47 protein-coding genes (2 of these 47 cut by a window edge) are annotated in these 57,671 nt (G+C 61.4%); 23 read left to right on the forward strand and 24 right to left on the reverse strand.

Going from position 1 to position 57,671, the window contains the following annotated elements; translation table 11 throughout:
- Positions 1 to 45, reverse strand: the 5' portion of a protein-coding gene (locus CQ002_RS18580; RefSeq protein WP_034106115.1) for a hypothetical protein. Its footprint begins 309 nt before the window's first position; 45 of the gene's 354 nt are visible here — the first part of the coding sequence; it begins with the start codon at positions 43 to 45; its stop codon lies beyond the left edge, outside the window.
- 492 nt (positions 46 to 537) lie between these two features.
- Between CQ002_RS18580 and CQ002_RS18585 the strand changes: the two genes are divergently transcribed.
- Both CQ002_RS18585 and CQ002_RS18590 read left to right on the forward strand, forming a co-directional pair.
- Complete coding sequence (locus CQ002_RS18585) at positions 538 to 5,406, forward strand: NAD-glutamate dehydrogenase (RefSeq protein WP_034106113.1); 4,869 nt, start codon at positions 538 to 540, stop codon at positions 5,404 to 5,406.
- A gap of 131 nt (positions 5,407 to 5,537) precedes the next feature.
- Positions 5,538 to 6,116 (forward strand): TIGR00730 family Rossman fold protein, encoded by a 579-nt coding sequence (locus CQ002_RS18590; RefSeq protein ID WP_034106111.1) that lies wholly within the window; start codon positions 5,538 to 5,540, stop codon positions 6,114 to 6,116.
- Between the two features lie 19 nt (positions 6,117 to 6,135).
- Here the strand turns inward: CQ002_RS18590 and CQ002_RS18595 are convergent, their stop codons facing one another.
- From CQ002_RS18595 to CQ002_RS18610, 4 genes are all read right to left on the reverse strand, one after another.
- The gene (locus CQ002_RS18595) at positions 6,136 to 6,762 is read right to left on the reverse strand and encodes a hypothetical protein (RefSeq protein WP_105162388.1); all 627 of its coding nucleotides are present in this window, start codon (positions 6,760 to 6,762) and stop codon (positions 6,136 to 6,138) included.
- A gap of 117 nt (positions 6,763 to 6,879) precedes the next feature.
- Positions 6,880 to 7,593: a GntR family transcriptional regulator gene (locus CQ002_RS18600; protein ID WP_105162387.1), complete on the reverse strand. Its 714-nt coding sequence runs from the start codon at positions 7,591 to 7,593 to the stop codon at positions 6,880 to 6,882.
- A gap of 17 nt (positions 7,594 to 7,610) precedes the next feature.
- The gene (locus CQ002_RS18605; protein ID WP_034106107.1) at positions 7,611 to 8,312 is read right to left on the reverse strand and encodes a FadR/GntR family transcriptional regulator; all 702 of its coding nucleotides are present in this window, start codon (positions 8,310 to 8,312) and stop codon (positions 7,611 to 7,613) included.
- A 162-nt stretch (positions 8,313 to 8,474) separates the two neighbouring features.
- Positions 8,475 to 9,785, reverse strand: a complete 1,311-nt coding sequence (locus tag CQ002_RS18610) for a C4-dicarboxylate transporter DctA (RefSeq protein WP_034106105.1) — start codon at positions 9,783 to 9,785, stop codon at positions 8,475 to 8,477.
- A gap of 233 nt (positions 9,786 to 10,018) precedes the next feature.
- Between CQ002_RS18610 and CQ002_RS18615 the strand changes: the two genes are divergently transcribed.
- Positions 10,019 to 10,648 carry a DNA-3-methyladenine glycosylase I gene (locus tag CQ002_RS18615; RefSeq protein WP_034106103.1) on the forward strand — a complete coding sequence of 210 codons (630 nt, stop codon included), beginning with the start codon at positions 10,019 to 10,021 and terminating at the stop codon, positions 10,646 to 10,648.
- Positions 10,649 to 11,300: 652 nt separating this feature from the next.
- On the opposite strand, the gene CQ002_RS18620 is transcribed toward CQ002_RS18615, so the two are convergent.
- From CQ002_RS18620 to CQ002_RS18630, 3 genes are all read right to left on the reverse strand, one after another.
- Positions 11,301 to 11,705: a cupin domain-containing protein gene (locus CQ002_RS18620; protein ID WP_069077521.1), complete on the reverse strand. Its 405-nt coding sequence runs from the start codon at positions 11,703 to 11,705 to the stop codon at positions 11,301 to 11,303.
- A 96-nt stretch (positions 11,706 to 11,801) separates the two neighbouring features.
- Positions 11,802 to 12,083 carry a putative quinol monooxygenase gene (locus CQ002_RS18625; protein WP_069077522.1) on the reverse strand — a complete coding sequence of 94 codons (282 nt, stop codon included), beginning with the start codon at positions 12,081 to 12,083 and terminating at the stop codon, positions 11,802 to 11,804.
- 85 nt (positions 12,084 to 12,168) lie between these two features.
- Entirely contained in the window at positions 12,169 to 13,602 is a 1,434-nt protein-coding gene (locus CQ002_RS18630) for a PLP-dependent aminotransferase family protein (protein WP_105162386.1), read from the reverse strand.
- 155 nt (positions 13,603 to 13,757) lie between these two features.
- Between CQ002_RS18630 and CQ002_RS18635 the strand changes: the two genes are divergently transcribed.
- On the forward strand, positions 13,758 to 14,210 hold the full coding sequence (locus CQ002_RS18635; protein ID WP_034106096.1) for a carboxymuconolactone decarboxylase family protein: 453 nt from the start codon (positions 13,758 to 13,760) through the stop codon (positions 14,208 to 14,210).
- 10 nt (positions 14,211 to 14,220) lie between these two features.
- Here CQ002_RS18635 and CQ002_RS18640 read toward each other — a convergent pair whose 3' ends face one another.
- The 5 genes from CQ002_RS18640 to CQ002_RS18660 all read right to left on the reverse strand — a co-directional run bounded on the left by CQ002_RS18640 (position 14,221) and on the right by CQ002_RS18660 (position 18,516).
- A complete protein-coding gene (locus tag CQ002_RS18640; protein WP_034106094.1) occupies positions 14,221 to 14,988 on the reverse strand; it encodes an SDR family oxidoreductase in 768 nt (255 codons plus the stop codon).
- A 22-nt stretch (positions 14,989 to 15,010) separates the two neighbouring features.
- Positions 15,011 to 16,078: a phosphotransferase family protein gene (locus tag CQ002_RS18645; RefSeq protein ID WP_034106092.1), complete on the reverse strand. Its 1,068-nt coding sequence runs from the start codon at positions 16,076 to 16,078 to the stop codon at positions 15,011 to 15,013.
- Between the two features lie 129 nt (positions 16,079 to 16,207).
- A complete protein-coding gene (locus CQ002_RS18650) occupies positions 16,208 to 17,161 on the reverse strand; it encodes a 2-hydroxyacid dehydrogenase (protein ID WP_105162385.1) in 954 nt (317 codons plus the stop codon).
- Between the two features lie 53 nt (positions 17,162 to 17,214).
- Positions 17,215 to 17,739, reverse strand: coding sequence for a cysteine hydrolase family protein (locus CQ002_RS18655; protein WP_105162384.1), 525 nt, complete (start codon positions 17,737 to 17,739; stop codon positions 17,215 to 17,217).
- Positions 17,740 to 17,922: 183 nt separating this feature from the next.
- The gene (locus tag CQ002_RS18660; RefSeq protein ID WP_105162383.1) at positions 17,923 to 18,516 is read right to left on the reverse strand and encodes a TetR/AcrR family transcriptional regulator; all 594 of its coding nucleotides are present in this window, start codon (positions 18,514 to 18,516) and stop codon (positions 17,923 to 17,925) included.
- Between the two features lie 284 nt (positions 18,517 to 18,800).
- On the opposite strand from CQ002_RS18660, the gene CQ002_RS18665 reads away from it, so the two are divergent.
- Positions 18,801 to 20,078 (forward strand): serine/threonine transporter, encoded by a 1,278-nt coding sequence (locus CQ002_RS18665; protein WP_069077524.1) that lies wholly within the window; start codon positions 18,801 to 18,803, stop codon positions 20,076 to 20,078.
- A 1,214-nt stretch (positions 20,079 to 21,292) separates the two neighbouring features.
- Here CQ002_RS18665 and acnB read toward each other — a convergent pair.
- The gene (gene acnB, locus CQ002_RS18670) at positions 21,293 to 23,902 is read right to left on the reverse strand and encodes a bifunctional aconitate hydratase 2/2-methylisocitrate dehydratase (RefSeq protein WP_034104820.1); all 2,610 of its coding nucleotides are present in this window, start codon (positions 23,900 to 23,902) and stop codon (positions 21,293 to 21,295) included.
- A 396-nt stretch (positions 23,903 to 24,298) separates the two neighbouring features.
- Here acnB and CQ002_RS18675 point away from each other — a divergent pair, with 396 nt between their 5' ends.
- Positions 24,299 to 24,769 carry a DUF1289 domain-containing protein gene (locus tag CQ002_RS18675; protein ID WP_034104822.1) on the forward strand — a complete coding sequence of 157 codons (471 nt, stop codon included), beginning with the start codon at positions 24,299 to 24,301 and terminating at the stop codon, positions 24,767 to 24,769.
- Positions 24,770 to 24,808: 39 nt separating this feature from the next.
- Here the strand turns inward: CQ002_RS18675 and CQ002_RS18680 are convergent, their stop codons facing one another.
- A complete protein-coding gene (locus CQ002_RS18680) occupies positions 24,809 to 25,672 on the reverse strand; it encodes a universal stress protein (protein WP_034104824.1) in 864 nt (287 codons plus the stop codon).
- 152 nt (positions 25,673 to 25,824) lie between these two features.
- On the opposite strand from CQ002_RS18680, the gene CQ002_RS18685 reads away from it, so the two are divergent.
- On the forward strand, positions 25,825 to 26,427 hold the full coding sequence (locus CQ002_RS18685) for a tRNA-(ms[2]io[6]A)-hydroxylase (protein ID WP_034104827.1): 603 nt from the start codon (positions 25,825 to 25,827) through the stop codon (positions 26,425 to 26,427).
- Here the strand turns inward: CQ002_RS18685 and CQ002_RS18690 are convergent.
- The 5 genes from CQ002_RS18690 to CQ002_RS28410 are packed head-to-tail and all read right to left on the reverse strand — an operon-like array spanning position 26,383 to position 31,683.
- On the reverse strand, positions 26,383 to 27,582 hold the full coding sequence (locus CQ002_RS18690) for an MFS transporter (RefSeq protein WP_034104830.1): 1,200 nt from the start codon (positions 27,580 to 27,582) through the stop codon (positions 26,383 to 26,385). The genes CQ002_RS18685 and CQ002_RS18690 overlap by 45 nt on opposite strands.
- 43 nt (positions 27,583 to 27,625) lie before the next feature.
- Positions 27,626 to 28,012 (reverse strand): ectoine synthase, encoded by a 387-nt coding sequence (locus CQ002_RS18695; protein WP_034104832.1) that lies wholly within the window; start codon positions 28,010 to 28,012, stop codon positions 27,626 to 27,628.
- A 26-nt stretch (positions 28,013 to 28,038) separates the two neighbouring features.
- Positions 28,039 to 29,145: a hypothetical protein gene (locus CQ002_RS18700; RefSeq protein ID WP_052211096.1), complete on the reverse strand. Its 1,107-nt coding sequence runs from the start codon at positions 29,143 to 29,145 to the stop codon at positions 28,039 to 28,041.
- Positions 29,138 to 30,130 (reverse strand): class I SAM-dependent methyltransferase, encoded by a 993-nt coding sequence (locus CQ002_RS28405; RefSeq protein ID WP_199777302.1) that lies wholly within the window; start codon positions 30,128 to 30,130, stop codon positions 29,138 to 29,140. The genes CQ002_RS18700 and CQ002_RS28405 overlap by 8 nt, the downstream gene beginning before the upstream one ends.
- Positions 30,131 to 30,147: 17 nt before the next feature.
- Positions 30,148 to 31,683: a class I adenylate-forming enzyme family protein gene (locus CQ002_RS28410; RefSeq protein WP_199777301.1), complete on the reverse strand. Its 1,536-nt coding sequence runs from the start codon at positions 31,681 to 31,683 to the stop codon at positions 30,148 to 30,150.
- 561 nt (positions 31,684 to 32,244) lie between these two features.
- Here CQ002_RS28410 and CQ002_RS18710 point away from each other — a divergent pair.
- A complete protein-coding gene (locus CQ002_RS18710; protein ID WP_034104836.1) occupies positions 32,245 to 32,952 on the forward strand; it encodes a winged helix-turn-helix domain-containing protein in 708 nt (235 codons plus the stop codon).
- Entirely contained in the window at positions 32,953 to 34,233 is a 1,281-nt protein-coding gene (locus CQ002_RS18715; RefSeq protein WP_105162382.1) for an ATP-binding protein, read from the forward strand.
- 2 nt (positions 34,234 to 34,235) lie between these two features.
- On the opposite strand, the gene CQ002_RS18720 is transcribed toward CQ002_RS18715, so the two are convergent.
- Together CQ002_RS18720 and CQ002_RS18725 are read right to left on the reverse strand one after the other, a co-directional pair.
- Complete coding sequence (locus CQ002_RS18720; protein ID WP_105162381.1) at positions 34,236 to 38,216, reverse strand: hypothetical protein; 3,981 nt, start codon at positions 38,214 to 38,216, stop codon at positions 34,236 to 34,238.
- A 307-nt stretch (positions 38,217 to 38,523) separates the two neighbouring features.
- Positions 38,524 to 39,012 (reverse strand): GFA family protein, encoded by a 489-nt coding sequence (locus CQ002_RS18725; RefSeq protein ID WP_105162380.1) that lies wholly within the window; start codon positions 39,010 to 39,012, stop codon positions 38,524 to 38,526.
- 91 nt (positions 39,013 to 39,103) lie between these two features.
- Here CQ002_RS18725 and CQ002_RS18730 point away from each other — a divergent pair, with 91 nt between their 5' ends.
- Genes CQ002_RS18730 through CQ002_RS18745 form a run of 4 tightly spaced genes read left to right on the forward strand, consistent with a single transcriptional unit; the run spans position 39,104 to position 45,329 of the window.
- On the forward strand, positions 39,104 to 40,225 hold the full coding sequence (locus CQ002_RS18730) for an AAA family ATPase (protein ID WP_034104844.1): 1,122 nt from the start codon (positions 39,104 to 39,106) through the stop codon (positions 40,223 to 40,225).
- Positions 40,222 to 40,668, forward strand: a complete 447-nt coding sequence (locus tag CQ002_RS18735; RefSeq protein ID WP_034104846.1) for a hypothetical protein — start codon at positions 40,222 to 40,224, stop codon at positions 40,666 to 40,668. The genes CQ002_RS18730 and CQ002_RS18735 overlap by 4 nt, the downstream gene beginning before the upstream one ends.
- On the forward strand, positions 40,655 to 42,460 hold the full coding sequence (locus tag CQ002_RS18740) for a hypothetical protein (RefSeq protein WP_105162379.1): 1,806 nt from the start codon (positions 40,655 to 40,657) through the stop codon (positions 42,458 to 42,460). The genes CQ002_RS18735 and CQ002_RS18740 overlap by 14 nt, the downstream gene beginning before the upstream one ends.
- Entirely contained in the window at positions 42,453 to 45,329 is a 2,877-nt protein-coding gene (locus tag CQ002_RS18745; RefSeq protein WP_105162378.1) for a bpX6 domain-containing protein, read from the forward strand. Before CQ002_RS18740 ends, CQ002_RS18745 begins: the two co-directional genes overlap by 8 nt.
- Here the strand turns inward: CQ002_RS18745 and CQ002_RS18750 are convergent.
- Positions 45,316 to 46,215, reverse strand: coding sequence for a LysR family transcriptional regulator (locus CQ002_RS18750; protein WP_034104853.1), 900 nt, complete (start codon positions 46,213 to 46,215; stop codon positions 45,316 to 45,318). The two genes, CQ002_RS18745 and CQ002_RS18750, sit on opposite strands and share 14 nt — an antisense overlap.
- Positions 46,216 to 46,385: 170 nt before the next feature.
- Here CQ002_RS18750 and CQ002_RS18755 point away from each other — a divergent pair, with 170 nt between their 5' ends.
- The 8 genes from CQ002_RS18755 to dctM all read left to right on the forward strand — a co-directional run bounded on the left by CQ002_RS18755 (position 46,386) and on the right by dctM (position 55,018).
- Complete coding sequence (locus tag CQ002_RS18755; protein WP_105162377.1) at positions 46,386 to 47,204, forward strand: MaoC family dehydratase N-terminal domain-containing protein; 819 nt, start codon at positions 46,386 to 46,388, stop codon at positions 47,202 to 47,204.
- 28 nt (positions 47,205 to 47,232) lie between these two features.
- Complete coding sequence (locus tag CQ002_RS18760; protein WP_105162376.1) at positions 47,233 to 48,396, forward strand: acyl-CoA dehydrogenase family protein; 1,164 nt, start codon at positions 47,233 to 47,235, stop codon at positions 48,394 to 48,396.
- A gap of 10 nt (positions 48,397 to 48,406) precedes the next feature.
- On the forward strand, positions 48,407 to 49,756 hold the full coding sequence (locus CQ002_RS18765) for an MmgE/PrpD family protein (protein WP_105162375.1): 1,350 nt from the start codon (positions 48,407 to 48,409) through the stop codon (positions 49,754 to 49,756).
- 9 nt (positions 49,757 to 49,765) lie between these two features.
- Positions 49,766 to 50,959 (forward strand): CaiB/BaiF CoA-transferase family protein, encoded by a 1,194-nt coding sequence (locus CQ002_RS18770; RefSeq protein WP_105162374.1) that lies wholly within the window; start codon positions 49,766 to 49,768, stop codon positions 50,957 to 50,959.
- 19 nt (positions 50,960 to 50,978) lie between these two features.
- Complete coding sequence (locus CQ002_RS18775) at positions 50,979 to 51,794, forward strand: CoA ester lyase (protein WP_105162373.1); 816 nt, start codon at positions 50,979 to 50,981, stop codon at positions 51,792 to 51,794.
- 236 nt (positions 51,795 to 52,030) lie between these two features.
- Positions 52,031 to 53,014 carry a TRAP transporter substrate-binding protein gene (locus CQ002_RS18780; RefSeq protein WP_034104864.1) on the forward strand — a complete coding sequence of 328 codons (984 nt, stop codon included), beginning with the start codon at positions 52,031 to 52,033 and terminating at the stop codon, positions 53,012 to 53,014.
- 91 nt (positions 53,015 to 53,105) lie between these two features.
- Entirely contained in the window at positions 53,106 to 53,738 is a 633-nt protein-coding gene (locus CQ002_RS18785) for a TRAP transporter small permease (protein WP_105162372.1), read from the forward strand.
- Positions 53,738 to 55,018 (forward strand): C4-dicarboxylate TRAP transporter large permease protein DctM, encoded by a 1,281-nt coding sequence (gene dctM, locus CQ002_RS18790; RefSeq protein ID WP_034104869.1) that lies wholly within the window; start codon positions 53,738 to 53,740, stop codon positions 55,016 to 55,018. The genes CQ002_RS18785 and dctM overlap by 1 nt, the downstream gene beginning before the upstream one ends.
- A 123-nt stretch (positions 55,019 to 55,141) precedes the next feature.
- Here the strand turns inward: dctM and ampC are convergent, their stop codons facing one another.
- Entirely contained in the window at positions 55,142 to 56,296 is a 1,155-nt protein-coding gene (gene ampC, locus CQ002_RS18795) for a class C beta-lactamase (protein WP_034104871.1), read from the reverse strand.
- Positions 56,297 to 56,424: 128 nt separating this feature from the next.
- Between ampC and CQ002_RS18800 the strand changes: the two genes are divergently transcribed.
- Positions 56,425 to 57,303 (forward strand): LysR family transcriptional regulator, encoded by an 879-nt coding sequence (locus tag CQ002_RS18800; protein ID WP_034104873.1) that lies wholly within the window; start codon positions 56,425 to 56,427, stop codon positions 57,301 to 57,303.
- 75 nt (positions 57,304 to 57,378) lie between these two features.
- Positions 57,379 to 57,671: the 5' end (the start) of a DUF2252 family protein gene (locus CQ002_RS18805; protein WP_105162371.1), read on the forward strand. The gene runs 892 nt beyond the window's last position; only the first 293 of its 1,185 coding nucleotides appear in the window; its start codon is at positions 57,379 to 57,381; its stop codon lies off the right edge, out of view.

Consider the following 57,671-nt stretch of genomic DNA (forward strand, 5'->3'; position numbering starts at 1 on the left):
ATCGCACGGGGTGGCCATCAGTGCGTCGGTTTTCAGTTGCAGCATGGGAAATCCTGTCTGGGGGAGGGCGCAGCCAGGCAATTGTGCCATTGCAGCGAATTTTGTGCTGCTCCCTGTGTCACACCTCATGCATGACCTGGCGGGCAATACCAGTCATTTTCGGCACTCGGGCTCTGGAAAACAGGCGGTTTTTTGGCCATGCAATACGGGTTGCCCAAATCGCAACCCCTAGCCTGCTTACCGATGACCGAATATGTCGCAGCGTCGCAAGCAGCTGTCTTCCTACACTCGTTAAGCTGCGCAACGGATGTGCATGTGCCAGGCGCCTGACCTGCCCGTCGTACCGTCACCCGGCAAGGTGTGCATCTTATGGAAGTTGTATGTGACCTCATTGTCTTGTCCAGCTTCACCCACCTGTCACCCTGATTCGTTTATGGTGCTTATTTATCAGTATCGACGAACAGCGATGACGGTCTCCCCGCAAGGGGATAACACGCGACGCTTCCATCAATAACAAGCCCAAGCGGAGTACCACAGATGGCGTTCTTCACCGCAGCCAGCAAGGCCGACTTCCAGCATCAACTGCAAGCGGCACTGGCGCAGCACATCAGTGAACAGGCACTGCCACAAGTGGCGCTGTTCGCTGAACAATTTTTCGGCATCATTTCCCTGGACGAACTGACCCAGCGTCGTCTTTCCGACCTGGCCGGTTGCACCCTCTCTGCGTGGCGCCTGCTTGAGCGCTTTGATCACACCCAACCGCAAGTGCGGGTCTACAACCCCGATTACGAACGTCATGGCTGGCAGTCGACCCACACCGCGGTCGAAGTGCTGCACCATGACCTGCCATTCCTGGTGGACTCGGTGCGCACCGAGCTGAACCGCCGTGGCTACAGCATCCACACCCTGCAGACCACCGTGCTCAGCGTACGTCGTGGCGCCAAGGGCGAGCTGCTGGAAATCCTGCCTAAAGGCACCCAGGGCGACGGCGTCCAGCAAGAATCGCTGATGTACCTGGAAATCGACCGTTGTGCCAACGCCGCCGAACTGAACGTGCTGAGCAAAGAGCTTGAGCAGGTGCTGGGCGAAGTGCGCGTCGCCGTGGCCGATTTCGAACCGATGAAAGCCAAGGTCCAGGACCTGCTGGCCGGTATCGACGCCAGCCAGTTCAGCATCGACGGCGAAGAAAAGGCCGAGATCAAGAACTTCCTGGAATGGCTGGTGGGCAACCACTTCACGTTCCTCGGCTATGAAGAATTCGTGGTACGTGACGAGGCGGACGGCGGTCATATCGAATATGACGCCGACTCCTTCCTCGGTCTGACCAAGCTGCTGCGCGCCGGCCTCACCGCCGATGACCTGCGCATCGAAGACTATGCCGTTGCCTACCTGCGTGAACCGACCGTGCTGTCGTTCGCCAAGGCCGCGCACCCAAGCCGCGTGCATCGCCCGGCCTACCCGGACTATGTGTCGATCCGTGAGATCGATGCCGACGGCAAGGTCATCAAGGAACACCGTTTCATGGGCCTGTACACCTCGTCGGTGTATGGCGAAAGCGTGCGAGTGATCCCGTACATCCGGCGCAAGGTTGCGGAAATCGAGCGCCGTTCCGGCTTCCAGCCCAAGGCTCACCTGGGCAAGGAGCTTGCTCAAGTCGTTGAAGTGCTGCCGCGCGATGACCTGTTCCAGACCCCGGTCGACGAGCTGTTCACCACCGTGATGTCGATTGTGCAGATCCAGGAACGCAACAAGATCCGTGTGTTCCTGCGCAAAGACCCGTACGGCCGTTTCTGCTACTGCCTGGCCTACGTGCCGCGCGACATCTACTCCACCGAAGTGCGCCAGAAGATCCAGCAAGTGCTGATGGATCGCCTGAAGGCCACGGACTGCGAGTTCTGGACATTCTTCTCGGAGTCGGTGCTGGCCCGTGTGCAGTTGATCCTGCGCGTAGACCCTAAAAACCGCATCGACATCGACCCGCTGCAGTTGGAAAAAGAAGTGGTGCAGGCCTGCCGCAGCTGGCAGGACGACTACTCCAGCCTCGTCGTCGAAAGCTTCGGCGAAGCCCAAGGCACCAACGTGCTGGCGGACTTCCCGAAAGGCTTCCCGGCCGGCTACCGCGAGCGGTTTGCCGCGCATTCGGCCGTGGTCGACATGCAACACCTCAACAGCCTGAGCGAAGCCAACCCGCTGGTGATGAGCTTCTACCAGCCCCTGGGCCAGGTTTCCGGCCAGCGCGAGCTGCATTGCAAGCTCTACCACGCGGACACCCCGCTGGCGCTGTCCGACGTGCTGCCGATCCTGGAAAACCTCGGCCTGCGCGTACTGGGCGAGTTCCCGTACCGCCTGCGCCACGCCAATGGCCGTGAGTTCTGGATCCACGATTTTGCGTTCATCGCCGCCGAAGGCGTGAACCTGGATATCCAGCAGCTCAACGACACCCTGCAGGATGCCTTCGTGCACATCGTCCACGGCGATGCCGAGAACGATGCGTTCAACCGCCTGGTGCTGACCGCCGGCCTGCCATGGCGCGACGTCGCGCTGCTGCGTGCCTACGCCCGCTACTTGAAGCAGATCCGCCTGGGCTTCGACCTAGGTTACATCGCCAGCACCCTGAACAACCACACCGACATCGCCCGCGAGTTGACCCGGTTGTTCAAGACCCGCTTCTACCTGGCGCGCAAGCTCACTGCCGACGACCTGGAAGACAAGCAGCAACGCCTGGAACAAGCGATCGTGACGGCCTTGGACGACGTCCAGGTGCTCAACGAAGACCGCATCCTGCGTCGCTACCTGGACCTGATCAAGGCCACCCTGCGTACCAACTTCTACCAGACCGACGCCAACGGCCAGAACAAGTCGTACTTCAGCTTCAAGTTCGACCCGCGCGCCATTCCCGAACTGCCCAAGCCGGTGCCGAAGTTTGAAATCTTCGTCTACTCGCCGCGCGTTGAAGGCGTGCACCTGCGCTTTGGCAACGTTGCGCGCGGCGGCCTGCGCTGGTCCGACCGTGAAGAAGACTTCCGTACCGAAGTGCTTGGCCTGGTGAAAGCCCAGCAAGTGAAGAACTCGGTCATCGTGCCAGTGGGCGCCAAGGGCGGCTTCCTGCCGCGTCGCCTGCCACTGGGCGGCAGCCGCGACGAGATCGCGGCCGAGGGCATCGCCTGCTACCGCATCTTCATTTCCGGCCTGTTGGACATCACCGACAACCTGAAGGACGGCGCCCTGGTACCACCGGCCAACGTGGTGCGTCATGACGACGATGACCCGTACCTGGTAGTGGCAGCGGACAAGGGCACTGCGACCTTCTCCGACATCGCCAACGGCATTGCCATCGACTACGGCTTCTGGCTGGGCGATGCGTTCGCTTCCGGTGGTTCTGCCGGTTACGACCACAAGAAAATGGGCATCACCGCCAAGGGCGCGTGGGTCGGCGTGCAGCGTCACTTCCGTGAGCGCGGCATCAATGTGCAGGAAGACAGCATCACGGTGGTGGGCGTCGGCGACATGGCCGGTGACGTGTTCGGCAACGGCCTGTTGATGTCCGACAAGCTGCAACTGGTCGCGGCCTTCAACCACCTGCATATCTTCATCGATCCAAACCCAGACCCGGCCACCAGTTTCGTCGAGCGCCAGCGCATGTTCGAATTGCCGCGTTCGGCCTGGACCGACTACGACACCAGCATCATGTCCGAAGGCGGCGGTATCTTCTCGCGCAGCGCGAAGAGCATTGCCATCTCGCCACAGATGAAAGAACGCTTCGACATCTCTGCCGACAAGCTGACCCCGACCGAACTGCTGAACGCCTTGCTCAAGGCGCCGGTGGACCTGTTGTGGAACGGCGGCATCGGTACCTACGTCAAGGCCAGCACCGAAAGCCATGCAGACGTGGGCGACAAGGCCAACGATGCGCTGCGTGTGAACGGTAACGAGCTGCGCTGCAAGGTGGTGGGCGAGGGCGGTAACCTCGGCATGACCCAGCTGGGTCGCGTGGAGTTCGGCCTCAATGGCGGCGGCTCCAATACCGACTTCATCGACAACGCCGGTGGCGTGGACTGCTCCGACCACGAAGTGAACATCAAGATCCTGCTCAACGAAGTGGTGCAGGCCGGTGACATGACCGACAAGCAACGCAACCAGTTGCTGGCGAGCATGACCGACGAAGTCGGCCACCTGGTGTTGGGCAACAACTACAAGCAGACCCAGGCCCTGTCCCTGGCTGCGCGCCGTGCCTACGAGCGTGCCGCTGAGTACAAGCGCCTGATGAGCGACCTCGAAGGCCGTGGCAAGCTGGACCGTGCCATCGAGTACCTGCCGACCGAGGAGCAGCTCACCGAGCGCGCTTCCAACGGCAAGGGCCTGACCCGTCCAGAGCTGTCGGTGTTGATCTCGTACAGCAAGATCGACCTCAAGGAAGCCCTGCTCAAGTCGCTGGTGCCGGATGACGAGTACCTGACCCGTGACATGGAGACCGCGTTCCCGCCGAGCCTGGTCGCCAAGTTCGGCGAGGCGATGCGTCGCCACCGCCTCAAGCGCGAGATCGTCAGCACCCAGATCGCCAACGACCTGGTCAACCACATGGGCATCACCTTCGTTCAACGACTCAAAGAGTCGACCGGCATGAGCCCGGCGAACGTGGCTGGCGCCTATGTGATCGTGCGTGACATCTTCCATCTCCCGCACTGGTTCCGTCAGATCGAAGCCCTGGACCACCAGGTCTCCGCCGACGTGCAACTGGAGCTGATGGACGAACTGATGCGCCTGGGCCGTCGCGCCACGCGCTGGTTCCTGCGTAGCCGTCGCAACGAGCAGGATGCTGGCCGTGACACGGCGCACTTCGGTCCGCACCTGGCGGCGTTGGGTCTCAAGCTCGACGAGTTGCTGGAAGGCCCGACCCGCGAAGGCTGGCAGAACCGCTACAAGGCCTACACCGAAGCCGGTGTGCCGGAGTTGTTGGCGCGCATGGTTGCAGGCACTACCCACCTGTACACGCTGCTGCCGATCATCGAAGCCGCCGACGTGACCGGGCATGACGCCGCCGAAGTGGCCAAGGCCTACTTCGCCGTCGGCAGCGCCCTGGACTTGCCGTGGTACCTGCAGCAGATCAGTGACCTGCCGGTGGCCAACAACTGGCAGGCCCAGGCCCGCGAAGCCTTCCGCGATGACGTGGACTGGCAGCAACGCGCGATCACCATTTCCGTCCTGCAAATGGCCGACGCGCCACAAGACATGGAAGCCCGCGTGGCCCTGTGGCTTGAGCAGCACAAGGACATGGCCGATCGTTGGGTCGCGATGATGGTGGAAATCCGTGCTGCAGTCGGCACGGACTACGCCATGTACGCGGTGGCCAACCGTGAGCTGCTGGACCTGGCGTTGAGCGGTCAGTCGGTGCTGCAACCGGCTTGATCCCGAAGTAAAAAAAGAGCCCCGTATCGTGAGATGCGGGGCTTTTTTATTGCGCCAATTTTTACATCTCGTTACCGTCATTGCAGGAGCGCCGTGCTCCAGTGAGTACTGTCCAGATCAAGCGAGGGTGTATGCGACTTTGTATTTTCTCGGGTTCAAGCCCGGGCCGCTTGCCGGTCTATTCGGAAATGGCCGCCCAATTGGGCCAGGCGCTCGCCAAGGCTGGCATCGGTTTGGTCTACGGGGGGGCCTCGGTTGGCTTGATGGGGGCAGTCGCTGACGCTGCGCTGGCCAGTGGCGGTGAAGTGATCGGCGTTATGCCTGAATTCCTGGCCGCGAAAGAACTGGCCCACACCGGCCTCGACGACCTGCGGATCGTCGGCTCCATGCACGAGCGCAAAGCGCTGATGGCGGAGTTGTCCGACGGCTTTATCGCGTTGCCCGGTGGCATTGGCACCTTTGAAGAATTGTTTGAGGTGTGGACGTGGGCGCAGCTTGGCCAGCATGCCAAGCCCTGTGCTCTGCTGAACATCAATGGCTTTTACGACGGGCTGGCTTCGTTTCTCGACAATGTGGTGGGTGAGGCGTTTCTCAAGCCGGTGCACCGCGACATGCTGATCGTTGAGCCGAACGTGGCGCGTTTGATGGCGGCGGTATTGAGTTATCAGGCGCCCGACGTGCCCAAGTGGATCAAGCGCGACGACACCTGATGCCGCGGGTGCAGTCGCGTCAGGGCTCTACAGGGCTGGTTGGAGTGTCACTGAGGCAGGGTTGGACGATTTTTTCCAACCCGCGGTTGTTTTCTGGCAATGAGAAGCTGGCGGTCAGTGACCGGCCGTCGTCTGCGGCGGGCGTTAGCGAAAATTCTACTGTTTGGCCGCGTGAGGCGTCGCTGACCCAATAGGCTAGCTCTTCTCGCGAAACTGCGGTGCTGAGCGCAAAAAGCGTATTGACCTGGAACGCCCCGCCGGCATTCCAAACACCGTTTACCCAGTGATCGACAGCGGGGCGTGTTCCGGTCGTGACACGCAGCGGCCCGTTGGCGCTGGCATCCTTGCCTTCGAACGGATCGCTGTCGAAACCCAACAATGGCGGCATGATCTCTAGTGTGAGACTGGCCTTCGGGGCGTGTGGGTGACAGCTGATTTGCAGGAGAGCCTTGACGCGATAATCGCCGTACTGGCTGGTGCCAAAGGTCCGTGCGGTCAGTGCCGGGCTGACTGCGTCGGGTTGCTCAAGCAACCACACGGGGTGTCCAGGGGTAATGATCTGTTCGTCGGTAGCCGGCGTATCAGTCGTCTGTGCGTAGGCATCCAAATGTGCAATGAGCGCGGTAGTGAGCAACGTTAAGGGCAAGGGCTTTCATGGCGGTATGGGTCTGCGCGTATGGCTTCTGGGTAAAAGTCATTGTGCTGGTCAGCGGCCCGTCTGACTGTCAGCGTCTTCCCAAAATGCCTGCGCAATCGGTACACATCAGCGCGTGCAATCTTGCCTGTCGCGACTCAGCAGTTTGGCTTCCAGGTGATCCAAATGCTGGGTCATCAGCTTCACCGCACTGCTCACGTCACGTCGTTCAATGGCATCGACAATCGCCACATGCTCCTGCCAGGCGCAGTAGGTGCAGGCTTGCGCTTCATACTGGGCAATGATCAACGAAGTCAGAGGCACCAGGCTGTTGAGGAACTGCGCCAACGGTGCGTTACCGGCCATGGCGGCCAGTTGCAGGTGGAACTCCCCTGACAAGCGAATCGCCGGTCCGCGCTGATCACGTTCGATGCACTCACGTTCGCGACCAATCAGCTCGCGCAATTGGCGTAGCTGGGTGGGGGTGGCCTGGGCGCAGGCCAGTTGCACCATGGTGATTTCGGTCATGCGCCGCGCTTCCAGGATCTGCCGTGTCTGCTGGTGATCGGGCGCAGCCACCTGGGCGCGCTGATTCGGGCGCAGGATGATCACTTGCTGGTGTGACAGCTTGGCCAGTACCCGGCGAATCACACTGCGGCTCACGCCAAAGGTCTCGCCCAGGCTCTCTTCGGTAAAGCGGCTGGCCGGCGCGATGCGCTGTTCGAGAATGGCGTCGAACAGGCGTGGGTAGATGTCATCCACCGAGGGCTTTTTGCCGGCTACCAGGCGCATGGCGGGCAGGGCGGTGGTGGCAGGTGCGCGTTGCAGGGCGTGTGCGGTCATGGCCGGTCTCCGAAAAATCAGCTGCCCAGATGGTCGTCCGGGATGTTCAGGCGAATGCCCATGCGCAGGCCTTCCTGGAGGATATGCCGGCGCATCTCGGCACTGGCCAGGGCGCTGTTCTTGTTGCGAATGGCGCGCACCACGGCCTCGTTTTCCTGCAGGCGCTCCGCCAGGTGCTCGGGGGAGTTGCGCAGCACCTGGGCGCTTTGCTTGAGCGCGTTGCTGGTCTGTTGCACCACGTTCTGGAAAATCGGGTTGGAGGTGAGGGCGAACAGTTCTTCGTGAAAGCCGATATAGGCGTTCATCCCTGCTTGTGCATCACCGGCATCGAGGGCTTCGCGCATGTCCATGAGGGTCAGGCGCAATTGGCCGACCTCCTTGCTGCTGATCGTCTGGGCGACCAGGCCGACGATGAAGGGTTCGAGGGTGTAGCGCAGTTGCAGGATGTCCTCCAGGCTGGCAGCGGCCACGGCGTCATGGGCTTGCGGTTCGCTGACATCGGTTTCCAGCACGACCACGCCTTTGCCGGGCATGGAGCGCACCAGGCCGAGGGTTTCCAGCACGATCACCGCTTCGCGCAGGCTCGGGCGGCTGATGCCCATCTGTTCGGCCAACTCACGTTGGCCGGGCAGCATTTCACCGCGCCGCCACTGTCCACGCGCCAGGGCGGCGCGGAGTTTTTCTACGACTGAATTGACGACGGTTGAGGTGCTGATCACGTCGTACACTCCTTTAAGTTGCCAATACAATAATTAAACTGGCGTTGAGCCAATGTGGGAGCTGGCTTGCCTGCGATGGCTGACTATCAGTTGATAGTTTTGTGGGCTGACCCACCGCTATCGCAGGCAAGCCAGCTCCCACATTTGAACCGTGTCGCTTGCTCAGAACTCCTGATGTGCCGGCAACACCGGTTTCTTCGCCTGGAACGCGTAGCCTTGCTGGCCATCGAGGACCTTGTTGGCACGCTGGATATCGATGTCTTTCTCCCAGCGCGCAATGGCGACGGTCGCCACGCAGTTGCCGATCAGGTTGGTCAGCGCGCGGCCGATGCCCATGAACCAATCCACCGCCAGCACCAGCACCAGGCCGACCACTGGAATCGCTGGAATCGCCGTGAGTGTCGCCGCCAGAATCACCAGTGCCGAACCCGGAATACCGTGGGCACCTTTGGAGGTGATCAGCGATACCAGCAGGATGGTCAGCAAGTCGGTCATCGACAGCGGAGTGCCGGTGGCGTTGGCGATGAACACGATGGCCAGGGTCAGGTAGATGGAGAAACCGTCGAGGTTGAACGAATACCCCGTTGGAATCACCAAGCCCACCGTGGAGCTGCCGATACCCAAGTGCTCGAGTTTACGCATGATCTGTGGCAGCACGGCGTCGGAGGAGGCGGTGCCCATCACGATCAGCAGTTCTTCGCGCAGGTATTTGAGCAGCGGCAGCATGCGCAGGCCCGACAGGCGCATGACCAGGCCGAGGATCAGCCCGACGAAGGCAAAGCACGTCAGGTAGAACAGGCCCACCAGGCTGCCCAGGTGCTGCAGGGAGTCCAGGCCGTACGTGCTGGTGGTGAAGGCGATCGCACCAAAGACACCGATGGGGGCCAGGCGCACGATCATGCCCATGATGCGGAAAATCACATGGCTCAGCTCGTTGATCAGCCGCGAGATACCCGACGCCGCTTCGCCCACCAGGTTCAGCGCGCTGCCGAACAGCACCGAGAACAGCAACACTTGCAACACGTTGTTGTCGGCGAAGGCACCGATCACCGAGTTGGGAATCAGGTCCATCAGGAACTGGCTGGTGCCGCGGATGTGCTGGCCCTTGTCGGCCAGTTCATTCAAGCCGGCAGACGACAACTGCTCCAAGTGGATATTGGCGCCGGTGCCGATACCGGTGCTGAAAGCCATGACCAGGCCGATCACCAAGGCGACGGTGGTCAGGACCTCAAAGTAGATCACCGACTTGAGGCCGATTCGCCCGACTTTCTTCAAGTCGCCGGCGCCGGAAATACCGCTGACCACCACGCAGAACACGATCAGGCCGATCAGCATTTTGATCAGCTTGATAAAGCCGTCACCCAGGGGTTTGAGTTGCGAGGAGAATTCGGGAAGGGCCAGGCCGCAGGCTATGCCGAGCATCAGGCCAATCACGACTTGCAGGAAAATCGAACGCGAGCACCATCTGAGCATGGGGAGGGATCTCTATTCGGTGCCCTGGTGGTTCCAGGGCTTAATTGTTGTGGTCATACCGGTAAGTCCAGTGCGGGGCCAGTCTACGCCCGGTATTTTTGAAACCACAAGCGATTATTTGACGGTTGGCAGGTCCCGGTCTGACCAGTGGGTCGGTAAGCGCGACGCTTGAGCGCTTGGCCGTGTGCAAATTTTTTCGCTTATCATCGCCCGCTCGGCCTATGAGGTGATGGATGGACACGCCAGGACTGATCACTGACGCCAACGGGCTGACCCACTGCGCCTGGCGCACCGCCGCGCCGGAGTACCCGCGTTACCACGACTGTGAGTGGGGCGTGCCGGTCGCGGATGATATCCAGCTGTACGAGAAGATCTGCCTGGAGGGTTTTCAGGCGGGCATGGCCTGGATCACCATTTTGCGCAAGCGCGAGCAGTTCCGGGCGGCGTTCGAAGGGTTTGATTTTCGCCGGGTGGCGCAGTACGGCGAAGCGGATATCGAGCGGCTGATGCAGAACCCGGGCATCGTGCGCAACCGGGCCAAGATCGTTTCCACCCTCAACAATGCGCGCCGGGCCTGTGAGCTGGTGGATGAGACCGGTTCGCTGGCGCGCTGGTTGTGGGCGTTCGAACCGGGTGAGGAAGAGCGTCCGGCACGGGTGGACCTGGCTTACTGGACGGGAAATCCCACATCGCCTGCCTCGGTGCGTTTGTCCAAAGCCTTGAAGAAACGCGGCTGGACGTTCGTGGGGCCGACCACGATGTATGCATTGATGCAGGCGATGGGGATGGTCAATGACCACCTTGAAGGGTGCGCCTGCCGCGAGCGGATCGAAAACCTGCGCCGCCAGTTCAAGCGACCCTGAGTCACTGACCTTACGCGGCTAGACCTGTAGGAGCCGGCTTGCCGGTGATCCAACACGCCCGCGAAGGCGGCCAGTCAGGCGACTGCAATCTAACTGTTACGCCGCGATCCAAATGTGGGAGCGGGCTTGCCCGCGAAGGCGGCCAGTCAGTCGACAGCAATCTAACTGTTACCAAATGTGGGAGCTGGCTTGCCTGCGAAGGCGGCCTGACAGCCGGCCTGAATGTTGGATCAGACCGGGTAAATATCCGTTATTCAGGTAACGGCTGCTAGGGGTTCCGCTCTTACAGCGGGTCACTTTTGGCAAACGCCCCAAAAGTAACCAAAAGGTCTTCGCCCCAACACTCGGCACCTCGCCCAGGCTCGGTGTGCCCGTAATCCGACAGTGATTTGGGGGGCCGCCGCCACGCGCCCTCCATGGCGCGGGACGGCTAAACCGGCATCCCTGCCGGTTTACCCCCCAAATCAATGTCGAATTCCGGCCAGCGTGTTTGATGGGGCGCCTGAGATCAAAAGCAAGATCAAGAGCGGCTCGCTTCGCAGGGTGGATACGCAGTTCTGGAGCGGGCTTGCCCGCGATTGGCGGTTTTTCAACCAGTGAAAGGGTCGAATGTTACTCCCCTATCGCCGGCAAGCTTGCGCCTACAGGGGGGTCATTGTTTTGGCAGGGGCGTGAGTACTTCCGCCTTGTCATCCAGCACCATCACGACCAACAACTTGGCCGGTTTGGTCTGGCTGGCATTACTCGATTCAAAGTGCCGCGAACCCGCGGGTTCGTAGAACGATTCGCCCACCTTGTAGGTTTTCGCTTTCTCGTCATTCACCCGCGAGGTGATCGCACCTTCCAGTACATAGGCCACGGCGGTGCCGGTGTGGCTGTGGGGCACGGTGGCCTGGCCAGGGGCGTAGTCAACGGTGAGCATGATGGTTTTCTTGCCGGGTACATTGGCCAATGCGTGCTCTTGGAGCACCTTGATGGACTCCTGGTTGTAAACCGGTTCGTGGGCGAAGGCACTGAGCGAGGCGAGCATCAGCGAGGCAGCGAGCAGTCGTTTCATGACGAAGTTTCCGAGTAGTTCGAGACCTCTTCACCCTACGCCGCCATGCCTGGGTGACCAATGACCAATCCTGGCGAAGACCAGGAGACCAATGCCTCAGTGGTCGAAATCCAGGCGGCGCGCCAGGTGCTCGCTGGTCAGTTCGATAAACCCTTGCAGGGCCGGTAACTGGAAGTGTGCGACGAGTTGTTCGGCACAGCGCCAATGGCCGCTGACGGTCCATAGGTCGGGGTCCAGCGGGTCGCGCTGCACGGCGTAATCCAGGCAACCGGGCGCGCAGCGCACGGCTTCGGCTATCTGCTGCAGGCGCTCGCCCAGTTCCCTTGAGCGCCCGGCCGCCGCGCGGACATGGACAGTGTTGTAGGCACAGGCTGGCATGGCGATGGTCTCCGAGGTCGGGTGTCAGTGCACAGGCTAGAGCCTCGTGGCGACAGGACCAATGACCAATCCGGTGGAAAATCCCCTAGCCAATCTGCTGGAGGATATCGCGGACCTTGTCCAGCGCCGGGTCGATGTCGAGGGTCTCGATGGCCCCGAAGCCGATGATCAGGCCCTGGCGTACTGGCGCATCGTGGAAGAACACATCCAGGGGGTACAAGCCCACTTCGACCCGACGCGCCAACTCCATCAGCAGCGGGATGTTCACGGGCACTTTGCACAGCGCGGCCATGTGGAACCCGGCGACGGTAGGCACCGCTTCGAACCACGGCGCCAAATCCCCCGCCAGGCGCTGCAGGATGCGTTCCCGGCGTCCGGCGTACACCGTGTGGCAGCGACGGATATGCTTGAGCAAGTAGCCTTCGCTGATGAATTTGGCCAGGGCCCATTGCGGCAGCGTCGAGCTGTGCTGGTCGGTGAGTTGCTTGGCCTTGAGCACCGCGCCGTAGATCGCCGGCGGCAGCACTGCGTAGCCCAGGCGTAATTCGGGCAGCAGGGTTTTCGAAAAGGTCCCGACGTAGGCCACCACGCCGCGGGTGTCCATGCTCTGCAGCGAGTCGGTAGGCCGGCCCTCGTAGCGGAATTCGCTGTCGTAGTCGTCCTCGATGATGATCGCGCCCAGCGCGAACGCCCGTGCCAGCAAGGCTTCGCGGCGCGGTACGCTCATGGGCATGCCGAGGGGGAACTGGTGGGAGGGCGTCACGTAGATCAGCCGTGTGCCGTCTGGAATCTGATCGACCCGGATACCCTCTGTATCCACCGGCACGCTCGCCACGCTGGCGCCCATCGCCATGAACATCTGGCGCGCGGGGCTGTAGCCGGGGTCTTCCATGGCGACGATGCTGCCCGGTTCCAGTACCACGCGGGCAATCAGGTCCAGCGCCTGTTGCGCGCCGTTGGTGACCACGATGTCGCTGTCGCGGCAGTTGACGCCCCGTGAGAACGCGATATGCCCGGCGATTGCGCTGCGCAGAGCCGGCAAGCCTTCAGGCTGGCTGTAGAAACCACTGTTCTGGGCAATGCGTCGCAGCGCATCTTGGGTGCAGCGTCGCCATTCATCCTGGGGGAACTGATTGCGGCTGGTGGCACCGCCAATAAATTCATAGCGCAGCGTGCTGTCACGGGTGGGGTGGCGCATGGGCGATGGCAGCGATTGCCACTTCGCCAGGTTGGCGGCGCAGGCCAGGTCGGTCGCGGTTTGCACACGTTCGGACTGCGGTGCGCGGGCGTTGACGAACGTGCCGCGGCCGGTCTTGCCGATCAGCAAGCCTTCGTAAGTCAGGGTGGCGTAGGTGTCCGACACGGTCTTGCGCGACACGCCCAACTGTTCGGCGAGCAGGCGACTGGGCGGCAATTGCGCACCGGCGGCCAGGCGCCCGGAACCAATGGCCTCGCGCAACTGTTGGTAGAGCTGTTCGGCCAGATCCTTGCGGCCATTGATCACCACGTGCAGTTCCATGTCTTATCCCGGAGCATTCAATCTGCGCCAAGATTACGCGCGTGCGTGACAGGCTCAAAATGGTCTCTGCATAAACCGGCCGATTGGCTATAGAGCTGATGCCTTGCGCACTCTAGGCTGGACTGTCATTGCATTCGCCGCCAGAGAAACGTCCCATGGAACCTCGCCTGGATTACTACACCGCCTCGCCGCAAGCGCTCAAGGGCATGCTGATGCTGGAAGCGACCACCTTTGGCTTGTCCATCGAAAAACCTTTGCTGGAGCTGATAAAGATCCGCGTTTCGCAGCTCAATCACTGTGGTTTCTGCACAGACATGCACTCGATGGCGGCACGTCAGCACGGCGAAACCGAGCGACGTCTGTTCGCCTTGTGCGTGTGGCGTGATTCGCCGTTCTTCACGGCGCGGGAAAAGGCCGCATTGGCCTGGAGCGAGTCGGTGGCGACGCTGCCGAGCTCGACGGTATCCGATGAGCTGTTTGCAGCCGTGCGGGTGGAGTTCAGTGAGCAGGAACTGGTAGACCTGACCATGGCGGTGTCCAGCATCAGTGGCTGGAACCGCCTGGCGGTGAGCTTTCGGCAACAGCCGCCGAATGTTTGTGCACCTTAGAAGCGAGGGGTCAGGACAAGAAGCCGCCGTCCACATTCAGCGACACGCCGGTGGTGTAGCTGGAGGCGTCACTGGCGAGGAACAGTACCGCGCCGGCCATCTCGCTCGGGTCGGCCACGCGCTTGAGCGGGATCTGTGCCAGGGCCATTTTCAGGATCGCATCGTTCTTCACCAGCGCCGAGGCGAACTTGGTGTCGGTCAGGCCGGGTAGCAGGGCGTTGCAACGAATACCGAACGCCGCGCATTCCTTGGCGAATACCTTGGTCATGTTGATCACGGCGGCCTTGGTCACCGAGTAGATGCCCTGGAACACGCCTGGGGAGATCCCGTTGATCGACGCGACGTTGATGATGCTGCCGCCGCCGTTTTCGCGCATCAGCTTGCCGGCTTCCACGGACATGAAGAAATAACCACGGATGTTCACGTCGACGGTTTTCTGGAACGCACCCAGGTCGGTGTCCAGCACGTTGCAGAATTGCGGGTTGGTCGCGGCGTTGTTGACCAGGATATCCAGGCGTCCGAACTGCTCGCGGATACCGGCGAATACCTGGGTGATCTGCTCCATCTCGCCGATATGGCAGGCCACCGCCGTGGCCTTGCCACCGTCAGCGATGATCGCGTCGGCGACATGCTGGCAGCCTTCCAGCTTGCGGCTGGACACGATGACGTGGGCGCCTTGCTGGGCCAGCAACTTGGCAATGGCCTCGCCGATACCACGGCTGGCACCGGAGACAAAAGCAATCTTGCCGTCGAGGTCGAACAGGTTGGTCTTGGACATAGCGGTTCCTTGTTGTAGGCGATCAGAGCGCGGATTTGCTGATGACGTTCAGGCTCATCTGCTCCAGCAGCGTGTTCATCTGAATGAACTGCGCAAAGCGTTTGTCCTGGGTCTGGCCATGGAAGAAGCGGTAGTAGATCTGCTGCACGATGCCGGCCAGGCGGAACAGGCCGTAGGTGTAGTAGAAGTCGAAATTGTCGATCTGGATGCCGGAGCGTTCGGCGTAATAGTCGACAAACTCACGGCGCGTGAGCATGCCGGGCGCATTGCTCGGCTGGCGGCGCATCAGTTGCACCGGCGCCGGGTCCGCCGCTTCGATCCAGTAGGCCAGGGTGTTGCCCAGGTCCATCAGCGGGTCGCCAAGGGTGGTGAGTTCCCAGTCCAGTACGCCAATGATCTGCATCGGGTTGTGCGGATCGAGGATCACATTGTCGAAGCGGTAGTCGTTGTGCACGATGCTTGAGGTCGGGTGGTCGGCGGGCATTTTCTCGTTGAGCCAGGCGCGCACGGCGTCCCAGCGTGGCGCGTCAGGGGTCAGGGCTTTTTCGTAGCGGTCGCTCCAGCCACGGATCTGGCGTTGCACATAGCCTTCGGGCTTGCCCAGGTCGGCCAGGCCGCAGGCGCTGTAGTCCACCTGGTGCAGCTCGACGAATTTATCGATGAAGCTTTTGCACAGCGCCTCGGTCTTGGCGGCGTCCAGGCCCAGCTCGGCCGGCAGGTCCGAGCGCAGGATGATGCCGTTGACGCGCTCCATCACATAGAACTCGGCACCGATCACCGACTCATCGGTGCAATGCACGTACGCCTTGGGGCAATACGGGAAGCCGTCCTTGAGCTGGTTCAGAATGCGGTATTCACGGCCCATGTCATGGGCGGACTTGGCCTTGTGGCCAAAGGGCGGGCGACGCAGCACGAATTCCTGGCCCGGGTATTCCAGCAGGTAGGTCAGGTTGGACGCGCCACCGGGAAACTGGCTGATCGTGGGCGTGCCGCTCAGGCCCGGAATATGAGCCTTGAGGTAGGGATCGATCAGGCTGGCATCAAGTTCTTCACCTGGGCGAATCTGGGTCGATTGGTCGTTCAGCGCCATGCTTATCCCTTCTGCTTATTCTAGAGGCCTTGGACTATTTCCTAATCTAATGCGCGCAACCGCCCAGCGACAAGGTCGGGGCGGCTTAATAGGTTAGCGTGTTGGATGATGATCAGCGTGCCTGATCGGTCATTTATCGGGCGGGGGCAGGGCGACCGGCGTGAGTACCGGGCGGCCGGCGAAGTATTCCACCAGGTTGTCGGCCACGCGCTGCACCGTGTCGTGGGCCGCTTCCGGCGACAGGCCGGCTACGTGGGAGGTCAGCACGGTGTTGCTGAGCTTCTTGAGCGCATCGGGCACCTTGGGTTCGTCGTCGAACACGTCCAGCGCCGCGCCACCGATGCGGCGTTGCTCGAGGGCGGCCACGAGGTCGGCCGTGACCACTACGCTGCCACGGCCGATGTTGACCAGGTAGCCATTGGGACCCAGGGCATCCAGGGCGTGGCGATCGATCAGGTGGCGGGTGCTGGCGCCGCCGGGTGTGGCCAGGATCAGGAAGTCCGAGGTGCGCGCCAGTTCCACCGCCGTTGCGCAGTAGGTGTAGTCCACATCATCGCGTGGCTGGCGGTTGTGGTAACTCACCTCCATGCCGAAGCCCAGGGCCGCACGCTTGGCAATCTCCAGGCCCACGGCGCCCAGCCCGAGGATGCCCAGTTGCTTGCCGCCCAGCGAGGGGCGCATCACCTTGGGCCATTCGCTGCGGCGCACGGCGGCGTCAGTCTGCGGGATGCCGCGCACCAGTGCCAGCAGCAACGCCATGGCGTGATCGGCCACCGACGGGGCGTTCACCCCCGCGCCGTTGGTGACCACGATCCTGCGATTGCTCGCGGCCTGCAGGTCTACGTGCTCGTAGCCGGCACCAATGACACAGATGATTTCCAGCAGGGGCAGGGCGGCGATTTCCTCGGCGTACAGGCCCAGCGGGCCGCGGGTCAGCACGGCCTTGATCTGGCTGCCGTGGGCCTTGATCGCTTCGGCGCGTTCGGTGGGGGTCGGCGCCAGGATCACATGAAAGTCATTGCTCTCGATGATGGGCAAGTATTCGTTGATGGTTTCAACCAGGACCAGGACAGTGGCGGTCATCGGAAGGCTCTTCCTGAAGGGTTTGAGGGAAGGAGTATGCAGTATTTGGGTTGTCAGAAGCTGATCTCGACCGCACTTGCACGCGTCACAAACGCTCCGGCCAAGGTCGCGTTGTGATGCTCGATAATCGCCTCGGCCTTCAGTGCCGGCGTGTCCATGCAGGTATGGCCGTCTTCCGGCAACACCACCGAGAACCCAAGCTCCACCGCCACCCGGCAAGTGGTGTCGACGCAGAACTGGGTTTTCATGCCAACGACTACCAACTCCTGCACCTGCGCCGCTCTCAACTGCTGTTCCAGGTCCGTGCCCAGGAAGCAACTGGGACGGGTCTTGTTGAACAGGCGGTCACGGGATTCGTCCACGTCCAATTCATGCCATAGCTGCCAGGACGGGCTACCCGCTTCAATCGGCGAACCCGCCGGGCCAGTGTGGCGGGCCACGAAGATCGGGGCGCCTGCATCATGTGCACGCCGAACCAGTTGGTTGATGGTGGCCAGTACAGATTCACGCTCGAAGGGCTTTTGCGGGCCATCGTACAGGCCGGCTTGCATATCGATGATCAGCAGGGCGTCAGCCATGGTGTTACTCCTTGTGATTGCCAGATGGCGGCGCAATAAAAAGGCCCCGTCCATTGCTGGCGGGGCCTCGGGTTGAATCTGTGATGTGTCTAGCTCAGGCACCCACAGCCACCGCGCGACCCGCCGGAAGCGGTCGTGGTGGTGGTACGGGTGAGGGCGAGCTGGATGAGGTTCATGGCCCGATCATGCTGGGACGGGTGAAGGGCTGTCAACGGGCAGCAAGGCATTTCGTGCAGCAACCAGGAATTCATCCGACAGCTTGTTGCCGCGTGTCGCACGTGCAAGGGTCACTGCACCGACCATCATCGCGTAGTGGGCCAGCATGGCCTGGCGGTCCTTGTCCTCCAGTTGCGCAAAGACCTCCAGCGATTGCTCCACGCCCTCAATAAAGGTGTGCTGCAAGGCCGTGTCGGCGGGTTCGTGGCACATATCCGGGGCAAATGCCGAGACCGGACAGCCATCGCCGGGGTTGTCGCGATGAGAGGCGGCCAAGTAAGGGCCCAGCACTGCCTGGCGGGCGGCCTGCTGATCTTCGCTGCGATCGATTTTGGCCTGCCAGCCCAGGTTCGCGACCGCGAACGCCTGTTGGCAGGCTTCGGTGGCCAGGGCTTCCTTGGAAGCAAAGTGCCCGTAGAACCCACCGTGGGTCAGGCCTGCGGCGGCCATGACATCCGCCAAGCTGATGCCGTGCAGCCCGCGTTCACGAAACAGGTGCGTGGCGGCCTCGACGATGATTTCGCGGTTGAGTTCGGCTTGTTTGCGGGAAACGCGAGGCATGGCGGGGTTCTCTGGATAAACGACGGACGCAGCCTGAAAACTACAGTAACAGGCGGGATTCTAAAATAGATTAGTGCGGGAATGTATATCCGGTATTGCGCCGAGAGCCCCGAAAACCGCCGTTTACAGCTGAGCCTGTGCATCTGCACCGCAGCACCGTTCCTCAGCTAAGTCTTTGCTTATTCAGAAGAATCCCGGACAATCCGGCCCCTTCTATGGTCGGGGCGCTGCCTGTCAGGTTTTTCTGACTCGTCCCGGCCTTGTAAATGCGGAGATCCGACCGGATGAATGATCAGGCCAATAGCGTCGACGAACGCTATGCAACGACACCTGCAACCCTCACGAGCTGGAGCCGCCAGGACACCACCTGGATGCTTGGCCTGTTCGGCACCGCCATCGGCGCCGGCACGCTGTTCTTGCCGATCAACGCGGGCCTGGGAGGCTTCTGGCCACTGGTGATCCTTGCGCTGCTGGCGTTCCCGATGACCTTCTTCGCCCACCGTGGCCTGACCCGTTTCGTCCTGTCTGGCCGTGAAGGTTCCGACATCACCGACGTGGTGGAAGAACACTTCGGCATCACAGCCGGTGCGCTGATCACCTTGCTGTACTTCTTCGCCATCTTCCCGATCCTGCTGATTTACAGCGTGGCGTTGACCAATACGGTCGGCAGCTTCATGGAGCACCAGCTGCACATCATGCCGCCGCCACGGGCAATCCTGTCGTTCGTGCTGATCCTCGGCCTGCTGGCCGTAGTGCGTTGCGGTGAGCAAGTGATCGTCAAGGCCATGAGCCTGATGGTGTATCCGTTTATCGTCGCCTTGCTGTTCCTGGCGGTGTACCTGATTCCGCACTGGAACGGCGGCATTCTCAGCACAGCCAGCGTAGTCCCGGCACCGTCCGCACTGCTCAACACGCTGTGGCTGGCGATTCCGGTGATGGTGTTCTCGTTCAACCATTCGCCGATCATCTCGGCCTTTGCGGTTGATCAGAAGCGCCAGTACGGCGTCCACGCCGATGAGCGCAGTTCGCAGATCCTGTCCCGTGCCCACCTGCTGATGGTGGCGATGGTGCTGTTCTTCGTGTTCAGCTGCGTGCTGACCCTGTCGCCGGCACAGTTGGCTGAAGCGAAGGCGCAAAACCTGTCGATCCTGTCGTACCTGGCTAACCACTTCAACAACCCGACCATCGAGTTCGCGGCCCCCTTGATTGCGTTCGTGGCGATCGCCAAGTCGTTCCTGGGTCACTACATCGGTGCCAGCGAAGGCCTCAAGGGCCTGGTGCTGAAGACGGGTCGTCGTCCGGGCGCGAAGAGCCTGGACCGCATGACTGCCGCCTTCATGCTGATCGTGTGCTGGATCGTTGCCACGCTGAACCCGAGCATCCTCGGCATGATCGAGACCCTGGGCGGGCCTATCATTGCGTCGATCCTGTTCCTGATGCCGATGTACGCGATCCGCAAGGTGCCGGCCATGGCCAAGTACCGCGGGCAGGCGTCCAATGTGTTTGTCACGGCGGTGGGGTTGGTGGCGATTACGGCGTTGGTGTATTCGTTTGTTGCTTGAGGGCTGATGTGGGTTGTCTGAATGCAAGGGCCCTATGATTGGTTGAGAGATCCATCATCTCCCTGCTTTTCTGTGGGAGCTGGCTTGCCTGCGATGCGGGCACCTCGGTATATCAGGCACACCCGGTTGATGCTTTCGCAGGCAAGCCAGCTCCCCACATTTGACCGAGATCGATAGTAAGAAAGCGGTCGGTTCTTAGGTCGCTGTGCTTGGCTTAGAGATCAGTCAGCTACCTGCTTTTCTGTGGGAGCTGGCTTGCCGGCGATGCGGGCACCCCGGTGCATCAGGCACACCGGGTTGATGCTTTTGCAGGCAAGCCAGCTCCCACATTTGACCGAGATCGATAGTAAGAAAATGGTCGACTCTTAGGTCGCCGTGCTTGGCTGAGAGGTCAGTCAGCTACCTGCTTTTCTGTGGGAGCTGGCTTGCCTGCGATGCGGGCACCCCGGTGCATCAGGCACACCGGGTTGATGCTTTCGCAGGCAAGCCAGCTCCCACATTTGACCGAGATCGATAGTAAGAAAATGGTCGACTCTTAGGTCGCCGTGCATGGCTGAGAGGTCAATCACCTACCTGCTTTTTTGTGGGAGCTGGCTTGCCTGCGATGCGGGCACCTCGGTATATCAAGCACACCCGGTTGATGCTTTCGCAGGCAAGTCAGTGCCTACACGTACCCGCTCTTGATCCAACCACTCAGGCCGGCTGTCAGGCCGCCGTGCTGTAGATCTTGATCTTGATCTGAGGCGCCCCGTTAAACACGCTGGCCGGAATTCGGCATGGATTTGGGGGGTAAACCGGCAGGGATACCGGTTTAGCCGCCCCGCGCCATGGATGGCGCGTGGTGGCGGCGCCCCAAATCCATGTCGGATTACGGGCACACCGAGCCTAGGCGAGGTGCCGAGTGTTGGGGCAAGAGCGTTTTGCTTACTTTTGCGCTGTTCAAAAGTGAGCCGCTGTAAGAGCGGAACCCATAGCAGCCATTACCTAAATAACGGATATATACCCGGTCTGATCCAGCCTCCAAGTCGCCTGTCAGGCCGCCTTCGCGGGCAAGCCCGCTCCCACAGTTGGATCGCGGGGGTACTCACCCTATTCAGTGATTGAACTCCTGCATTTGTTTTCGGGGCTGCTAGCACATCGCAGGCATAAAAAAGCGCCGCGTACCTTGCGATACGCGGCGCTTATTTACGAGCTACAACTACATCAACACACCCTTAGGCTTGAATCACCGGGATGTTGGCGCTTGCTGCGATCTTGCGGAACTCAGCGATCTGATCGAAGTTCAGGTAGCGGTAGACGTCACTGGCCATGGTGTCCAGTTTCGCCGCGTAGCCCATGTACTCTTCGACGGTCGGCAGGCGACCCAGGGTAGAAGCCACTGCCGCCAGCTCGGCCGAAGCCAGGTAGACGTTAGCGCCGTCACCCAGACGGTTCGGGAAGTTACGGGTCGACGTCGACACCACGGTCGAGTTCGGCTCTACACGTGCCTGGTTACCCATGCACAGCGAGCAGCCCGGCATTTCCATACGCGCGCCAGCCTTGCCGTAGATGCCGTAGTAGCCTTCCTCGGTCAACTGGTGAGCGTCCATCTTGGTCGGCGGCGACAGCCACAGACGGGTTGGCAGCTGGCCCTTGACCTGCTCCAGCAACTTACCGGCAGCGCGGAAGTGACCGATGTTGGTCATGCACGAACCGATGAACACTTCGTCGATCTTCTCACCGGCAACGCTGGACAACAGACGGGCATCGTCCGGATCGTTTGGTGCGCAGAGGATCGGCTCGTTGATCTCGGCCAGGTCGATCTCGATGATTTCGGCGTATTCCGCGTCGGCATCGGCTTCCATCAGCTCCGGGTTGGCAACCCAGGCTTCCATCGCTTGGGCGCGACGTTCCAGGGTGCGCGGGTCACCGTAGCCTTCACCGATCATCCAGCGCAGCAGGGTGATGTTGGAGTTCAGGTACTCGGTGATCGACTCTTTCGACAGCTTGATGGTGCAACCGGCAGCCGAACGTTCGGCCGAGGCGTCGGACAGCTCGAAAGCCTGTTCCAGCGTCAGGTCGTTCAGGCCTTCGATTTCCAGGATGCGGCCGGAGAAGGCGTTTTTCTTGCCTTTCTTCTCTACGGTCAGCAGGCCCGATTGGATCGCGTAGTAAGGAATGGCATGAACCAGGTCACGCAGGGTGATGCCAGGTTTCATTTTGCCTTTGAAGCGCACCAGGATCGATTCCGGCATGTCCAGTGGCATTACGCCAGTGGCCGCGGCGAACGCAACCAGGCCGGAACCGGCCGGGAACGAGATGCCCATCGGGAAACGGGTGTGGGAGTCACCACCGGTGCCCACGGTGTCCGGCAGCAGCATGCGGTTCAGCCAGCTGTGGATGATACCGTCGCCTGGACGCAGCGATACACCGCCACGGGTCATGATGAAGTCAGGCAGGGTGTGGTGGGTGGTCACGTCGATCGGCTTTGGATAGGCCGCGGTGTGGCAGAACGACTGCATCACCAGGTCGGTCGAGAAGCCCAGGCACGCCAGGTCTTTCAGTTCATCACGGGTCATCGGACCGGTGGTGTCCTGGGAGCCTACGGTGGTCATCTTCGGTTCGCAGTAGGTGCCAGGGCGAACGCCTTTGCCTTCTGGCAGGCCGCACGCCTTGCCGACCATTTTCTGTGCGAGGGTGAAGCCTTTGCCGGTATCGACAGGTGCTTCAGGCAGCTTGAACAGGTCGGTAGGGCCCAGGCCCAGCTCCGCGCGCGCCTTGTCGGTCAGGCCGCGACCGATGATCAGCGGGATACGGCCGCCAGCGCGGACTTCGTCCAACAGTACCGGGGTCTTCATTTCGAAGGTGGTGATGACTTCGTCGGTACCGTGCTTGCAGACTTTGCCAGCATGCGGGTACAGGTCGATCACGTCGCCCATGTTCATGTTGGTGACGTCGAACTCGATTGGCAGTGCGCCAGCATCTTCCATGGTGTTGTAGAAGATCGGAGCGATCTTGCTGCCGAAGCAGAAGCCGCCAGCACGCTTGTTCGGTACGTAAGGAACGTCGTCGCCGAAGAACCACAGTACGGAGTTGGTCGCGGATTTACGCGAGGAACCGGTACCGACCACGTCACCGACGTAGGCGATCGGGAAGCCTTGGCCGCGCATCTCTTCGATCTGCTTCATCGGGCCGGTCTTGCCTTGCTCGTCCGGCACGATACCTTCACGGGCCATTTTCAGCATGGCCAGGGCGTGCAGCGGGATGTCTGGACGGGACCAGGCATCAGGCGCAGGGGACAGGTCGTCGGTGTTGGTTTCGCCGGTGACCTTGAACACGCGCAGGCTGATCTTGTCGGCCAGGGTAGGGCGGTTGCGGAACCACTCGCCGTCAGCCCAGGACTGGATCACGGCTTTGGCGTGCTCGTTGCCATTACGGGCTTTCTCGGCCACGTCGTGGAATGCATCGAACATCAGCAGGGTGTGCTTGAGTTGGGCTGCGGCGACAGGGGCCAGTGCGGCGTCGTCCAGCAGCTCGACCAGGGTCACGATGTTGTAGCCACCTTGCATGGTGCCAAGCAGTTCAACGGCGCGTTTCTTGTCGATCAGGGGGGAAGTGGCTTCGCCCTTGGCCAGGGCAGACAGGAAACCGGCCTTGACGTAGGCAGCTTCGTCAACGCCTGGTGGAATACGGTTGGTGATCAGGTCAACGAGGAATTCTTCTTCGCCAGCCGGAGGATTTTTCAGCAGCTCGACCAGGCCTGCGGTTTGTTCGGCATTAAGCGGCTGGGGAACAATACCCAGGGCTGCACGCTCTTCGATATGTTTGCGGTAGGCTTCAAGCACAGTTATTACCCTCATCAGTGGTCCCACGGGACGCTCATCCAGAAATGAACGGCACGCATGCGCTCGGGGGCTTTTTGGGCCGCAAAGCCAGCGCTGCCGGCATTCCTCACAGAAGCTGCTTTCAAAGTTTTACGCCTGCAGAACGGAGCTGATGAGGGTTGGCGAGGGCTTGACCTACCGAGTCATTGACCATCGCCAACACCGTTCTGAAGGAACGACTGTGCTCGTGACGCTTTGAAAACAGCTTCCAGCGGATTATTGGCGCCTTACAAGGCCGGATGATTCTACGGCAAAAAAATTCTAAAGGTAAGTTGCCTCGCCAAGTTTGCAGGGTGATGAAGGTTAGACAAAGGGCTAACATGGCGCATTGTTTCGCTGATCTGCGTGCCCTAGCCCATGTCCAACCAAACCATCAAGACCCCCTGCGTCGGCCTGTGTTCCACGGTCTACGGCGATCTCGTGTGCCGTGGCTGCAAACGCTTCCACCATGAAGTGATCCAGTGGAATGGCTATAACGAAGAGGAAAAACGCGCGGTCTGGCTACGCTTGGAACAGTTGTTGGTGCAGGTAATGGCCGGCAAGCTGGAAGTTTTCGACCCCAGGACCCTGCGCGGCCAGCTGGAACAACGCAAGATCCGCTTCGTGCCGCACCAGTCCGAATACTGCTGGGCCTACCAGTTGATCGCCCGTGGCGCGCGAGTGATCTCCAACCTGGAGGCCTACGGCATGGTACTGATGCCGGAGTTTCGCGATTGGCCGTTGCCGGACCTGCGCGACGCCATTGACCGCGAGTTCTTTATCCTGTCCGAGGCGCATTACCAGCGCTATATCGCGCCGGGCTTCCTCAAGGATGTGTTTGCTGACTAACAACACCTCTCCCAATCTTCATTGCCTGAACGGGCGGTGTCAGGGCTTGGTTGCGAGCTCTTCCAGATGATCCATCAATGTCTGCGGCTTGAGCACCAGCACATCGCTTTCCACGGCATCGAGTATCACCTCCGCCGTATTGCCGATCAGTGCCCCGGAAATTCCGGTGCGTGCCACGGTGCCGATGATCGTCACCGCCGCTTGCCACTTATGGGCCGCGAAAGGGATCAGCACATCCGCCGGGCCTTCTTCGATATGCAGGTGGGCGTCATCCACGTCGAACTCTGCCTGAAACGCCCGGCATTGCTCGCGATACCGCGCTTCGATGGTTTCCCTTAGCTGGAACGTCGGGTCCGCCGCGGACAACATCGGCGACGGATGGGCGCTGATCACATGCAACTGCGCCTTGGCCAGGCTGGCGATATCAAAGCCGTGGTCAATGATCGAGTTGTGCAAGGAGCGGTGTTCGCCATCGGTATTGCCCACGTCGATCGCCGCCAGGATTACTCCACCGGCCCACGGTGTAGCGGTCTTGACCAGCAACACCGCCGTCGGGCAATAGCGCAGTAGTTTCCAGTCTGCCGGTGTAAGCAGGGCTTTTTTCAGCGGGCTGTCGGGGAAATGCTGCTTGATCACCAGCCCACAGCCTTCAGCCTGCTGCACGTCGATAATGGTGTCATGCAGGCTGGTATTCCACGCCTGCTCGGTGCTGACGCTGTAGCCGTCTTCCTGCAGGCCAGACTTCAGCAGCGCCAGTAGCGCCGAGTGCTCATGCTTCTTGTCGCAGACCAGCAAATGCAGGTGTGCGCCGGTGACCCCGGCGATCAGCTTGGCACGCTTGAGGGCCAGGCTTTCCGAATGCTCGGGCTCGATGACCACCAGGATGCTGCGGATGGCTTGCATGATCGGGATCTCCAAAAAAGGCGGGGGCTGGAACAACTATAGTTGCTGCGTGGCTCACGTCATGTTGATGCACATCAAGGGCGGCGGCTGGTGGTCTGCGGCGGGGTCGGTATAATCGCCGGCCTTTTGTGATTCTTTTGCCCGTGAGCCCGATGAACCTGCCAGAAATCCACGAATTCCTCGGTTGCCGCACCCCTGATGCCTGGGTCCAGGCCGCGCTGGCCGATCAGGAAACCTTGCTGATCGACCACAAGAACTGCGAATTCAAGGCCGCCAGCACCGCCCTGAGCCTGATCGCCAAGTACCACGGCCATGTCGACCTGATCAATATGATGTCGCGCCTGGCCCGCGAAGAACTGGTGCATCACGAACAAGTCATGCGCCTGATGAAAAAGCGCAAGGTCGAGCTACGCCAGTTGCATGCCGGGCGCTATGCCTCCGGTTTGCGCAAAGTGGTGCGCAGCCACGAGCCGGTCAAATTGGTGGACACCCTGGTGGTGGGGGCCTTTATCGAAGCGCGCAGTTGCGAGCGTTTCGAAGCGCTGGTGCCGCATTTGGACGAAGAACTCGGCAAGTTCTACTTCGGCTTGCTGAAAAGCGAGGCGCGGCACTTCCAGGGCTACCTGAAGCTGGCGTACCAGTATGGCGACGCCAAGGACATTGCCCAGGTGATCGAGCGGGTGAGGGCCGCCGAGCAGGACCTGATCGAGTCACCCGACGTCGAGTTCCGCTTTCACAGTGGCGTGCCAGCCTGAGGCCACGGCCACGCCGATCAACGCGGTGATCCCGGTCAACAGCAGGATCACCGTCTGGGTACTCAAGGGCGCAGCCAGCACGGCAATTGCCAGGCCGGCCATGGGTTGCGCCAGGTTGTTGAGCAGCGTGATCACGCCCACGGTCTTGCCGAAATCCTGCACCGGGATGACCCGCTGGCGGGTGCTGCGCATGTACACGTTGAACATCTTGTCGAAGCCGGTGACCAGCAGGAAGCCCAAGGTGTAGGCCCAGAGATTGGGGCTGATCGCCATGACCAACGCCCCGGCCGCAATCATCGAATACGACAGCCCACCCAGCACTTTCAACGCCAGGGTGGCGCGCGCCAGGTAGAACAGGATCGCGATGGTCACCACTGCTCCGGCTGCCTGCAACAGGGCGTAGGCGTCTTTGTCGGCGGCAAAGTGACCGGTGACCATCGCCGCCGAAGTGGCCAGCGTCACACCGATGATCAGGTTTACCCCGACCGCGAGGGCAATGATCCGCTTCAGTTCCGCCAGGTTGCGGATATGCCCGAATGCGATACGCAGCGGTTGCAGCCAGATGTCTCGGTGTTGCTCAAAACTTTCCAGGTTCACTGTCGTGTTGCGCTGCCAGATCAACATCGCCAGGTCCGCCAGCACAAACAGGCCGGCAACCCCCAGCACCACCCAGTGCCAGGCCCATACCTCCAGCATCAGCGCAGCTATCAGCGGGCCGAGCACCAGGCCGCTCTGGTCGGCAATCTGTGAGTAGGACAAGGTCTTGGCGTAGGTGTAATGCTTGAAGATGTGCGGCATGACCACTTCCCGGGCCATGATGCCTTGGGTGGTTAGCACACCACACAGCGCAGACAGCGCCACCAGCCAGTAAATGCCGTCAAACACGCCGTACAGCGCCACCGCCGCCACACACGCCAGGGCACGGTATACCTGGCTGATGTGCAGGATGCGCACGGGGGAGAACTTGTCACACAGCGCGCCGCAGACTGGAAAGGCCAGGTACCGTGGCAGTGACTCGACGAAAAACGCCAGCCCGGCCCACGCGACGCTGTTGGTGGTCTGGAACACAATCAGCGGCACGATGAACAGCAGGATCTGGTCGGCAAGCCGTGACAGGAATAAAGAGATGAAAAAAGCCAGGTAGTCCTTGCGCATGGTGCTCTCGTTTCAGTGAATCAAGGCGTCGACGGACGGCCAATCAATAGCTTGAGCCAGAGGTGTCGCTGAGGTTATGGCGCTCATCGCCCCGCAGCGGCGGGTTGAATACGCTGACCAGCACCAGGTCCTCATGCTGGCCACCGCGCAGGTAATGCCGGTCATGCTGGTCCAGAACATACATGTCTCCCGGGCGGATCGGGTAGACATTGCCGTCCATGTCTTCAACCTCGCCTTCACCGGCGATGCAGTAGCAGGCTTCCAGGTGATTGCGGTAATGCAACAGTGACTCGGTACCCGCGCGCACGACGGTGTGGCAGACGGTATAGCCCATCTGGTCTTTTTCAGTCAGCAGGCGGTGGCTGGTGCCTGCGCCCCATTCCACGAAATGAGCGGTTTTTTCAATGTCGGCTTTGCTGCGGATGAACATGGTCTTCTCCCGTTGATGAGTTGGCGCTAGAGGTGCGGTTGGAGCGCTGATGTAGCACTGGCCAGCATTGCGGAATCCCAGTGCACGTCACGGTGCGCGGCCATTGTCTGAAGGTCGCGCCAATGGCGATGCACAGGGTTGTCGGTGGTCATCTGCGAGGCGCCGCTGTGTTCCACCAGCCGGTGTACGGCTTCAACGCATTGGCGTGCGAGGTAACTGCGATCACGCTTGAGGGCGGTCAGCTCGGGTGCGGTGAGCGGGCGCAATGCACGGCCTGACGCATCCAGGCGGTCGATCAGTGAATCAAACAGTGCACTCGCCGCCGTCAATTGCGCGCCGCTGTGGGCGACCCGCTCAAGGGCGGTGGCTGATGGCGGAGTGGTTTGCCGCGCCAGTGCCTGTAGATGCAGTTCGTAAGCGCCTTCCGCGCACCCCAGCAGGGGGCCGATGATCGAAGTCGTGATGAACGGCACGATGGGCACACTGTAGAGATAGTCATGCCCGGCGCCAGCGCGTCGTGGGCCGAATACGTCCTGGAGTGGGAACACCTCGTGGTGGGGCACCCGTAGCGCGGGCGTCACCACGTCATGCGAGCCCGTGGCGCGCATGCCTAGGGCGTCCCAGTTGTCGAGAACTGTGACGTCTTTTTTCGCGATGACAACCAGGAAGCGATCGCTCGCGTCGGCCGTGGGATGGTTTGCACAGGGGGCATTGAGGATCAGCCATGTCGCGTGTTCGATACCCGAGCTGAAGCGCCAGCGACCGCTGACACGCATGCCTTCGGGCTCAAAGGACAACTGGCTGTCCGGGCCAACTGACGCGGATGCAAACAGCTGCGTGGGGCCGGTTTCATAGAGCTTTGCCTCGAATGAAGGGTCAAGGCGCGCTGCGATGGCGGCGTGCCCCCCCACCAGGCTGATCAACCAGCCAGTCGACGCACAGGCCCTTGCTGCGGCTCTGGAGGATCGCACCAGTGCCGGCCAGCCAGGCGTCGTCGGTAAGGCCCGGCGCGGGCAGACCCACTGCAGCAGGCCATTTGCGTGGAGTTCATTGAGTGTCTCGTCACTCAAGCGGCGGTTTTTATCCGCAAGGGCCGCCCGATCGCGCCACGTTGACAGGTAGGCCTCAGGCATCGAGTGGTTCCTTGTGCGGCTGCTTGCCAAGGGACGTACGTTCGAAACAGAAGCCGCCAGGTTGGTTGACCGGGCCGAGCAGCGTGATGAAGTGCTCAATGTGCTGCTGATCGTCCGAGGCGACGAACTCGTAGAAGTTGGTGCTGTTCCATAGCAGGTAGACGTGTTTGAAATGCCGTTGAAGGGCGGCAACCAGGTCATCCCTGCACACTTGTCCGGTTTGCATCTGCTCCAGCATTTGTTTGCGCTTCCACTCGATTTGCTCGGCGGTGAAATAGCGCGTTTTGAACGCGTCATCCTTGAGCGCTTCACGACGTCGATATTCTTGAGGGTCGGTGTGATTGAGCTTTTCCAGGAAGAACGCCAGGCCGCCTGCCTTGAGCAGGGGCTTGATGTGACTGAGCTGCGCGTCGCGGTCCTGGGTGTAGAACTGGAATGCAGCGGTTTCATAGAGGTAGTCGAACCCCTCGGCGAATCGTTGATAGGGTGCCGAGCTGAGCAGTGGCGGGCTGACCTTGAAAAACGAGTGTGGGTAGAACATCGAGCGTTCAGGCAGCGCAAATTGGTCAAAGGCGAGTTGATTGGCGCGATTGGGCGAGCACGTCAGGGTTTGAATCAGGCCACGAGCGTGGTGCGCCAGTGCGCGACCATTGCTACCGTCGAACGCGTCGACTTCAAAAAAACTGAAGCGTTGCCCCTGGTGTGTACGGCGTGCGTGGGCAAGCCTGGTCAGCGCAACACCCACCCGGGCCAGCTCTTCAAGCACATACGGGACGCTGGCCAGGAAGTGCGAAAACAGCGGGCCGGCATCTGCCACTAAACGGTCGTGATAGGCGATGACATCGACATCGGCGATGGTCTCGCGCAGGTGGCTGGTGAGCGGCCGGGAAGGCACCTGGGTCGAGCCGGTGGCCAGGTTGTGAAAATGCTCGGCCAGTTTCACCATCGCACTGTTGTTGAGGGCTTCGTCGTGTGCAGGGTCCATCGTATCGCTCCTTGATGTCAGGCCAAGCCTTTGCCGGTGGTCTTCCCGGAATCGGTTTGGGGCAATGCGTCCATGAATGCCCACAGCGCAGGAACCATGTGCCAGTCCATGAGCCGTTTGCAATGCGCCTGCAGCGCGGCTTCGCAACTGGAATCATGGTCACGTTCCAGGACGACGCAGGCTTTAGGCAAAAAGCCCGCCGACTCATCGGCCACCGGTACCACAACCACTTGGGCGACGGCAGGGTGAGAGGCCAGGCATTGCTCTATTTCTCGCGGATTCACATTCCATATGTTGCGCGCAAACACATCATCCTGACGGGCTACATAATAAAGAAAGCCTTGGTCATCCCGCTTGAAGAGATCGCCCGTGCGATAAAGCCTGGGCGTGCCGAAAACATTGCGTTTTATCGCGGCGTCAGTGGCTTGCGGCATGTTCCAATATTCAAGCATCAAGTAATCGCTGGTGACCCAAAGTTCGCCGATGGCATCCGGTTGTGTAAGTTGTTCGCCGTTTTCGTTAACGATAAATACACTGACGCCCGGCAAAGGTTTGCCAACGGAAGTGGGTCGCTTGTCAATTTCTTCAGGCGGCAAGTAACTAACGCGCTTGCACTCCGTCAAGCCGTAATTGGAGAACAGTTGAACGTTAGGCAGTGCGCGACGGATACGTTCTATATGGCGCGTGTATAACGGCTGACCACTACTGGAAATGTAGCGCAGGCGGGGCAGTTGCCGCTGCCAGTGCGCTTGCGTCTTCGCCAGGAGGAAAAATATCGGTGGGAATACATGCAGGCCGGTGACGCCCTCACGTTTAACCACTTCGAGCACATCGTCCGCCGTCTGGGGTGGCTGGCTTTCAATCACCGTGGTGCCACCGAAATACAACGGCATCAGAGTGTTATACACCCCGTAGTCGGAGGCCAGTGTGGAATAGCTGAGGATCACGTCGTCCGGGGTATTGTCCAGGTAAGCCGTAACGGCGGCGGTTGCCGAGGCCATGATGCGATGGTTGACGACCACGCCTTTCGGATTGAAGGTGGAACCGGAGGTGTAGAAAATCGACGTGACGCGAGTGTCGTCCTGCAAGTCGGGAAGCGTTGCCGCCAGGGCCTCGCAAGCCATGACACCGCGGTCCAGGGACAGGCTATGTGGACTCGATACCTCATCGGTTCCGATCAGCACGATTCGCTCCAGCGCCGAATCCTGGCACAGTGTTTCCAGCGCATCGACGCCTTGGGTGATCAGCACCTTCGCCCCTGTATGGTTGAGCTGGTACACCAGTTTTTCCCGGCTGTAAGTCGGGTGTGTGGCCGCTGTAATTGCGCCCACGCGCATCACTGCGAGGTAGGCGGCGACCAGGTCGATGCATATCGGCGAATACAAGGCGACACGATCGCCCGGACGAGTACCGTTAGCGACTAAAAGTCGGGCAATTTGGGTTGTGCGTCGCTGAAGCGTTGCATAGCTGTAACGAACTGCATCAATAACGATGGCGCATTTTTCCGGGTGCCTGGCCGCGTTTTTCTCGATAACGTCATGATACAAATACATGCAGGGCCACCCGTTTTCAATAAGCACAAAGACGATAAGCAGCTGTCCGGTAAGGGCGGCTTTCTTAATTGGATTGGCGAAGGCTTGAATAAGGGGGTGACGAAAAAAGATGAAGGCAACAGGCGGGGGCGAGGTGTCGCATGATATCAATTCCTTTGATATTTATTTTAATGGTCATCCTTGAACTTAAGCGACGGTGAATCGCTGAAAGTTCAAGGATAGTTTCATTTGGGTTGCTGATCTGTCAACGCGCGTGCTGCTGATTTTTGTCACTGCGAGGTGACAATATAGAACGTGTCTCCTATTAATGGCAGGGTTGAAATTTCCCAAATGGGCGTGGGGAGGGGATGTCAGAAAAATCGACGTCCAATCTCAAACCCACTGGCGCGAACGACAGCCAGGGTTAAAAACTACGGGTGAAATGTTAAAAACTTTTAAAAACATGAAGTTTCTTTGAAAACCTCGGTGAAAGGCGGTTTTCGTCAGGCGTAGTACCTCTGCGGCCTGGCTTTGCCACCTATAATGCCCGCTCTTCAATCCGTGTCTGCACACTGAGAACTTATGGAAAACCTGGGCTTGGGCAAGGTGTTGCTCGTTGAGGACGACGAAAAACTGGCAGGGCTGATCGCGCACTTCCTGTCACAGCATGGTTTCGAGGTGCGCGTGGAGCATCGGGGTGATGAGGCCCTGGCGGCGTTCCTGGACTTCACACCGAAGATCGTCGTACTCGACCTGATGCTGCCCGGCCAAAGTGGCCTGCATGTGTGCCGCGGGATCCGCGCGGTGTCCGACACGCCTATCGTGATCCTGACGGCCAAGGAAGACGACCTGGACCATATCCTCGGGCTGGAGTCCGGTGCCGACGACTATGTGATCAAGCCGATCAAGCCGCCGGTGCTACTGGCGCGCCTGCGCGCCCTGCAACGGCGACAGGCACCGGAACCAACGGTGCGCGGGTCGCTGGCTTTCGGGCGGCTGGCCATCGATCGCAGTTGCCGGGTGGTCAGCCTGGGCGATGACAAGATCGACCTCACCACCATGGAGTTCGAATTGCTGTGGTTGCTGGCCAGTCACTCGGGCACGATCCTGTCCCGCGATGACATCCTCAACCGCATGCGGGGCATCGCCTTCGACGGCCTCAACCGCAGTGTCGATGTGTACATCAGCAAACTGCGCAGCAAACTCAACGACAATCCCCGCGAACCGGTGTGCATCAAGACTATCTGGGGCAAGGGGTACCTGTTCAATCCGTTTGCGTGGGAGTTCTAGATGCTGCGGCTCTATATCCGCCTGTACATCATCCTCGCGCTGGGCCTGGCAGGCGCGATCTGGTTGGTCAACTACACGTTTGACGAGTTGCTGCCCGAAGCCAATGAAACCTACAACCGCGAAGCCCTGCGTGGCCCCGCCTATGGCCTGGTGGAACAATTGCGGCCCTTGCCGGGCGACGCGCGCGAGGCACGGCTGGGCGAGCTGCAACCTCATTACGGCCTGCACCTCAAACTGGTGCAGCGCGATGACCTGGCGCTGAGCCCGCGCGAACAGCAACTGCTCGCCGCCGGAAAACTGGTGGTGCGCGGCGACTTCATGGAGTTCATCGCCAACATCGATGGCGGCCCGCAACTGCTGAATATCAAGCTGCCCGAAGAACCGAAATGGCTCTACCTGTGGGCCTACAGCCTGTTGGGGTTGAGCCTGGCGATCGTGCTGTATTTCTGGGTGCGTCCGCACTGGCGTGACCTGGAGCATATCCGCCTGGCGGCACAACGTTTCGGTGATAACGACCTCGGGTCACGCATCCTGCTGCCGCGCCGCTCCACCGTGCGCGAATTGGCAGGGCACTTCAACCAGATGGCCGAGCGCATCGAAAGCCTGATCGCCAACCAGCGAGAACTGACCAACGCCGTGTCGCACGAACTGCGTACGCCGATTGCACGCCTGTCGTTCGAGCTCGACCAACTCAAACAGCAAACCGACCCGCGCCAACGCAGCGAATTGATCACTGACATGTATGCCGACCTGGGCGAGCTCGAAGAAATGGTCTCCGAACTGCTGACCTACGCCAGCCTCGAGCGCGGCGCCACCCAGGTCACACGCGAGCCCATCGAGGCTCACAGCTGGCTCGACAGTGTGATCGGCAGCGTGGCCCTGGAGGCCGAGGCGGCCGGTATCCAGCTGTCGTTGCGCACTTGCGAGGTAGACGTTATCCAGATCGAGCCGCGCTTCATGGCACGTGCGGTGATCAACCTGCTGCGCAACGCCATCCGCTACGCCGAGTGCCGCGTGGAAGTGTCGTTGCTCACGTTCGGCAACGGCTATGAAGTGCGGGTGTGTGACGACGGGCCGGGTGTGCCGGAGGAAGGCCGCGCGAAGATTTTCCAACCCTTCATGCGCCTGGACGCCAGCCGCGACCGTCGCACCGGTGGCTTCGGCCTTGGCCTGGCGCTGGTGCAGCGGGTGTCGCAGTGGCACGGCGGCCAGGTGCAGGTGCTGGATTCGGAGTGGGGTGGCGCGTCGTTCAGGATGACGTGGGCGTACGCTGAGTCATAGCGCTACCGAGTGAATCGTCGCGGCAGGTAGCTGATCTTCAGATCTTCATAATGAGGGGCACTGTTGCCCGCATCGATATTGACCCTGATGGTCTGCCCATGGTTTTTTTGGATATGTGGAGTGGCTTTTCCATTGAATAATCCTTCCGTCAAAATATCGGTTGCTTGCTCAATATCGGCCGGTGTCGCCTGTGGATAGCTCAGCAACACGTCGCTGCGTACTTTATTCCGTACGTCGGTCACGGAGGTCGAGCCGTGCGTCAATGAGACGGTCCCTTCAAACGCCTTGACGGGTCTATTTATTTCTCTTTGAAAGAGACGTCCAAAGGCTCTGCTTCTTCCTTCGGCGGAATAGCAAACCAGAAGGCGTACGTTATCGAAAGTCGCAGGGTCGACACCTCTGCTTCTCAGCAACGTCGCTAACCCAGGCGCATCATAGAGTGTGTTATCCATGACGATCTTCGTACCGTCTCCCGTGATCCGATCGACCCAATTTCGTTTGACACCGTGTGCGACGATATTGAGACGTTTCGTTCCTTTGTAGGTATCGGTGAAGGTATGAACTTCATTGCCAATCAGTTTCAGATCGCGCATCGGCCCTCCCATCTGAATAACGTTGTCGCGCCCCAGCGCTCTGTCCAGTGTCCGTTGCGCAGGGCTCATGGCGCTCCTCTGGGGGCCGGGCAGTGCGTCATCAAGGCGTGCCGATCCCTGTGGCGTAAAGTGTTCAAGAGGTTTTCCATAAGCCTTGTTAGTCTTTGAATCTACCGCGTACCACTTGCCAGTTGGTTTATTGAAGGTGGCAGGTGTAGACAGCTCGACGAGGCCCTTTCTATAAGTGCCCTGAGCGATATCCGGTCGGCTGGCTAAATCGGCAAGGTCATGGTGCCCGGTCTTTCCGGGCGAGCGCTGATTGAAATTATCGGTCAGTCGGTTAGCGGGAGGATGGGGTGTTTGTGCAAACAGGCGCCGCCCGAACGGCTTGCCGGTTTTCGCAAGTGCGCCATTCAACGGCTTGATCACGCTGGCAGCCTTGCCCAGGCCAGCGGTCGTGACGTACATGACCCCATCGAACAGGACGTCGGACGCCAGCGCAAGCCAGTCACCGTTGATCACATTCCTGATCGGATTGACGACGATCAACGAGGCCAGAAGCGCCTCTTTATGGGTCTCGAACTCTTCATCTTCGTCGTCAAAGCGTGTTGCGTGGCCAGTCGCGCTCACCCGTTGTTCGAGGTCGACGAACCCGAGGGTATGCCTGGCGAGCAGCTCGCCAAGAAACTGGCTGCGTGCGCTGGTATAGGAGGCAGGGGCAAGTTCGCCTGTGGGCGGTGGGGTGGCCCCTAACTTACTGTTGTCGCTCTCAGGAGTGCCGAATTCAGTGATTGCCGTGGTGGAGTACTTTTCTCCCCCCGTGTCCGGTGAGCGTTCTCTTACCCATGCTTTTTGCGGCCCTGGAACGAAGCCGCTGTCCAGATCATCGCGCAGTCTCACGTAGTTTTGCTGTGGGCAAAACTCATAAAATCTTGCGTTATGGTTGAGCGTCGATCTGATGATCAACGAGCGCTTGCCGGGCGCTTGCCTAGGCGTTGATTCGTCAAGGTTGAGCGTGCCGGACCGGATTGGAACGCGATGTTTGATGACCTCGCCTTCAACGAAAATATCAAGTTTTCCATATTCCAGTTGCGCTCTGTCGCCCACCGGTAATTGCGAAATGAGATGCCTGGTGAGGTTGCTCAACCCCCTTTCTCTGCCGCGTTGATGCTCGGTCACTGCCAGGCGGTGGGCGGACTTGATATCAGGCAGTGTGTGCAGCAGTTCGACCGATCCTCCCGGAACGACCTGTTCTCTTAATGAATACCACTTGTTCTGTTCTTCCGGGCTTGGTGCCTGGTTGGCGATGTAAAGGTCCAGTAGCGAATAGGGGCCCGTGTTGGTGTGTAAGAGGTCGTTGTTGGTTGCGTTGTTCGTTCTTGCCTGGGGGTTGGTGATCACGGCCAGCTCGAGTGGAACATGCTTGTAGCGCGTCCCCAGTTCTTCCAAAGCCATGTCTTTAAGCATCGGGACGGGTGCGGTTAAATCCCCGGAAATGGCTTGCAGCGCGCTCATCACCTCGCAGAAGGTTGTCTGCGCGGTATTCAATTGCTCGTCGGAGTAGCGTCCCGTTGGCGATGGCGGCAGCACGCCATGCACCAGCGCCCAATCGATGACGGTCTCCCGCCTGGCCTCATTCAGCAGCGCGTGCTCGTCTTCGGAAATCGGCTCGATTGCCCCGTACTCGACCACGTCGGCGAAGCGCATGAGTGAGGCGCTGCCAGGGCTCTTTGCCTCTATGAATGCCACTGTGGCCTTCAGGCTGGCCCACGTTGGTGAGCCGTAGGTCACGTCGACAGGGATATCCTTGACCAACAGTTCCGGCGCGGCGCTTGAAAGCAGCATATACGCTGCAACGGGAGCCATCCTGGCAGGGGTGCGCTCACTCTCGGCCAGATGGTCGGTCAGCGCTTGCCTGATTTGATTCAGCGGCTGCCCGTAGAAGCGTTTGTTCGCCAGATCGAAACCGGCAATTTCATTTCTCTTCGACAAACCCAGCGCCCTATCGGTATCCAACCCCAGCAGGATCGCCGCCAACGTCATATCAGAACCGCTGGCATCGCCCAGGACGCCCATCTGCCGTTGCAACGCCGCTTCCAGTTCCCTGGCTTTTGGCGAGCTGAGTATGTCCTCTACAACCTCATGTGCAGCGTTGAGCTCGGAGGATGACCACTGGCGGTTTTGAGTCAGGTAGTTGAATGCTCCGCCGTTATTGTTGAACGGGGCATGCGCAGCGCCCAGCCCCGGTAGGTTGAGGTTGTTAAATCGGACGTGGCTGTAGAGCTGCTTTTTTTCATCCGGCGTCAGTGCCGCCGTCCAGCCCAGGGCTCCGGTGAGATTTCCACGGGGAAGCGAGGGCAATGACCCTCGTTGGATGGACTTGATCAAGTTGTTGATGTCGTCTTTTGTCTGCGGAACGTTCCACCCCTTGTCGGTGATGAACCGTTTGAGGCTGACGCGGGCCCCAGGCGCCAGTTGCTCATCCTGAAAGTACCAGGAAGAAGGGTCGACCTCTAACGTGAATGAGTCACTTTCGAGCAGTTGTGCAATCCAGGCTTTTTCTCTTCGCGTCGCCTGTTCTGGCGTCTCTGGCGAGTCGACGAAAGAGGGAGGCAGGTCCGTTGCGCGGGTTGAGGTGGGCGGTGGTGTGATCGCCGTGGACAACCGCTGGCACAGGAGGGTGTTGTTACGGATATCGCCGAACGCTCTTTGTTGCTGTTCAAGTACGGCCTCGGAGCGCATTTCAAATTGCGCTGTCGAGCGTGATGCACCGGGTAGAGGGAAGGTGGTGGCTTGTCTTAACTGATTCGCGCGTTGCGTAAGCGCTTCATGGCCATCAGGCACTTGCTCGCCATAGAAGGCTGCAAGTTCTTCGAGTCGAGCGGGGCGCTCGGCGTGTGTGTCGAGTACGGAATGAAGGGGCGAAGGGACAGAGACTGAGAGTTGGCCCGCCGCTAGCGTTTTAGCTGCCTGCAGGATCAAAGGCCACGAGGCAGGCAGCGATTGGCCGTCGCTGAAGCGTGCTCCGAAAGCGCGGGGGGCCGTGCGAGCGCTACGCGAATCGCCTGCACCCGCTTCGTTGGGTGCAGAGTGCGTGCCCTGGGCGTATATCCAACCCGAAGTGGCGTCGCTTGGAGGGAAAATACGAATGGTCTTGGACAGGTCAACACGATTGTCGTGGGCCCACTGCTTGAAATCGTCACTCGCCAACAAGGCGTCGAGGTGCTTTCGCCATTGCCCGAACGTAGAGTCGATGGGAATGGGGTAAATGGTCTCGCCTCCCGTGACGGGTGAGGGCAGGTTGTGCGCAGCGGTGGTCAGCGCGGCAGCGTAAGCGCCGGCCAATGCTGCATCGGCTTTGTGCCGTGGCGTGCTGTTGATGACTGCCATCCAGTCAGGAGGTGGGGGGGCTGACTGAGGAGAGGAGGGCTGCTCTACCTCTGGGGGTGGGGCCTGGCGTGTGGCGCCAAGGGGTGTAGATTGCGTAGAGGGGACCATCAATGAGCTCCGCAAGGACGACGATAGCGACTGGGTGTTTTCCCGTTCGTCGCTAGCGCCAGGCCGCTGGTTCCCATCTGAATCAGTGAGTGCATGTTTCACACGCTATCGGCAGGTAGCGGATGGTCGCGCTGCAGTCACCTTGGGTCTCCGGCAGCCTTGCCGAGCAAGGCTCAAGCACGATCAGCGGGCCAGGTTGTCAGCACTGGCACTTGTGCCGCTCGTGCCACTGGGCGATGGACTCTTCGGGGTATTCATCGAACTGCAGGTCGCCTTTGCGCAGCGTAACCTCCACCCATGGCGCCTTCGACCCCAGCATCAGGTGCGTATGCTCCGGCGGCACCGGCAACGGCGTGTCGATGGCCGAGGCGAACGGGTGGATCAACGCCGGCCACTCCGGGCTGAACAACCACAAGGCGCTGCCGCACTGCGAACAGAAGTGCCGTTGCGCGGTACTCGCGTGGGCACAGCTGGCGCCCTCGGGCTTGAGCCTGGCGTGGTAGATCGAAATGAGTTTGCGCCCGCGGACCTTCAAGCTCTGGGCATCGCCCGCCAGGTTGATCGCATAACCGCCACCGCCCTGGGTCTTGCGACAGATCGAGCAGTAGCAACGCTGGTAGGGGTAGGGGTGGGCACTGTTGAGGCTGAACGTCACGGCGCCGCAATGGCAGGATCCTTCAAGCTGCATGGGCTGACTCCTGAGGTGAGTATGTAACAACGCTTTGCTAATACCTTAGCCTCAGGCAAGATTCTCCGCTTTGGTTTCAGGGAAGACACCCATGATTGCTCAGTTGCAGGGCGCTGCCGCGCACATCCGTCATGCTGTGCGTGCCGCTACCGAAGGCTTGGTGGGGCGCGAGCAACTCGCCGAATTGATCGTACTGGCGGCCGTGGCCCAGGAGCACATCCTGGTGATCGGGCCACCCGGCACCGCTAAAAGCGCGGTGGTACGGCGTGTCGCGCAGTCCATGGGGGGGCGCTACTTTGAATACCTGCTCGGACGTTTCACCGAGCCCTCCGAACTGTTTGGCGCGGTAGACCTGAAAAAGCTGCGCGAAGGCACGGTGGAAACTGATGTCAGTGGCATGCTGCCGGAAGCCGATATCGTGTTTCTCGACGAAGTGTTCCTGGGTTCCACCGCGATCCTCAACACCTTGCTGGGCGTCCTCAACGAGCGCCGTTTCCGCCGTGGCCATACCCAGGTGCAATGCCCGCTGCGTGTGTGCGTGGGCGCGGCCAACGGCCTGCCGGACGATGAAGCACTGGCGGCGTTCGGCGACCGGTTCCTGTTGCACCTGTTTGTCGAGTCGGTGCCGGACAATCAGTTGGAGGCCATGCTGGCCGGCGGCTGGCAGTCGGAACAGCGCCCGGTGCAACAGTTGCTCGGCCTTGCGCAACTGGACACCCTCGGCCAGGCCCTGAAACACGTCGACCTGAGTGCGGTGCGCCCAACCCTGGCCCAGGCGATTCGCCGCCTGCGTGAAGCCGGCATCCAATTGTCGGACCGACGCATCGTCAAATCCCAGCGCCTGATTGCCGCCGCCGCATTGCTCAGTGGCCGGCTGCAAGCCAGTGACGCCGACGTGTGGCCGCTGCTGTATGTGTTGCCGACCCAGGCCACCCAGCAACACGGCCGTGAAGTGTTGCGCGATCTGTTTGCCGCCTCCAGCAACAGCCACCTGTTCAGCGCGGTGGAAGAGGCCACGCTGCAACCGATGTCACGCTTGAACCGCTTGCTGGAAACCGCCGAAGACTACCTGGCCCGCACCGAGCCGCCGACCAGTACCGCACTCGAAGGTCTGTTGCGCGAGATCGATGCCAATTTCAACAGCCAGACCATGCCCGAGCCGTTGCAGCAGGCGCGGGGGCAACTCACCCGTCTGCTGACACCCGCCGAATGAGCACGCCGAGCCAACCCTGGGCCTGGCGTTCGCGGCAGGTGCCCGCCCAGGCTCAAGCCGCGGTCGCCTGGGGCGATGCTGCGCGGCGTCTGCACGCCCGCCTTACGTTGCTTGCGGCCGACCATGCGGCACGGCTGCAAGCCACTGCCAATGGTGATGTGCTGGTGGTCACCGGTGTGACGGCTGATCTGCCGTGGGTCGATGGCGTGGCGTACGCAGCCCCCAGCGCCAGCGCCCCAGGGCTCTGGTTGCCGACTAGTTGGGAACCGGATGTGCCAGAGGACTTGCTCGGCCATGCCATGTCGGCGCGCTTCAAGCGTGCGCCCTTGCTGGTGTGGCGTACCCCACAGGCCGTGATTCCGCTGGACCGTTTGCTGGCGGTTTCGCCAGCGCATCTGCAGCGTATCGCCGCGTATTGGGGAGCCACCCATGCAACTGCCTGAGTCGCTGCAACCCTGGCGGCAATGGCTGGAGTGGTTTGCCCCGCAGCACCTGCCCCTGTTCGCCGACTTGCTGGGCCGTCTCAACCCGCTGCTGGGACCGTTGCGTGGCGTGCACCAAGGCGGTGTGCCGGAGCCTGACGGCCTGGGCGACTTGCACCGACGCGGCCCCTATGAGCGGTTGCTGTCCAGTGAATGGCTGCTGGCCGATGAAGTGCCCGACGAGTTTCTGCGTCGCGCGGTCGACGGTGAGCATATGTTCCTTGCCCCGCAGTACCGTGCGCGTGAAGCGAACCGCCTGCTTGTGGTGCTGTTCGATGCGGGCCCTTTGCAATTGGGGGCCGCGCGCCTGGTGCACCTGGCCCTGTTGATGTTGTTGGCGCGGCGTGCCGAGGAGGCGGGTGCACACTTGCGCTGGGGCATTTTGCAAGGCGCGCCGGTGTTGCATGAGCTTGATTCAGCGGCACAGCTCAAGCGCCTGCTCGAGGCGCGTACCTATGAGGTCGTGAGCGACAACCATTGGCTGGCATGGCGGGAATCGCTCGCCGACCAGGCTGCGGGTGAGTGCTGGGTCGTTGGCCAGCGGCTGCCCCATACCGATGCCAAGGACTGTACCCATCGCGTGCAGATTACGCGCAACCTGGACGGGCGCAGCCTGTGGTTCGACCTTCAGGCGGGGCAGGCGCGGCGCGTGTCGCTGCCGCTGCCGGACGAACAGCAAGCGGTGCGCTTGCTCAAGGGCCAGTTCGATGACGCGGTGCACGCGCCCGCACCGACCGCTGCCGGGCGAGTGGCTCGGGTTGCATTGACCCTGCCACCGGTCATCTCCGGCTCAGGCAATTATGTCGCGCTGCGCATGCTCGACGAACACGGCATGGTGGTGATCAAGCTGCCCCACAAGAACCAGAAAAAAGCCCTCGAGGTGCGACGCCGACTGTGGGGCAAGGACCAGCACGTGCTCGCCGCCACATTCAACTATCGCAGCCTCGGCGCGGTGCTCGGTGATCACCACGTCCTGCACTTCTGGAACATTCCCAGCCTTGTTTGCGCCAATAAGCCCACGCGCGAAGAGATGCACCTGCCTCCCGGCACCGCGACTTTTCTGCCTGCGGTGTGGCTGCGCGGCCAACGGTCCGAACGCCTGTATTTGCTGGACACGAAAGGCCGCCTCGGCTACTGGCAACGTCCCGGTGGCACGCCCAGGGGTGAAAACTTCGTGGTGAAGAAAAATGTCGTGGGGCTGGCGCAGGTGGATGCCCTGACACTGGTGTACGCCCGCAGTGAGGGCGGGCAAGTGGTGGCTTATTCGGCCTGGGCCGATGGCGAGAAGACCTCCGGCTACGCCGTCGGTGCGGCTGTCGGGGTCAGCCAGGTGCTGTTCGCCAGCACCGCCCATTGGAAGTACGCCTTTGGGGGGTGCGCACTGCTTACTCACCAGGGCAGCCAGCAGAGTTGGCGCCTGGTGACCCATGACAGCTTCCCCGCCAAGAAGGCGCAGATCGACCTGGCTTCCGGCTGGAAAGCCATCGGCCTGCATCACCAGGTGGGCGCGCAGGAGCGCTATTCACTGGTACTGCTGGGGCCCGACCAGCACACCATTGGCCTGTACACCGAAGGCCAGCAGCAGACGCTGTTCACCACCACGGCACCGATTGCCCGTGCAAGTTTCTGCCCCATGAGCGGCCTGGTGGCGGTGCTGACATCCGCGCGGGAATTACTGGTGTTCAACGTGTCCGAGCGCGCCATGCGTTTGCAACTGATGTGCGACCTGAAACAAGAGCCTGCCCATGCGTGAACACGAACCCCTATTGATCCGCCGACCGTTATTGACCGGGCACCAGACCATTGACGGGCTGTGGTTGCCCGCCGAGCGTTTCGTGGCGCAGGAGCGGGTTCGCCTGATCCTGGCGTACTGGCGCAGGGGGGCCGCTGCCTACCGTTTTGGCGACGGCGATCTACTGCAATTCAGCGCGCCTGTCGCGGTGGATTGCCAGGCGCTTGCGGGCTGGCCGTTGGTCCGTCAGGGCCGTGGCCTGTGTTCGGCACGCCTGGCCAGCGAGGAACTGCGCGCGTTGCCAACCGCCGACCTGTGGCTGATACGCGGCGGCCAGGTGCACGCTTTGCAGGTGCGAGACGCCGAGGTGCTCGAACCCGGCCTGTGGCTGGATACCCGCGCCTACACCTTGCTCGATACTTTCGATTGTCATGCGCCCCTCGCGCAGGCTCTGCCTGAACCGGTCATCACCGATGTCCGCGAGATCCTGGGCGGCTTGGCGCCGGTCAGCCCTGAGCAAGAGGGGGTGATCCGGGCCTTGCTGGAGCGTCAACACCCCGCACCGCCAGTAACGCCTTCCAATACCGCGAGCCCTTGGGTCACCGAGGAACCCGCACAATACCCGGCGTTGAAACTGGGCGTCACCGTGGCCCTGGTGGCAGGGTTGATCTGGATGGCCACCCAGGGCCAATCCAAATCGTTGACACCGGTTTCCGCCGCGACCACCGAAGACATCAGCGGCGTGATCCTGGGCATGCTGGTCAGCGCCGTCGTGTTCACCGCCTTGCTGGCGGCGCTGAACAAATACCTGCGCCGGGGTGGGCGGCCTGCCAACGCAGTACCGCAAGCGCCGACCAACCCAGGCATCCCTGAGCGGGCCCAGCCGGGTCGTCACAAACCGGCTGCCTGGCGTCGTTGGCTGACCCGCCTGACCGAGCATTCCAAACTCTCCCGGTTGTACGGCAAACGCCAGGCGGCCTATATGCAGCGCATGCTGGAGATGTTCGAGAGCGGTGATTTTGCTGAGGCCCTGCGCCATGCCATCCCCTTGGGCGGCCAGCAACCGGATGCCGGGCAGAACTTTGGGACGCCGCAGCGGCGCCAGGACCTGACCCTCAGCCAGCAACGCGGGCCCAGCCGTACCTACCGGTTCGAAGAGGGCCTTACCGAACACCTGCGCCAGGTCTATCGCCGCTCCTATGAGCGCCTGGCCCGCGAAAACCGTGTCGAGGAAGCCGTATTTGTACTGGCCGAACTGCTCGAGGAACGCCGCGAAGCCCTCGACTACCTGGAGAAGCACGCGCGCTACCAACAGGCGGCGGACCTGGCCCTGGCCTGGGACATGCCGTCGGCGGTGATCGTGCGCCTGCTGTGCCTGGCCGAAAACTGGCAGCGTGCGTTGCTGGTGGCGCGTCGTGATGATGCGTTTGCCGATGCGGTGGTGTTACTCCAGGCCAGGCAGCCGCAGCTCGCCGACCGTTTGCGCCTGGAGTGGGCCGAATCACTGATCGCCAAGGGCCTGTGGCTGCAGGCCGTCGAGGTGGTGTGGAGCTTGCCGCAAGAGCGCCCGCGTGCCGCTCAATGGCTGCTCGATGCCGAAGCGGCCGGTGGACGCCTGGCGATTGGCGCCTTGGTCAAGCGCGCGATTTTGCTGCCGCATACCATGGAGGCTTATGGGCCATGGATCGAACAGTTGCGTGACGATCCCGCCCGTTGCGCCGAGCGCGATGCCCTGGCGCATGCGTTGTTGGCGCACAAGTCCGACACGGTTGCCCTGGCCTGGCTCGCGGGGGCAACCGTGCATGCGGTGATTGCCGACCAGCTCAGTGGGCGCGGGGGGCTGAACTTCAATCAACTGCAATCGTTGGTGAAGATGAGCCGCGATAAATTATTGCAGGCGGACTTGCCCGGCCAGGCGCTCAAGCGTCCCGCCATCCGCTCGCTGGTGCGTGTGGGCGAGGCGTTGCAATGGGACGCGCCGACCCTGGGCAGCCGACCGCTCTACGATGCGGTGTCGCTGGATGACGAGCGTTACCTGGTGGCATTGGGCGAGGCCGGAGCGGTGGTGGCGGATGGCAGCGGCAAGCCACTGTTCCATTTCGCCGTGCCGGCCGAGCGGATTGTCCTGGCCCACGGCCGGCAGATGGCGCTGGTACTGACCCGGCGCAACAGCGTGTGGCGTATCAGCAAGTTGGACTTGGTCAACCGCGCCGCCATCGACCTGGGCGTGCTGGTGCTGGATGTGTTCGCCGACCAGTTTGACGGCAGCACCTGGACCATCGGCCAAGGCCGGCAACTGCGTGTGGTGGACGTAGATCGTGGCTTTGAAACCTTGTGGCACGTGAGCGACTTGCCCGGCTCGGTTCACGCCCTCAAAGTTAATCAACACAGCGAGTTCCTGTGGCTCTATCACCCGCGTGAAGGTGTTGAGCGCTGGCACTACCGCTTGCCTGAGCGCCGGTTGGCGGGGCGCGAGCCGGCGTCGACGCAGTCGCAGGAGAGCAACGCGCTGTTCTGTGTACTCGACCAAACCGTCGAGTACCTGATCAGGTACAGCGACGACGAAGAGCCGGTGTTGATCCTGGATGTCGACGGTAACCGCAAGGGTTATCGCCTGACGGAATGCGATGAAGGAAGCTTCGATGGCGACCCGGTGCGCATCGCCCTCGACGGTGAGTGGCTGGTGTTTGGCTACATCGCCAGCGAACGCGACACCCGTTGGCACTTTATCCATCGCGGCAGTGACCACGTGTGCGCCGTACTGCATTGGCCACGCCACGAGGTGAACATCCGTCGTACCGGGGATGGCTGGCTGCTATTCGATGACCAGGGGCGCTTGAGCCACATCACGGTGCACGGCGCTCGCCAGCACAACCTCAGCCTGCACTGACCGAGTCCGGCATCAACGTGGCGATCAACGCACGAATGGTGCCGGGCAAGGCCTCCAGCTCCCTCACCAGGATGCTGCGTTCGCGAATCGCCCAAGGTTCATCGAGTTTCACCGCCACCAATTGCATGGTCCGGCTGTGGCGTACGGCGGCCGACTCGGGAATGATGCCAATGCCCACGCCGGCTTCGACCATCCGGCAGATCGCCTCGAAGCTCGACACCTGGATGCGCAGGGACAAGTGCTTGCCCAGTCGCTCCACGTGTTCGCGCAAGAAACTCAGCAGGGTGCTGCCTTCATGCAGGCCGATATGCTGGTAGGCGAGGGTCTGTTCCAGGGTGACCGACGATTGCTCTGCCAGCGGGTGACCGACCGGCACCATCAGCACCAATTCATCCGTACTGAAGTGCAGCACCTGCAAACCCGCCGCCTCCACGGGACCGGCGATAATGCCCATGTCGCTGGTGCCATCGAGCACGCCGCGCACGATGTCGCGGGACAGGCGTTCCTGCAGGTCGACGGTCACGCCGGGCCGCTGCGACAGAAAGCCCGCCAGCACCTCTGGCAAGAATTCGGTGACCGCCGTGGTATTGGCGAAGATGCGGATATGCCCGGCCGAATCCACGCCGTACTGGGTGAACTCGCTCTTGAGATAGTCCACCTGGCGCATGATCAGCCGCGCATGGTGCAGCAAGCGCTCACCGGCCGGGGTGATCTCCACCCCACGGCTGTCGCGGTAGAGCAGGCGGGTGTCGAGCTGGCCTTCGAGGGCCTTGATCCGCGCACTGGCGGCGGCTGGCGAGAGGAACGCGCGCTTGGCACCCTGGGTCAGGCTGGGGGATTCGGCGATATGGATAAACAGGCGCAGGTCAGCCAGGTCGAAGTGCATGCAAGACACCTATTTTGGCAGCAGTGAATGGCCAATGTGGGAAATGTCGTTGTACTCAAGCGTGGCGTTCAGCATAACCGAACGCTGGTTTATTGAAATGCAAATTCTCAGAACGGGTGCGCGCTTGCATGATCCGGGTCAGACACTCACTGCCCGAGGACCCGCACCCGATGAGCGCCCCCGATTGGATCGGCCGAAGCGAAACCGCCCACGACCACCTCAGCCATAACCTGCTCAAACGCATTGCTGCCACGTTCGGCGAGCCAGTGCCCGAGGATGGCGCGGACATACCGCCGCTGTGGCAGTGGTGTTTCTTCCAGGACCCGCTGCCGGAAACCGCGCTGGGTACTGACGGCCACCCGGCCCGTGGCGGGTTCCTGCCGCCGGCCGACAATCGCAATCGCATGTGGGCTGGCGGGCGTATCGAATTCCTGCAGGCACTGCGTGCCGGTGAGGCGGCGACCCGGGTGTCGACCATCACCCACGTGGAAGAAAAGACCGGGCGCACCGGCTCGCTGCTGTTTGTCACCGTGCGCCACGACTACTCCCAGGACGGCCGCCTGGCGATCCGCGAGGAACAGGACATCGTCTACCGCGAGCCCACGCCGCCTAAACCCGGCAGCGGTGAAGCCCTGGCCGAGGGCGAGTGGTCCGAGGCAATCGACCCCACGCCAACCCTGCTGTTTCGCTACAGCGCCGTGACCTTCAACGGTCACCGCATTCACTACGACTACCCCTATGTGACCGGCACCGAAGGCTACTCGGGGCTGGTGGTGCACGGGCCGTTGATCGCCACCATGAGCCTGCGCGCGTTTTGCCGTGCCCATCCCGGCGCCACCTTGCGCCGTTTTGCCTATCGCGGCGTGCGGCCGTTGATTGCGCCGCAACCCTTTGAGGTCGGCGGGTGCGTAGCCGCAGCAGGCGTGGCACAGCTGTGGGCCGGAAACGCCGACGGCCTGGCGCAGCAAGCCAGCGTGCATTTCGAATAATCCAATAACAACAGGCGGAGAGCCGTTGATGAACCCGAATGACAATGAAGAACTCAATGCGATCCGCGAAGGCGTGCGCGCCTTGTGTGCCGAATTCGATGCGGCCTACTGGCGCAAGATCGATGAAGAGAAAGGCTTCCCCGAAGCCTTCGTCAAGGCGCTGACCGACGCCGGCTGGCTGTCGGCGATGATCCCCGAAGAATATGGCGGCTCTGGCCTGGGCCTGGCCGAGGCCTCGGTGATTCTCGAGGAAGTGAACCGCTGCGGCGGCAACTCCGGCACTGTGCACGGCCAGATGTACAACATGTTCACCTTGCTGCGCCACGGCAGCGAAGCGCAGAAACGCTTCTACCTGCCCAAGCTCGCCAGCGGCGAATTGCGCCTGCAGTCGATGGGCGTCACTGAACCCACCACCGGCACCGACACCACCAAGATCAAGACCACCGCGATCAAGCGTGGCGATAAATACATGATCAATGGCCAGAAAGTCTGGATCTCGCGGGTGCAGCATTCCGACCTGATGATCCTGCTGGCGCGCACTACACCGCTGGCCGAGGTAAAGAAAAAGTCCGAAGGCATGTCGATCTTCCTGGTAGACCTGCGCGCAGCCATCGGCAACGGCCTGACCGTGCAACCCATCGCCAACATGGTCAACCACGAGACCAACGAACTGTTCTTCGACAACCTGGAGTTGCCGCTGGACAGCCTGATTGGCGAGGAGGGCAAGGGCTTCAAATATATCCTCGATGGCCTCAACGCCGAACGCACGCTGATTGCCGCCGAATGCATCGGTGACGGCCGCTGGTTCATCGAAAAGGCCAGCGCCTACGCCCGCGACCGCGTGGTGTTTGGCCGCCCCATCGGGCAGAACCAGGGCGTGCAGTTTCCGATTGCCGAAGCGCATATCGAGATCGAAGCGGCGGACCTGATGCGCTGGCGTGCCTGCGAGGAGTACGACAGCGGTGCCAATGCCGGCGCCAGCGCCAACATGGCCAAGTACCTCGCGGCCAAGGCCTCCTGGGAAGCCGCCAACGCCTGCCTGCAAACCCACGGCGGCTTCGGTTTTGCCTGCGAATACGACGTGGAGCGCAAGTTCCGCGAGACTCGCCTGTACCAGGTGGCGCCGATTTCCACCAACCTGATCCTGTCCTACGTGGCCGAGCATTTGCTCGAACTGCCACGCAGTTTCTGAGGGCCTGACCATGAGCCATACCCAAGCCTTGTGTCGGTTCCTTGCCGAGTTGAACGACGCACAACTGCCTGAAGACGTGCTGGCGCGCACCGAAGACCTGTACCTGGATTGGCTCGCCTCGGCGCTGGCGAGCCAAGGCGCGCACCCGATCCCGTTGTTCGAGCGCTATGCACAGAAGATGGGCCCAAGCACCGGGCCGGCGCAGGTGATCGTCAATGGCGCCAGCACCAGCGCGTATTTTGCCGCGCTGGTCAATGGGGCATCGTCGCACCTGGTGGAGCAGGATGACCTGCACAACAGTTCGGTGTTGCACCCGGCGACGGTGGTGTTCCCGGCAGCGCTGGCCGCCGCCCAGGACCTGGGTAAATCCGGCCGCCAATTGCTGTTGGCCTCGGTGGCCGGTTATGAGGCCGGTATCCGTATCGGCGAATTCATGGGCCGCTCCCACTACCGCATTTTTCACACTACGGCCACGGTCGGCACGCTCGCGGCCGCCGTCGCCGTGGGCAAATTGCTGGATTTCAACGAAGAACAGTTCATCAACCTGCTCGGCAGCGCCGGCACCCAGGCTGCCGGGCTCTGGGAGTTCCTGCGCGATGCCGCCGACTCCAAGCAACTGCACACGGCCAAGGCTGCGGCGGACGGCTTGCTCGCCGCTTACCTGACAGCAGATGGGCTGACCGGCGCGCGCAATATCCTCGAAGGCGACCAGGGCCTGGCAGCGGGCATGTCCAGTGATGCCGAGCCTGCCAGGTTGTCCGCCGGCCTCGGCAGCCGCTGGGCGTTGTTGGAAACGTCGTTCAAGTTCCACGCTTCGTGCCGGCACACCCATCCTGCCGCCGATGCGCTGTTGGACCTGATGCAGCGCGAACGCCTCGCTGCCGCCGACATCAGCCATGTGGAAACGCAGGTGCACCAGGGCGCCATCGATGTGCTGGGCCGGGTCAAGGTGCCGACCAGCGTGCACCAGGCCAAGTTCTCCATGGGCACCGTGCTGGGCCTGATCGCCGTGCATGGCAAGGCCGGGCTCACCGAGTTCCAGGCGTTGGCACTGACCGATCCTGCGGTGTCGACGTTTCGCGACAAGGTCAGCATGACCCTCGACCCCGAGGTCGACGGCGCCTACCCGCAACGCTGGCTCGGACGCGTCACCGTCACCACTGTTGACGGCCGCACGCTGCACGGCGCCATCGACGAACCCAAGGGCGATCCAGGCAACACCCTGAACCGTGAAGAGCTGGCGGATAAATTCCACCGGCTCAGCCGGTTCAGCGGTGCTCGCACCTCGGCCCAGGCCGACGCACTGATCAAGCGCGTCTGGGGCTTGCGCAGCGCCACATCCATGGCCCACTGGCTTTGAGGAACCGTCATGACTAACCCAAGACCGCTGGACGGCATCACCGTTGTCAGCCTGGAACACGCGATTGCCGCGCCATTCTGCACCCGTCAATTGGCGGACCTCGGCGCCCGCGTGATCAAGGTCGAACGTCCGGGTGCCGGCGACTTTGCCCGTGGCTACGACGAGCGCGTGCGCGGCCTGGCGTCGCATTTCGTGTGGACCAACCGTTCCAAGGAAAGCCTGACCCTGGACCTCAAGCAGGATGAAGCGGGCGATATCCTCGGCACCCTGCTGGCCGACGCCGATGTGCTGGTGCAGAACCTGGCCCCTGGTGCGGCGGCGCGCATGGGCCTGTCGTTCGAGGCGCTGCATGAGCGCTTCCCGCGACTGATTGTCTGTGACATTTCCGGCTATGGCGAAGGCGGGCCGTACGAAAAAAAGAAGGCCTACGACCTGCTGATCCAGAGTGAAGGTGGCTTCCTGTCGGTAACCGGCGGCCCCGGTGATAACCAGATGGCCAAGGCCGGCTGTTCCATCGCCGACATCTCGGCGGGCATGTACGCCTACAGCGGCATCCTTTCGGCGCTGCTGTTGCGCGGCAAGACAGGCAAGGGCAGCCGCATCGACGTGAGCATGCTGGAAAGCCTGGTGGAGTGGATGGGCTACCCGATGTATTACGCGTTCGACGGCGCCCCCCAGCCACCGCGGGCCGGGGCCGCGCATTCGACGATCTATCCCTATGGGCCGTTTCCCACCGGCGATGGCGGCACGGTGATGCTGGGCTTGCAGAACGAGCGTGAGTGGGCGGCGTTCTGCGACAAGGTGCTGCTCACGCCGACGTTGGCGATGGACGAGCGTTTCAGCGCCAATTTCAAGCGCTCTGCCAACCGCGACGCCCTGCGCCAGATCATCGTCGATAGTTTTGCGCAACTGGCTACCGAGGCGGTGATTCAGCGCCTGGAAGACGCGCAGATTGCCAGTGCGCGCGTGAACGATATGCAAGGCGTTTGGGACCACCCGCAACTCAAGGCGCGTGACAGCTGGCGCGAGGTCGATAGCCCGGCGGGGCCGCTGCCTTCACTGCTGCCACCGGCGCGTAATGCCGCGTTCACCCCGCGCATGGACGGGGTTCCCGGGTTGGGACAACACAGCGAGGCCATTCTCGACAGGCTCGGTTATTCGCCAGACGCCATCGGCGGCCTGCGCGCACGCGGCGTTATCTAACCATAAGGGAATTCAACAGATGCCAAAGCCATTGGTACGTTCGGCGTTGTTTGTGCCCGGTAGCCGACCGGAGCGATTCTCCAAAGCCTTGGCCAGTGGCGCCGATGCGGTGATCGTGGATTTTGAAGACGCGGTGGAAGAGCCGCTCAAGCGTCAGGCGCGGGATAATCTTGGCGCGTTTTTGACAGCAAACACCGCAGCCCAGGTATGGGTGCGCATCAATGCGCCGGAGCATGCCGAGCACTTCGAGGATGTGGCGTTCTGCAAGGCCCATCCGAACGTCGCGGGGGTGTTGCTGCCGAAGGTTGAGAGTGCCGCCCAGGTGGCCGTGGTGGCTGCCACCGGCAAAGTCATCTGGCCGATCATCGAGAGCGCGCGCGGTTTGTTGGCCGTGGCCGAGATCGCCCATGCGCCGCACGTGCAGCGCCTGTCGTTCGGCGGGCTGGACCTGGCGCTGGACCTGAACCTGAGCAGCAACTCCCCGGCCGCGCAGTTCGCCCTGGACCAGGCGCGCCTGGCGTTGATCGTGCATTCCCGCGCCGCTGGCCTGGTCGCACCGCTGGATGGCGTGCACCCGGCCATCGATGACCCCGAGGGGCTGCGCCGTTCGATCCGGCATGCCTATGAAATGGGGTTTGCCGGGGCGTTGTGCATTCATCCCAAGCAGGTGGCGGTGATTCACCAGGCCTTGGCGCCAAGCGCCGAGGACCTGGCCTGGGCCCAGCGCGTGGTAGACGCCGGCGCCCATGGGGCAGGGGCCTATCAGATTGACGGGCAGATGGTGGATGCGCCGGTGTTGCTGCGCGCGCAAAGACTGCTGGCCGCCTCTGTCTGAGGGGAGCCGAATCAAACTGTGGGCGCTGGCTTAGCTGCGATGGCGGTGGATCAATTGCCCGTTGTATCAACTGACAGAACGCCATCGCGGGCAAGCCCGCTCCCACAATGGGCCTTCGTTATCCCGCGGATCCGCGTTCGGCCACGCCGAACGCAGGTATCAAAAATTCGAAATTCACTACACGCGCGACATCAGGCACCTTGCCTTACAACACAACAATAAGAAGGTGATTTTCCATGCTCAAGCTTTCCCGGGCGCTGCTGTGCGCCGCCACCTTGTTTGCCGCGGGCCTGGCCCAGGCGGCGGACCCGATTGTCATCAAGTTCGCCCACGTGGTCGCCGAAAACACCCCCAAGGGCCAGGGTGCGCTGCTGTTCAAGAAACTCGCCGAAGAGCGCCTGCCGGGCAAGGTCAAGGTCGAGGTGTACCCGAACTCATCGTTGTTCGGTGATGGCAAGGAAATGGAAGCGCTGTTGCTGGGCGACGTGCAGATGCTGGCGCCGTCCCTGGCCAAGTTCGAGCAATACACCAAGCAAGTGCAGATCTATGACCTGCCGTTCCTGTTCAATGACCTCGCCGCTGTCGACCGTTTCCAGGCCGCCCAGGGCAAGGCGCTGCTGACCTCCATGCAGGACAAGAACATCCTCGGGCTGGCCTATTGGCACAACGGCCTCAAGCAACTCTCGTCGAACAAGGCGCTGCATGAACCCAAGGATGCCCGTGGCCTCAAGTTCCGCGTGCAGGCCTCCAGCGTGCTTGAGGAGCAGTTCAAGGCGATCCGTGCCAACCCGCGCAAAATGAGTTTTGCCGAGGTGTATCAAGGCCTGCAGACCGGCACGGTCAACGGCACCGAGAACACCTGGTCGAACTATGAAAGCCAGAAGGTCAACGAGGTGCAGAAGTACTTCACCGAGTCCAACCATGGCCTGATCGACTACATGGTGATCACCAACGCCAAGTTCTGGAACGGCCTGCCTCCGGATATCCGCACCACCCTGGAGCAGATCATGGTCGAGGTCACCGTCGAAGTGAACAAACAGGCTGAGGCGCTGAACCAGTCGGCCAAGCAGAAGATCGTCGACGCCAAGACCAGCGAAATCATCGAACTGACGCCGGAGCAACGCCAGCTCTGGCGCGAAGCCATGCGCCCGGTGTGGCAGAAGTTCGAGGGGGAAATTGGGGCTGACCTGATCAAGGCGGCGGACGCGTCCAACCAGTAGCGCAGATTCAATGTGGGAGCGGGCAAGCCAGCTCCCACAGTGTGATCCGGTTTCCAACCCGATACCTATTCCCGCTTCGCGAGGTTTTGCCATGCAAACGCTAAGGCGCGTCTGGGAGCACCTGGAGGAAGGTTTCATCGCCTTCCTGCTGGCCGCCATGACCCTGGTGACATTCGTCTACGTCATGCTCAATAACATCTACACGCTGTTCTTTGCCTTGGCCGACAAGTGGGCCTTGAGCAGCAACTTCTTCAACGCCCTGGGCGACGGCACCATGACCTGGGCCCAGGACATGACCTGGAGCGTGGCGCTGACCAAGGCCATGTTCGGCTGGCTAATTTTCTTCGGTATTTCCTATGGTGTGCGCACCGCCGGCCACCTCGGCGTGGACGCGCTGGTCAAGCTGACCAAGCGTCCCGCGCAACGCATGCTGGGCATGCTCGCCTGCCTGTGCTGCCTGGCGTATGCAGGGCTGTTCATGATCGCCAGCTACAAGTGGGTGAGCGCGGTGATGGGGGCGCATATCGGTGCCGAAGACCTCGACCAGTACGGCGTGGACGTCGGTGACATCGTGGTGATCGTGCCCATCGGTTTCGCCATGGTGTTTATCCGCTACCTGGAAATTTTCTACCGCATCTTTACCCACCGTCAGGTCGGGTTGGGGCTGGCCGACGAGGCTGGCGAGGCCAGCAAATTGGCCGGCAGCCATGAGGAGCGTCACTGATGGCCGTGCTTTGTCTATTCCTGCTGCTGTTCGTGTTCATGTTCCTGGGCGTGCCGATCGCGATTTCCCTGGGCCTGTCCGGGGCGGTGTCGATCCTGATGTTCAGCCAGGACTCGGTAAGCTCCCTGGCGATCAAGCTGTTCGAGACCTCCGACGCCTACACGTTCTTGGCGATTCCGTTCTTCCTGCTGTCCGGCGCGTTCATGACCACCGGCGGCGTGGCGCAACGCCTGATTGACTTCGCCAACGCCTGTGTTGGCCATATCCGTGGCGGCCTGGCGATTGCAGCCGTGCTGGCGTGCATGCTGTTTGCGGCGCTGTCGGGGTCGTCACCGGCGACGGTAGCGGCGGTGGGTTCGATTGCCGTGGCGGGGATGGTGCGTTCCGGGTATCCGAAGGAATTCGGGGCGGGGATCATCTGTAATGCCGGCACGCTGGGCATCCTGATCCCGCCGTCGATCGTGATGGTGGTGTATTCGGCGGCGACCGAGACATCGGTCGGCAAGCTGTTCATGGCGGGTGTGATCCCGGGGTTGCTGCTGGGCCTGATGTTGATGATCGCGATCTACATCGTCGCGCGCATCAAGAAGCTGCCGGCCCAGCCACGGGCGACCTTCCGTGAGTGGCTGACCTGCGCACGCCGTGCCTTCTGGGGGTTGCTGCTGCTGGTGATCATCCTCGGTGGCATCTACAGCGGCATGTTCACCCCGACCGAAGCGGCAGCGGTGGCCGCGGTCTACTCCGCGTTTGTCGCGCTGTTCATCTACAAGGACATGAAGTTCCGCGACTGCCCCAAGGTGCTGCTGGAGTCCGGGCGCCTGGCAATCATGCTGATGTTTATCATCGCCAACGCCATGCTCTTCGCCCACGTACTGACCACCGAGCAGATCCCCCAGGAAATCACCGCGTGGGTGATCTCTGAAGGGCTGACGCCGATTGGCTTCCTGATCATGGTCAACGTGGTACTGCTGGTGGCGGGCAGCTTCATGGAACCGTCAGCCATCGTGCTGATCCTGGCGCCGATCTTCTTCCCGATTGCGATGAAGCTGGGCATCGACCCGATTCACCTGGGGATCGTGATGGTGGTCAACATGGAAATCGGCCTGGTGCACCCACCGGTGGGGCTGAACCTGTTCGTGACCTCGGCAGTGACCGGGTTGACGCTGGGGCAGACCATTCGTGCGGCGTTGCCGTGGTTGATGATCCTGTTGGTGTTCCTGATCATGGTCACGTACTTGCCGTTCATTTCGCTGGCGCTGCCGCACTGGCTCGGCATGTAGCACGATCAAAAACTGTGGGAGCAGGCTTGCCCGCGATAGCGATGTGTCAGTTGCCAACGCTATCGGCTGACACTCCCTCATCGCGGGCAAGCCCGCTCCCACAGGTTAGTTTTGCGTCTGGCCTCAGTGGTCCAGTGCGCTCAGGATCGCATGGGCCACTTTCACACGCTCCCCATTCGGGTAGTTCTTGTTCGCCAGGATCACCACCCCCATGCCCTTGCTCGGCACATAGGCCACATAGGCGCCAAACCCATTGGTGGACCCGGTTTTGTTGACCAGCGTGTCGGCGTGGGGTGCCTGCGGCGGGGTCAGCCAGTCGACCTTGTGTGGCTCAAGCGCCATCTGGCTCGAGTTGCCCTCAACCAAGGCAGCGAGCGTGATCGGGTAGGGATACAGTTCCCAGCCCAGGCCCTGGGTCATGCCGTTTACGCTGTAGTAACCGGTGTGAGTCGTGGCGATCGCCTGTTGCAAGGATTTTTCCAGGCCTGCCGGGTTCATGTTCACACTTACGTAGTGCAGCAGGTCGGCGGCGCTGGTCTTGATGCCGTAGGCCTCGCTGTCCATGGCACCGGGGCCGACGCGTACCGGTTTGCCGTCTTTGCCATAGCCTTGGGCGTACAGGTTCATCTGGCTGGCCGGCACGTTGACGAAGGTGTGCTTGAGCCCCAGTTTCGGGAGCAGGGTGCGCTCCATCGACGCGTCGAACGGTTGCTTGAGGCTCTGCGCCGCTAGGTAGCCGAACAGGCCCAGGCTTGGGTTGGAGTACAAGCGGTGGGTGCCGGGCGCGAAGTCGGGTTTCCAATGCTGGAAGTAGCTGACCATGCGCTGGTTGTTGTCGGCCTCGGCGGGGAACTGAAGGGGCAGGCCCCCGGCGGTGTAGGTGCCCAGGTTGAGCACGCTGATGTGATCGAACCGTCCACCACGCAAGGCCGGCAGGTAGTCGCTGGCCGGCGCGGTGAGGCTGAGTTTGCCGGTCGCCACGGCATAACCGGCGAGGGTGGCGGTGAAGGTTTTGCTCACTGATCCGACTTCGAACAGTGTGTTTTCACTGACGGCTTGCTGAGCGTCTTTGCTGGCGACGCCGTAGTTAAAGTATTGTGTTTTGCCATCCTTCACGATGCCGACGACCAGCCCCGGAATAGACTGTTGCTGCATGAGTGGCTTGACGCTGGCGTCCACCACGGTGCGCAGGTCGGCGGCCGCCAGGCATTGGCCGGCAGCCATGAACAAAGCCAGGGCGGTTAATTTACCCACGCCAGACAAGGAGAGTTGGGGCATGATATCGCTTCCATGAGAGTGATCGATTGACGAGAGAGCCTGCGCGGGCGTGGCAAATGTAGGCCGTTTGCGGGCCTTGGGCAAACGATGATATCTCGCACCTGCCATTAGATTAATTAGGGTCAAGCATGCTGCGCTCCCATTTACCGCTCAACGCCCTGCGCGCGTTCGAGGCGTCGGCTCGGCATTTGAGTTTCACCCGCGCTGCCATCGAGTTGTGTGTCACTCAAGCAGCGGTCAGCCACCAAGTCAAAAGTCTGGAGGCGCAACTTAACGTCACGTTGTTCAAGCGCCTGCCCCGCGGCCTGATGCTCACCAGCGAAGGCGAAACCCTGCTGCCGGTGGTGCGCGAGTCGTTTGACCGCATCGCCCAGACCTTGAGCCAATTCGAAGGCGGGCACTACCGCGAGGTGCTCACGGTCGGCGCAGTCGGTACCTTCGCCGTCGGCTGGTTGTTGCCACGGCTGCCGGATTTCCATGCACGCTACCCCTTTATCGACCTGCGCCTGTCCACCCACAACAACCGCGTCGATGTGGCCGCCGAAGGCCTGGACTATGCGATCCGCTTCGGCGCAGGTGCCTGGCATGGCACGGATGCCTGCGAACTGCTGGAAGCGCCACTGAGCGTGCTCTGCGTGCCGCAACTGGCTGAGCAATTGCACGCACCCGCCGACCTGTTGAAACACACCTTGCTGCGCTCCTACCGCGCCGATGAGTGGAGTTTGTGGTTCCAGGCCGCCGGTTTGCCAGTCGATACCCTGGTGCCGCGCAGCATCGTGTTTGATTCCTCGTTGGCAATGATGGAGGCGGCCTTGCAAGGCACGGGGGTGGCGTTGGCGCCGGCGATGATGTTTTCGCGACAACTGGAGAGCGATGTCATCCGCCAGCCGTTCGACGTCGGCATCACCACCGGCAGCTATTGGCTGACGCGCTTGCAGTCACGCGCCGAGACCTCGGCGATGCTGGCGTTCAAGGGCTGGTTGCGGGAAATGGCGACGCAGGGCTGAATACTTTTTTTGAAACATAATGAAACATTTGCCGAGGGCCAGGGCTCTACCGCCACACCTGCACTGAGTTATTTCATGAAAACACCGCGCCCCTCCGCCCGCATGCCCCACCTGATCCAATTGCGAAACCTGAAGATGGCGCGTTCTGCCCACGCCTATGTGCGCGGCAGCACCGTGCAGTTCTACGAGTGGCTGCAGAGCCACACCGGCCGGCGCTTGCCCCATGGCCCGGCGATCTGGATCTGCGGCGACTGCCACGCTGGCAACCTGGGGCCCACCGGGGACACCAAGGGCCGCATCGATATGCACATCCGCGACCTTGACCAGGCGGTGATCGGCAACCCGACCCACGACCTGGTGCGCCTGGC

Origin of the sequence: Pseudomonas sp. MYb13 (assembly GCF_002980075.1) — a bacterium.
Taxonomy (GTDB): domain Bacteria; phylum Pseudomonadota; class Gammaproteobacteria; order Pseudomonadales; family Pseudomonadaceae; genus Aquipseudomonas; species Aquipseudomonas lurida.

Coding starts and splice junctions, on each gene's coding strand:
- CQ002_RS18585 (WP_034106113.1), top strand. CDS start 538: ATGGCGTTCTTCACCGCAGCCAGCAAGGCCGACTTCCAGCATCAACTG.
- CQ002_RS18590 (WP_034106111.1), top strand. CDS start 5,538: ATGCGACTTTGTATTTTCTCGGGTTCAAGCCCGGGCCGCTTGCCGGTC.
- CQ002_RS18600 (WP_105162387.1), bottom strand. CDS start 7,593: ATGACCGCACACGCCCTGCAACGCGCACCTGCCACCACCGCCCTGCCC.
- CQ002_RS18610 (WP_034106105.1), bottom strand. CDS start 9,785: ATGCTCAGATGGTGCTCGCGTTCGATTTTCCTGCAAGTCGTGATTGGC.
- CQ002_RS18615 (WP_034106103.1), top strand. CDS start 10,019: ATGGACACGCCAGGACTGATCACTGACGCCAACGGGCTGACCCACTGC.
- CQ002_RS18620 (WP_069077521.1), bottom strand. CDS start 11,705: ATGAAACGACTGCTCGCTGCCTCGCTGATGCTCGCCTCGCTCAGTGCC.
- CQ002_RS18625 (WP_069077522.1), bottom strand. CDS start 12,083: ATGCCAGCCTGTGCCTACAACACTGTCCATGTCCGCGCGGCGGCCGGG.
- CQ002_RS18630 (WP_105162386.1), bottom strand. CDS start 13,602: ATGGAACTGCACGTGGTGATCAATGGCCGCAAGGATCTGGCCGAACAG.
- CQ002_RS18635 (WP_034106096.1), top strand. CDS start 13,758: ATGGAACCTCGCCTGGATTACTACACCGCCTCGCCGCAAGCGCTCAAG.
- CQ002_RS18640 (WP_034106094.1), bottom strand. CDS start 14,988: ATGTCCAAGACCAACCTGTTCGACCTCGACGGCAAGATTGCTTTTGTC.
- CQ002_RS18645 (WP_034106092.1), bottom strand. CDS start 16,078: ATGGCGCTGAACGACCAATCGACCCAGATTCGCCCAGGTGAAGAACTT.
- CQ002_RS18650 (WP_105162385.1), bottom strand. CDS start 17,161: ATGACCGCCACTGTCCTGGTCCTGGTTGAAACCATCAACGAATACTTG.
- CQ002_RS18655 (WP_105162384.1), bottom strand. CDS start 17,739: ATGGCTGACGCCCTGCTGATCATCGATATGCAAGCCGGCCTGTACGAT.
- CQ002_RS18660 (WP_105162383.1), bottom strand. CDS start 18,516: ATGCCTCGCGTTTCCCGCAAACAAGCCGAACTCAACCGCGAAATCATC.
- CQ002_RS18665 (WP_069077524.1), top strand. CDS start 18,801: ATGAATGATCAGGCCAATAGCGTCGACGAACGCTATGCAACGACACCT.
- CQ002_RS18675 (WP_034104822.1), top strand. CDS start 24,299: ATGTCCAACCAAACCATCAAGACCCCCTGCGTCGGCCTGTGTTCCACG.
- CQ002_RS18680 (WP_034104824.1), bottom strand. CDS start 25,672: ATGCAAGCCATCCGCAGCATCCTGGTGGTCATCGAGCCCGAGCATTCG.
- CQ002_RS18685 (WP_034104827.1), top strand. CDS start 25,825: ATGAACCTGCCAGAAATCCACGAATTCCTCGGTTGCCGCACCCCTGAT.
- CQ002_RS18690 (WP_034104830.1), bottom strand. CDS start 27,582: ATGCGCAAGGACTACCTGGCTTTTTTCATCTCTTTATTCCTGTCACGG.
- CQ002_RS18695 (WP_034104832.1), bottom strand. CDS start 28,012: ATGTTCATCCGCAGCAAAGCCGACATTGAAAAAACCGCTCATTTCGTG.
- CQ002_RS18700 (WP_052211096.1), bottom strand. CDS start 29,145: ATGCCTGAGGCCTACCTGTCAACGTGGCGCGATCGGGCGGCCCTTGCG.
- CQ002_RS28405 (WP_199777302.1), bottom strand. CDS start 30,130: ATGGACCCTGCACACGACGAAGCCCTCAACAACAGTGCGATGGTGAAA.
- CQ002_RS28410 (WP_199777301.1), bottom strand. CDS start 31,683: ATGTATTTGTATCATGACGTTATCGAGAAAAACGCGGCCAGGCACCCG.
- CQ002_RS18710 (WP_034104836.1), top strand. CDS start 32,245: ATGGAAAACCTGGGCTTGGGCAAGGTGTTGCTCGTTGAGGACGACGAA.
- CQ002_RS18715 (WP_105162382.1), top strand. CDS start 32,953: ATGCTGCGGCTCTATATCCGCCTGTACATCATCCTCGCGCTGGGCCTG.
- CQ002_RS18720 (WP_105162381.1), bottom strand. CDS start 38,216: ATGGCAGTCATCAACAGCACGCCACGGCACAAAGCCGATGCAGCATTG.
- CQ002_RS18725 (WP_105162380.1), bottom strand. CDS start 39,012: ATGCAGCTTGAAGGATCCTGCCATTGCGGCGCCGTGACGTTCAGCCTC.
- CQ002_RS18730 (WP_034104844.1), top strand. CDS start 39,104: ATGATTGCTCAGTTGCAGGGCGCTGCCGCGCACATCCGTCATGCTGTG.
- CQ002_RS18735 (WP_034104846.1), top strand. CDS start 40,222: ATGAGCACGCCGAGCCAACCCTGGGCCTGGCGTTCGCGGCAGGTGCCC.
- CQ002_RS18740 (WP_105162379.1), top strand. CDS start 40,655: ATGCAACTGCCTGAGTCGCTGCAACCCTGGCGGCAATGGCTGGAGTGG.
- CQ002_RS18745 (WP_105162378.1), top strand. CDS start 42,453: ATGCGTGAACACGAACCCCTATTGATCCGCCGACCGTTATTGACCGGG.
- CQ002_RS18750 (WP_034104853.1), bottom strand. CDS start 46,215: ATGCACTTCGACCTGGCTGACCTGCGCCTGTTTATCCATATCGCCGAA.
- CQ002_RS18755 (WP_105162377.1), top strand. CDS start 46,386: ATGAGCGCCCCCGATTGGATCGGCCGAAGCGAAACCGCCCACGACCAC.
- CQ002_RS18760 (WP_105162376.1), top strand. CDS start 47,233: ATGAACCCGAATGACAATGAAGAACTCAATGCGATCCGCGAAGGCGTG.
- CQ002_RS18765 (WP_105162375.1), top strand. CDS start 48,407: ATGAGCCATACCCAAGCCTTGTGTCGGTTCCTTGCCGAGTTGAACGAC.
- CQ002_RS18770 (WP_105162374.1), top strand. CDS start 49,766: ATGACTAACCCAAGACCGCTGGACGGCATCACCGTTGTCAGCCTGGAA.
- CQ002_RS18775 (WP_105162373.1), top strand. CDS start 50,979: ATGCCAAAGCCATTGGTACGTTCGGCGTTGTTTGTGCCCGGTAGCCGA.
- CQ002_RS18780 (WP_034104864.1), top strand. CDS start 52,031: ATGCTCAAGCTTTCCCGGGCGCTGCTGTGCGCCGCCACCTTGTTTGCC.
- CQ002_RS18785 (WP_105162372.1), top strand. CDS start 53,106: ATGCAAACGCTAAGGCGCGTCTGGGAGCACCTGGAGGAAGGTTTCATC.
- dctM (WP_034104869.1), top strand. CDS start 53,738: ATGGCCGTGCTTTGTCTATTCCTGCTGCTGTTCGTGTTCATGTTCCTG.
- ampC (WP_034104871.1), bottom strand. CDS start 56,296: ATGCCCCAACTCTCCTTGTCTGGCGTGGGTAAATTAACCGCCCTGGCT.
- CQ002_RS18800 (WP_034104873.1), top strand. CDS start 56,425: ATGCTGCGCTCCCATTTACCGCTCAACGCCCTGCGCGCGTTCGAGGCG.